We start from the raw sequence: 57671 nt of genomic DNA, 5'->3' as shown, positions 1-57671 counted from the left end.
GGCGGACCGTCGTGCTCGGTTCGCTCGTGCTGGCCTGGGCGATGCCGGTCGTCGCCGCGACCACCGTCTTCCAGTGGCTCTTCCACTCCGAGTTCGGCATCGTGAACTGGGCCCTGACCTCCCTGGGCGCCGAATCCTTCGAGCGCTACCCGTGGTTCGCCGACGGCGGCGCGGCCTTCGCCATCCTCGTCGTCCTCGTGGTGTGGCAGTCCGTGCCGTTCGCCGCCGTCACCCTGTACTCCGCGCTGACGACCGTCCCCGCCGAACTGCACGAGTCCGCCCGGCTCGACGGCGCCGGCCCGTGGCGGGTCCTGCGCTCGGTCACCTTCCCGCTGATCCGGCCGATCGTGATGCTCGTGATCTGCCTCGAAGTGATCTGGACCTTCAAGGCGTTCGTGCAGATCTGGGTGATGACCAGGGGCGGCCCCGGCGACGCCACGACCATCCTGCCGGTCTACGCCGTGCAGACCGCGCTCTCCGGCCAGCGCTACGACCTGGGCGCGGCGGCCTCCATGATCACGGTCGTCCTGCTCTCCGGCGTACTGGTCCTCTACTTCCGCCAGATGTTCCGACAGGAGGACGAGAGGTGAGCAGCCTCCGCCACCGCGGTGGCACAACCCCGGCGGGCCCGGCGCGCCGGCTGCGCCGCCTCCCGCTCCACCTCGGCGCCGGCCTGACGGTGCTGGTCTGCCTCTTCCCCGTCTACTGGATGACCACCACCGCCTTCAAACCGTCCCGCGACATCCAGTCCGCCACGCCGCGGCTCGCGCCCGGCGACTGGACGCTGGAGCACTTCCGCACGGCCGTGGAGGCGGACGGCTTCGCCCAGTTCTGGCGCAACAGCCTGCTGGTCACCGCCGGTGCCGTGCTGCTGTCGCTGATCGTCGCCCTCGGCGCGGCCTTCGCCGTCGCCCGCCTGCGGTGGCGGGGGCGACGCCAGTTCGTCCTCGCCGTCTTCATCGCCCAGATGGCCCCGTGGGAGTCCCTGGTCATCCCCGTCTACATCATCGCCCGCGACACCGGGATGCTGGACCGGCTCGCCACCCTGAGCCTCGTCTACTTCATGATCACGCTGCCGTTCACCGTCATCGTGCTGCGCGGCTTCATCGCCACCATCCCGCCCGAACTCGAAGAGGCCGCCCAGGTCGACGGGTGCACCCGGCCCGGGGCCTTCCGCCGGGTCGCGTTCCCGCTGCTCGCCCCCGGCCTGATGGCCACGTCGCTGTTCGGGTTCATCACCGCGTGGAACGAGTTCGCCTACGCCAACTTCCTCATCATCAAGAACCAGGACCAGCGCACGCTGCCGGTGTGGCTGTCCTCCTTCCAGAACACCTTCGGCACCGACTGGGGCGCCACCATGGCCGCCTCCACCCTGTTCGCGCTCCCCGCCCTCGTCGTCTTCCTGCTCCTCCAGCGCCACGTCACCTCCGGTCTGGCCGCCGGCGCCGTCAAAGGCTGACCGCCACCGGCCCCCGGCCCGGTGCCCGCACACCGCCCCGGAGCCCGCGCCGCCGTCCCGTGCCCCCTCCTGGAAGGCCGCCCACCCGTGCCCCCTCCCCGCCGAGAACCCGCCCTCGTGCCCAGGCCCACCCGGCTCGTGCCCCGAGCCGGCCACTTCACCCTCGACGCCACCACCACCGTCCGCGCCACCCCGGCCGCCGAAGACGCCGCCGGTCTGCTGCGCGACCTCCTCGCCCCCGCCACCGGGCTGCCCCTGGCGCCCTCGCCGTCCGGCACCGTCACCCTCACCGTCGACCCGCACCTCGGCGGCCTGGGGGAGGAGGGCTACGGGCTCACGGTCTCCCCGCACTCCCTCCTGCTGCGCGCCGCCCACCCCACCGGTCTGCTCCGCGGCGTCCAGACCCTCCGTCAGCTCCTGCCGCCCGAGGCACTGGCGAGCACCCCCGGCGCCCGCCGCGACCACTGGGAACTGCCCTGCGCCGAGATCACCGACGTGCCGCGCCACCCGTGGCGGGGGCTGATGATCGACGTCGCCCGGCACTTCCACGACGCCGCCGCCCTGCGCCGCCACGTCGACCTGCTCGCCCTGCACAAGCTCAACGTCCTGCACCTGCACCTCACCGACGACCAGGGCTGGCGGATGCCGGTCGCCTCCCACCCCCGTCTCACCACGGTCGGCGCCCACCGCGCCGAGTCCATGACCGGTCCCGACGGCACCAGCGGCTTCGACGGCCGCCCGCACGGCGGCGCCTACACCCGTGCCGAACTCACCGGCCTGGTCGCCCACGCGGCACGGCGCGGCGTCCGCGTGGTCCCGGAGATCGGCATGCCCGGCCACGTCCGCGCCGCCCTCGCCGCCTACCCCCACCTCGGCAACGACCCCGGGCGACGGCTGGACGTGTGGACCCGCTGGGGCGTGTGCGACACCGTGCTCGGCGTCCACGACGAGGTCCTCGACTTCCTGCGCGCCGTCCTGGACGAGGTGATGGAGGTCTTCCCCTCCCCCTACGTGCACCTCGGCGGGGACGAGTGCCCGACCACCGAATGGGAGGCCAGCCCCCGCGCCCGTGCCCGCGCCGCCGCCGAGGGACTGCCCGGCACGGCCGCCCTCCACGGCTGGCTCCTCGGCCGGGCGGGCCGCCACCTCCTGGACCACGGCCGGCTTCCCGTGGGCTGGGCCGAGGACGGCGGCCGGCTTCCCGCCGGGTTCACCGTGATGAGCTGGCGCGACCCCGCCCACGCCAGCGAAGCCCTCCGCCACGGCCACGACGTCGTGCTCACCCACCACCGCACCACCTACCTCGACTACGCCCAGGACGACGACCCCCATGGACCGCCCGCCCAGCCCGGACCCCTCGTCGACCTGCGCACCGTCCACGGCGGCGATCCCGAACCCGAGCCCCCCGGCACCGGCACCGGACGCGTCCTGGGCACCCAGGCCCAGCTCTGGACGGAGTTCGCCCCCACCGCCGACGACCTCGACCGCCTCGCCTACCCCCGGCTGTGCGCACTCGCCGACCGGGCCTGGAGCGGACCCACCGGCTGGACCGACTTCACGGCCAGGCTCGGCGGCCACCTCCCGCGCCTGGACGCGCTGGGTGTCCGCCGCCACCCCACCGGACACCGCGCCGCGGACCGCCGCGGCGCCCGCCCGTACAGCGCCGCCGGCACGACCCCGACCGACCGCAGCACGGAAAGGACCCCGCAGTGACCAGCTACCCCAGTGACCTCGGCGAGCCCTGCCGCACCAACGCCACCGGCGGCAGCCGGCCGGCCACGGCGCGCCGCCGCCGGCTCCGGGCCACCGCCGCGGCGGCCGTCGCCACGGCCCTCGGCGCCGCCGCGCTCGCCGCCCTGCCCGGTACCGCGAACGCCGCGAGCGGACTGTCGGTGCAGTACCGCACCAGCGCCCCGGGCGCCACCGCCGACCAGAGCGAGCCGTGGTTCAAGGTCAGGAACACCGGCTCCACCGCCCTGCCGCTGAACGAGGTCAGGATCCGCTACTACTTCAAGGCCGACTCGCCCGGCGCCGCCTACCGCTTCGCCTGCTCCTGGGCGGCCAAGGGCTGCGCCCACATCACCGGGACCTTCGGCACCCTCGCCAACCCCACGGACACCGCCGACCGCTACCTGGAGATCGGCTTCACCGCCGGGGCCGGCTCCCTGGCCCCGGGCGCCGACACCGGTGACATGCAACTGCGCTTCCACCAGTCGTCCTGGCAGCCCCTCAGGCAGAGCGACGACTACTCCTTCGGCCCCGCACAGACCGCCTACGGAGACTGGACCAAGGTCACCGCCACCCGCGCCGGCGCCCTCGTCTGGGGCACCGCCCCCGACGGCAACACCCCCACCGACCCACCGCCCACCACCCCTCCGCCCGGCGGCTCCGGCACCCTGTGGGACGACTTCACCTACACCTCCCACACCGACCCGCGGCTCGCCGCCAACGGCTGGTCGGTGCGCGCCAACTCCGGCGGCCCGGGCGTGCCCGGCGCCACCTGGGACCCCTCCAACGTCACGTTCGCCTCCGGCGACGGCAACACCGTGATGACCATGGAGACCTCCACCGACGGCACGCCCTCCGGCACCGAGCACACCGAAGTCCTCACCCGGGCCACCAAGTTCAAGAACGGCACCTACGCCGCCCGCGTCCGGTTCAGCGACGCCCCCACCTCGGGACCCGACGGCGACCACCTGGTGCAGACCTTCTTCACCATCAACGACCTCAAGGCCCCGATGGCCGACGACTACGCCGAGTACGACTTCGAGTACCTGCCCAACGGCGGCTGGGGCGAGCCCTCCAACATCCTCTACACGACGTCCTGGGAGACCTACAACCCCGACCCCTGGCAGGCGGTGAACCAGCACACCGAGAGCCGGCGGAGCCACGCCGGCTGGCACGACCTCGTCCTGACCATCGACGACCACGCCATCACGTACTACGTCGACGGTCAGCTCTTCGGCACCCACGACGCCGCCTACCTGCCCGAGCGCCCCATGTCGATCAACTTCAACCAGTGGCTGATCGACCTGGCCGGCCAGACCTCCACCACCCCGCGGACGTACCAGGAGCAGGTCGACTACGTCCTGCACGTCAAGGACCAGGTCCTCACCCCCGCGCAGGTCGCGGCCAAGGTGGCGGCGTACCGGTCGGCGGGAACCGCCTACGAGGACACGGTCCCCGCGAGCTGAGCCCGGCGGGCCGCGAGTCCGCGCCCGGCGCGGCACCGGCGCGTCGCCCCCCGTGGAGGCGACGCGCCGTCACGCGGCCCGGTCGCTCACTTCCCGGTCAGCGGCTCGTGCTCGCACACGGTCCCGGCGGCCGGGAGCCTTCCGTCGAGCAGATAGCGGTCGACCGCGTCGCGCACGCAGGTGTTCCCGGAGTCGTAGGCGCCGTGTCCTTCGCCCTTGTAGGTGAGTTCGACCCCGACGCCCTTGCCGAGCGCCTCCGCCATCCGGGCGGCTCCCTCGTACGGCGTGGCCGGGTCGCCGGTGTTGCCGACGAGCAGCATCGGTGCCGCGCCGGGCGCGGCGACCTCGGGGTGGGCGGCCTCGCCGGGCACCGGCCAGCCGGTGCACCGCAGGAGGGGCCACAGGGTGCTCTCGCCGAAGACCGGTGAGGCGGCCTCGAACTCCGCCATCCGGTCCGCGATCCGGTCCAGGGTGTAGCGGTCGCTCCGGTCGGCACAGGTGATGGCGGTGTTGGCGTCCTGGAGGTCGCTGGTGGCCTCGGCGCGCTGTCCGTCCAGGATGTCGGCGAGCTTCAGCATCGTGGTGCCGTCACCGTCGGCCGCCGCCTCCAGCCCCACCCGGAGGGCCGGCCAGGAGGTCTCGGAATACAGGGCCGCGCTGACGCCCTGGAGCAGCAGGGAACCGGTGAGTTCACGGTCGTCGCCGGTGGGCAGCGGCCGCTCGTCGAGCCGGGCCTCCAGCTCCGTCACCAGCCGCTCCACCTCGTCGGCGCCGTCCCCCAGGGAGCAGCCCTGCCGGACGCACCACGCGGCGAAGTGGTCGAAGGCCAGCTGGAACCCCTTGGCCTGTGCCAGCGCGCCCTCCATCTGGTTCTGCGTGGGGTCCACGACGCCGTCCAGGACGGCCCGGCCGACGTTGCGGGGGAACAGATGGGCGTAGACCCCGCCGAGTTCGGTGCCGTAGGAGATGCCGAAGTAGTGCAGCACGTCGTCACCGAGGAGCCGGCGCATCAGGTCCATGTCGCGGGCGGTGTCGGTGGTCCTGACGTGCGGCAGGACGCGGCCGGAGTTCTTCTCGCAGGCCGCGACGTACTCCCGTCTCTGCTCCAGGAAGGCCTCGACCTCGTCCTCCCCGTCGTCCGGTGTGTCGTCCTGCCGGGACATCTCCTCCATGGCCTCGGCGTCCAGGCACCGCACACCGCTGCTCGCGCCGACCCCTCGGGGGTCGAAGGCGACCAGGTCGTAGCGGCCGCGCAGCTTCTCGTAGTCGCCGGCCGCGGCCGGCAGGGTCGTGACCCCGGACTCACCGGGACCGCCGAAGTTGAACAGCAGGGAGCCTATGCGCTCCCCGGCACCGCTGGAGCGGGCCCGTATGAGGGCGATGTCCATCGTGTCGCCGTCGGGCTCGTCCCAGTCGAGCGGGGCCCGCATGGTGGCGCACTGCCACGGGGTGCCGTCGGGCAGGGGGGCGGGGGCGTCTCCGCCGCCTTGAGCGGTCGAGGGAGCGGGGCAGTCGGCCCATTTCAGGGACTGGCTCCAGACCCGGCCGCGGTGACCGTCTTCCGCGCCGCCTCCCTCCCCGCCCCGCCCGCCCTCCCGGGCTCCCTGGCCGCACGCGGCGAGGGAGGCGGAGAGCAGAACGGCGCCGGACAGCAGGAAAGCAGCGGTTCTCGCGCGTTTGGTCGGCATGCGCCAAGCCTCCGGCCGACCCGTGCCACTCCGCACCGGCTCGCACCCATCCGGGGGAGGACCGGGGCGAGGCCGGACCGTCCGGGCCGACCGTGTCCCATTCCGCCCAACTGCCCTGACGTGGTGTTTTACAGTGTCATCCGCCAGTTCCGACGACAGGACCTGTGAGGTGTTCGCGACCATGCCGACCGAGACGTTCGAGTTTCAGGTGGAGGCCCGTCAGCTGTTGCAGCTGATGATCCACTCGGTCTACTCGAACAAGGACGTCTTCCTGCGGGAACTCGTCTCCAACGCCTCCGACGCGCTGGACAAGCTGCGTCTGGAGAAGCTGCGGGACGACTCGCTCGACGCCGACGTCTCCGACCTGCACATCGAGATCGACGTCGACCAGGACGCCCGCACCCTCACCGTGCGGGACAACGGCATCGGGATGTCGTACGACGAGGTCGGACGGCTCATCGGCACCATCGCCAACTCGGGCACCGCGCAGTTCCTGCGGGAGCTGAAGGAGGCCGAGGACGCGGCCGGGGCGGAGGGGCTCATCGGCCAGTTCGGCGTCGGGTTCTACTCCGGTTTCATGGTGGCCGACGAGGTCACCCTGCTGACCCGTCGCGCCGGCGAGGCCCGGGGCACCCGCTGGTCGTCGCGCGGCGAGGGCACGTACACGCTGGAGACGGTCGACGACGCGCCGCAGGGCACCTCGGTCACCCTCCACCTCAAGCCGGCCGACCCGGAGAACCAGCTCCACGACTACACCTCCCCGTGGAAGATCAGGGAGATCGTCAAGCGCTACTCCGACTTCATCACCTGGCCGATCCGGATGATGCCCGACCGCCCCGCCGACGCCGGCAGCGCTGAGGAGGCCCGGCCGGAGACGCTCAACTCGATGAAGGCGCTGTGGGCCCGGCCGCGCGACGAGGTGTCCGACGACGAGTACCACGAGCTGTACAAGCACATCGGCCACGACTGGCGCGACCCGCTTCAGACCGTCCGCCTCCAGGCCGAGGGCACCTTCGAGTACGAGGCGCTGCTCTTCCTGCCCGCCCACGCCCCCCACGACCTGTTCACCCGGGACTTCACGCGCGGCCTCCAGCTGTACGTCAAGCGCGTGTTCATCATGGACGACTGCGAGGCGCTGCTGCCGCCGTACCTGCGCTTCGTCAAGGGCGTCGTCGACGCGGCCGACCTCTCGCTCAACGTCTCCCGCGAGATCCTCCAGCAGGACCGCCACATCGAGATGATGCGGCGCCGGCTGACGAAGAAGGTCCTGTCCACGGTCAAGGAGATGAAGGCCAAGGACCCCGAGCGCTACACCACGTTCTGGCGGGAGTTCGGCACGGTCGTCAAGGAGGGACTCGTCACCGACGCCGAGAACCGGGACGCCCTGCTGGCCGTCGCGTCCTTCGCGAGCACCCACGACGACACCGAGCCCACCACCCTCCAGCAGTACGTGGAGCGGATGAAGGACGGGCAGGAGGAGATCTACTACCTGACCGGCGAGTCGCGGCAGAGCATCGAGAACTCCCCGCACCTGGAGGCCTTCCGCGGACGCGGCATCGAGGTCCTGCTGCTCACCGACCCGGTCGACGAGGTGTGGGTCGACGCCGTCGGCGAGTACGAGGGCCGGAAGCTGCGGTCCGTCGCCAAGGGCGACATCGACCTGGACACCGGGGGCGGCACCGAGGGCGCGCGCGAGAAGCGGGCCGAGGAGTACGCCGCGCTGCTCGCCTGGATGAAGGAGCAACTCGACGAGGACGTCAAGGAGGTCCGGCTCTCCTCCCGGCTCACCGTCTCACCGGCCTGCGTCGTCTCCGACGCCCACGACCTGACCCCGGCGCTGGAGAACATGTACCGCGCGATGGGGCAGGAAGTGCCCCGCGCCAAGCGGATCCTGGAGCTCAACCCGGACCACCGGCTGGTCGAGGGACTCCACCAGGCCCACCAGGACAGCGAGGACCCCGGCCGGCTCGCCGAGACCGCACAGCTCCTGTACGGCCTGGCGGTGCTCGCCGAGGGCGGCCGGCCCAAGGAACCGGCCCGGTTCGCGCAGCTGGTGGCGGACCGCCTGCACCGCGCGCTGTAACCCGCTCCCGGGACCGTCGTGCCGCCGCCGGCCACCCCGGCGGCGGCTACCAGGACCGGGCCGGAAGGGGGGCCCGAAGGGGCACCCGGGACGGAGCGACCCGCAGTCACCCGGGACGGGGCGAGCCGCGGATACCCGGCTTCCGCCCGGACACACCCGGCCGGAGCCGTTCGCGCCGTCGGTCACAGTGCCCGTCCCCGGTGCGTGCTCCGGGCCCCTCGGTGGTACCCGCACGACTGCGTGCGGCCACCGGGGCCGACCGGCCCGCCGGTCTCCGCACGGGCACGCCGCACACGGGTGTGCCGGCGATCGTGAAAGGAGATTCATGTCCGACGACGACGTGAAGAACGTCTTCGTGGTCGGTCTGGACGAGGCCAACCTTCCCACGCTCAAGGCCGTACCGGGCGCCGATGCGCTGCGCTTCCACGGACTGCTGACCCCCGAGGAACTCCAGGGCGGTGAGGTGTCGTTGCCCACGGTCATCGAGAAGGCGCAGAGCGTGCTGGACTCCTTCGACGGCAGCATCGACGCCATCGTCGGCTACTGGGACTTCCCGGTCAGCACGCTGGTGCCCCTCCTCGGCGAACGCTACGGCACCCGCACCACGAGCCTGGAGTCGGTCGTCAAGTGCGAGCACAAGTACTGGAGCCGGCTCGAACAGCAGAAGGTCACCGACTGCCACCCGCGTTTCGGCCGCGTCGACCTGTCCGCCGACCCGCCGCGCCCCCCGGACGGCGTCCGCTTCCCGATGTGGGTCAAGCCCGCGCTGTCCTACTCCTCGGAACTCGCCTTCGGCGTCGCCGACGAGGAGGAGTTCCAAGCAGCCGTCACCGAGATACGCCAGGGGATCTCCCGCGTCGGCCGCCCCTTCGAGAAGATCCTCGAACGGGTCGACGTCCCGCCCGAGATGGACGGCGTCGGCGGCCGGGTCTGCCTCGCCGAGGAGGCACTGACCGGCATCCAGGTCGCCGTCGAGGGCTACGTCCACCAGGGCGAGGTCACCGTCTACGGCACGCTGGACTCGATCGACTACCCGGACTCCCCGTGCTTCCTGCGCCACCAGTACCCCTCGACCCTGCCGCCGGACGTGATCGCCCGGCTCCACGACGTCACCGAGCGCGTGATGCGCCGCATCGGCTTCGACTCGGCGACCTTCAGCGTGGAGTACTTCTACGACCCGGGCACCCAGCGGATCGACCTGCTGGAGATCAACCCCCGCCACTCCCAGTCGCACGCCGAACTGTTCCAGTACGTGGACGGCGTGCCCAACCACCACTGCATGCTCGCGCTCGCCCTCGGCGAGGACCCGGCCATGCCCTATCGGCAGGGCCCGTACGCGATGGCGGCCAAGTGGTACCACCGCTGGTTCACGGACGGCGTCGTGCGCCGTGTGCCCTCGGCCGAGGAGATCGCCCGCATCGAGAGCGAGATCCCGGGCGTGCGGATCGACGTGGTCCCCGAGGAGGGGCAGCGGCTGTCGGACCTTTCCCAGCAGGACAGCTACAGCTACGAACTGGCGCACATCTTCACCGGGGGCGACGACGAGGACGACCTGCGCAGGAAGTACGACAAGTGCGTGGCGGCCCTCGGCCTGACCTTCGACGAGCCGCCGCGCGAACGGTGACCCCCGCAGCGACCGCGCGCCACCGCGCGCCGCCGCGAACCACCGTCAGCAGGGAGGAGAACGCCGGCCCATGCGTTACGTGACCCATCTGCCGTACGCGACGAAGGAGGAGGAGCACGTCCTCGTCCCCATGTCCGACGGCGTCCGCCTGTCCGCGCGGATCTGGCGCCCCACGTCGTCCGACCAGGAGCCCGTGCCCGCCGTCCTGGAGTACATCCCGTACCGCAAGCGGGACCTCACCGCCGTCCGCGACTCGGTCAACCACCCCTACATCGCCGGACACGGCTACGCCTGCGTCCGGGTCGACCTGCGCGGCACCGGCGACTCGGAGGGCGTCCTGACGGACGAGTACCTGGAGCGGGAGCAGGCCGACGCCGAGGAGATCCTGGCCTGGCTCGCCGAACAGCCCTGGTGCGACGGCAGCACCGGGATGATGGGCATCTCCTGGGGTGCCTTCGCCGCCCTCCAGGTGGCGGCCAGGCGTCCGCCGAGCCTGAAGGCCGTCGTCATCGCCTCCTTCACCGACGACCGGCACGCCGACGACATGCACTACATGGGCGGCGCGATGCTGTCGGACAACCTGGCCGAGGCGGGCACCATGTTCGCCTACGGCACCTGCCCGCCCGACCCCTCCCTGGTCGGCGACCGCTGGCGCGACATGTGGCTGGAGCGGCTGGAGCACACCCGGCCCTGGGTCGTGCAGTGGCTGCGCCACCAGCGCCGCGACGACTACTGGCGGCACGCCTCGGTCGCCGAGAACTACCAGGACGTACGGTGCCCGGTGCTCGCCTCCAGCGGCTGGGCGGACGGGTACTCCAACGCCGTCACCCGGCTGCTCGCCCACCTGGACGTGCCCCGCAAGGGACTGATCGGCCCCTGGTCGCACAAGTTCCCCCACGTCGGCGAGCCCGGCCCCGCCATCGGCTACCTCCAGGAGGTGGTGCGCTGGTGGGACCACTGGCTCAAGGGCGTCGACAACGGCGTCATGGACGGCCCCATGCTGCACACCTGGATGCAGGACAGCGTGCCACCGTCCACCTCGTACGAGGAACGGCCGGGGCGCTGGGTGGCGGAGCCGAGCTGGCCCTCGCCGAACGTCCACCCGGTCACCCGTCCGCTGACCCGGCACCGGATCGAGCCGCCCGCCGAACCGGGCGGCCGGCCGGCGCCGGAGGGGGCGGGGGAGGCGCTGACCGTGCAGTCGCCGCTGTCCGTCGGCCAGTTCGCGGGCAAGTGGGCCTCCTACAACGCGCCGCCGGACCTGCCCTACGACCAGCGGGAGGAGGACGGCGGCTCGCTCGTCTTCGAGACCGACCCGCTGCCCGAGCGGCTGGAGATCCTCGGTTCGCCGACCGTGGACCTCGACCTGTCGGTCGACGAGCCGGTCGCGATGGTCGCCGCCCGCCTCTCCGACGTCCGCCCCGACGGGGCCGCGACCCGGGTCACCTACGGCCTGCTCAACCTCACCCGGTGCGAGAGCACCGAGGAGCCCGAGCCGCTGGAGCCCGGCCGGCGCTACCGCGCCACCGTCCAGCTCAACGGAGTGGCGCAGAGCTTCCCGCCGGGGCACCGCATCCGGCTGTCCCTGTCCACGTCCTACTGGCCGCTCGCCTGGCCGCCGCCGAAACCGGCCCGGCTCGCCGTCCACGAGCGCACCAGCACGCTGACCCTGCCGGTCCGCCCGGCCGACCGGCCCGACGACACCGTGGCCGACCCGTTCGGCGAGCCGGAGGGCACCCCGCCGATCGACACGACCGCGCTGACCCCGCCGGAGGAACGCTGGGAGGTCCGGCGCGATCTGATCGGCTACAACGCCGAGCTGGACATCGTGAAGGACCGCGGTACGACGCGCTTCGAGGAGATCGGCCTCGACGTCGGGCGCCGGGCCAGGGAACGGTACGCGGCCGTCGCCGACGACTTCACGTCCGTCAGCGGCGAGTCGACGTGGACCATGCGTTTCCGGCGCGACGACTGGGACGTCCGCGTGGTCACCCACACCCGCCTCACCTGCGACGAGCGGGACTTCTTCGTGGACGCCACGCTCGACGGCTACGAGGGCGGCCGCCGGGTGTTCTCCCGGACCTGGAACGAGGCGGTCCCCCGCGACCTGCTCTAGCGACGGCGACGTCGGCGACGTCGGCGACGTCGGCGCGGGCCGCCCCCGGTGTCACGTCCGGTCCTCGTCGTCCCCGCCGGTGGGCCGGCGGTGCGACGCGAGGCCCGGGGCGGAGGGCGTGGTGTCGGCCTTCGCCGCGTCCGCGACGGCCTCGGCGGCGGCCTCCGCCGCCTGTGCCGCGTCGCTGGCGGTCCGGGCCGCCGTGTCGTCGTCCCTCGGCGTGTCACGGGTGGCGGGCGACGGGGGCAGCGACTCGGTGAAGGCCCGGGACACGCCTTGCAGCGCGGAGGTGATCTCGCTGGGGATCACCCAGAAGTTGTTGCCCTGGCCCTGGGCGAGCTGGGGCAGCGCCTGGAGGTACTGGTAGGCGAGGAGCTTGGGGTCGGGGTCGTTGCGGTGCACGGCCTGGAACACCTCGTCGATGGCCCGGGACTGGCCCTCGGCCTCGAGGATCGCGGCGGTCCGGTTGCCCTCGGCGCGCAGCACCGCGGCCTGCTTGTCGCCCTCGGCGGTGAGGATCTGCGACTGGCGCTGTCCCTCGGCACCGAGGATCGCGGCCCGCTTGTCCCGCTCGGCGCGCATCTGCTTCTGCATCGCCTCCTTGATGGACTGCGGGGGGTCGATCGCCTTGATCTCCACCCGGTTGACCCGCAGCCCCCACTTGCCGGTGGCGTCGTCCAGCACGCCGCGGAGCTGGCTGTTGATGGTGTCCCGCGAGGTGAGCGTCTTCTCGAGGTCCATGGACCCCACGACGTTGCGCAGCGTGGTGACGGTGAGCTGCTCGACCGCCTGGAGGAAGCTGGCGATCTCGTAGAAGGCCGCGCGCGGGTCGGTGACCTGGAAGTACAGCACGGTGTCGATCTCGACGACCAGGTTGTCCTCGGTGATGACCGGCTGCGGCTTGAAGGAGACGACCTGTTCCCGCAGGTCGATCAGCGGGTGGACCCGGTCGATGTAGGGGATGACGACGTTGAGGCCGGGGTTCAGGGTGCGGTGGTAGCGGCCGAGCCGCTCCACGTTGCGGGCGCGTGCCTGGGGCACGATGCGCACCGCCCGCACCACGGTGAAGATCGCGAGGACGGCGAGGATCAGGCCGGCGATGAGAGACGCGGAGAGGTCCATGGCTTCAGTCCCGGGGGTAGACGAGCGCGGTGGTGCCGTTGATCTCTATGACGTCGACGGTCGAGCCGGGTGCGATCACCAGGGTCTCGTCGTAGGCCCGGGCCGTCCACTCCTCGCCGTCGATCCGGACCCTGCCGCCCGTGCCCGACACCTCGGAGACGACGTGCGCGGCCTTGCCGACCAGGGCGTCCACACCGAACCGCGCCGACGGGGGCTTGAGCAGGTGGCGGACCGCGAGAGGCCGGACGAACAGCAGCGTGACGGTGGCGACGACGGCGTACACCAGCAGCTGGAACCCCAGCGGCAGCCCGATGGCGGCGGCTCCCGCGGTGACCAGCGCGGCCGCGCTCAGCATGCCGAGCGCGGCCGTCAGGGTGAAGATCTCCGCCACCGCCAGCACACCGGCGACGATCAGCCAGATCAGCCATGGGTCCATGACGCGCCTCTTCTCACCTGGGCGGGCGTGCGAGGGCATGAGCTGTGACGACGGGCCGTCGTGGAACGGCCGCGGCACCTTTGCGTTTATTTTACCTGATGTGTCAATGCTCACCCCGGCCGCCGGCCACGCTCCGGCCATGCACCCGTCTGCCCCGTCCGAGGACTGATTGCCGCGACACCGGGCACTCATGGCCGTCGACCGGGGTACCGGCCCGGGACGATCGTCACGAGCGGTGGCCTCCACGGCCCGGGAGTCACGAAGGAGTTGAGGCGGTGCTGTTCCTGCTGGCCGCCCACGCGGGGGTCGCCGCGGCGATCCCCTGGTGGCAGCGGCGGCTCGGCCGCGCCGTGTGGGCCGTGGCGGCCCTCGTCCCGCTGGCCACGGTCGCCTGGGCCGGCGCCCGCGCACCACGGGTGCTGGACGGCGGGGACCTCCGCGCGTCCCTGGAGTGGGCGCCGTCCCTGGGCCTGACCCTCGACCTGCGGCTGGACGCCCTGTCCCTGCTGATGCTGTGGATCGTCGCCGGCGTCGGGGCCCTGGTCCTGCTGTACTGCCGGTACTACGTCGAGCGGGACGCCGGCCGCCAGGCCGCCCTGCTGCTGGCCTTCGCCGGGTCGATGGCGGGCCTGGTCCTGGCGGACAACCTCTTCGTCCTGTACGTCTTCTGGGAACTGACGACCGTCGCCTCGTTCCTGCTGATCGCCGGGCGGGGGAGCACCGCCGAGGAGCGCCGGGCCGCCCGGCAGGCGCTGCTGGTGACCGTGGCCGGCGGCCTGGTCATGCTGCTCGGCCTGGTCGTGCTCGGGCGGGCCGCCGGGACCTACCGGATCTCGCAGATCGTCGCCGACCCGCCGCAGGGCGGCGCGGTGACCGCCGCGGCGGTCCTCGTCCTGGTCGGGGCGTTCGCCAAGTCCGCGCAGATGCCGCTGCACGGCTGGCTGCCCGCCGCCATGGTGGCCCCCACTCCGGTCAGCGCCTACCTGCACGCCGCCGCGATGGTCAAGGCCGGCGTCTACCTCGTCGCCCGCCTCGCGCCCGCCCTCTCCGACACCGGCCCCTGGCGCCCGCTGGTGCTCGGCGTCGGGCTCACCAGCATGGTGCTGGCCGCGTGGCGGGCCCTGCGCGCGACCGACCTGAAGCTGCTGCTGGCCTACGGAACCATCAGCGAACTGGGCCTGCTCATCGCGCTCCTGGGCGCCGGGACGCGTACCGCCGCACTCGCCGGGGCCGTGATGCTGCTCGCCCACGCCGCGTTCAAGTCGGCCCTGTTCCTGTCCGTCGGGATCATCGACCACCTCACGGGCACCCGCGACCTGAGGGAACTGTCGGGGCTGGGCCGTCGCATGCCGGCGCTGTGCGCGGTGGCCGCACTCGCCGCCGCCTCGATGGCCGGCCTTCCGCCGCTCCTCGGCTACCTGGGCAAGGAGGCCTACTTCGAGGCGTTCCTGCACGGCACCGAACTGGCCGGGCACGGCCCGCTCACGGCGGTGCTCGTCGTCGGCTCGGCACTGACCGTGGCGTACGCCGCGCGGTTCCTCCAGGGCGCCTTCGGCGGACCTCGCGGCGCGACGGCGGACCGGGCGCAGCCGCCGTCGGCCGGATTCCTCGCCCCGGTGGCCGTACTGGCGGCGGCCGGACTGGCCCTGGGCATCGGCTACGCGGGCACCGCGGCCGTCGCGACCGCGTACGCCGACGTCTACCCGCCGGGGGCCCACGGGCCGTACAAGCTGTCCCTGTGGCACGGTTTCACGCCCGTGCTGGGCCTGTCGGCCCTGAGCCTGGCGGCGGGCGCCCTGCTGCACGCGGGCCGGCGCTCCCTGCCCGCCCGGCCGCGGCTGCCGGACGCGCAACGCGTCTTCGACCGGGTGGTGGCGGCCGTCGGCCGGCTGGCCGTCGCCGTGACCCGCCGCACCCAGGTGGGGTCCCTGCCGCTGTATCTGACGGTGCTTCTGGTGACCGTGGTGGTGGTGCCCGGGGCGGCACTGCTGGCCGCGGCGCCGTCACCGGGTTCCCCGCGGGCCTGGTGGTCCCCGGTCGAACCGTTCCTGGCCGTCGTGGTGCTGACGGCCGCCGGGGCGGTGGTGGCCACCCGGCACCGTCTCACCGGCATCCTGCTGGCCGGCGCCGTCGGCTACGGCGTCGCCGGCGTGTTCCTGGTGCGGGGAGCGCCCGATCTGGCGCTCACCCAGTTCCTCGTGGAGACCATGACGCTGGTCGTCGTCGTCCTCGTCCTGCGCAGGATGCCGGCCCGGTTCAGCCCCGGCCGGACGCTGACCCGGGTGCGCGTGGTGCGGGCCTGCGCGGCCGGCGCGGTCGGTGTCCTGGTCACCTGCTTCGCCCTGGTGGCGTCCGCCGCGCGCACCGCGGAGCCGGTCTCGCGGGAGTACGCGCACCATGCCTCGCAGGCCGGCGCGCACAACATCGTCAACGCGATCCTCGTCGACTTCCGCGCGCTGGACACGCTGGGCGAGATCTCGGTGCTGCTGGTGGCGGCGGTCGGGGTGGTGAGCCTGGTCCGGGTGGGGGAGCGCGACGGCCCCCGGAGCCCCGGCGGCGGACGGCCGCGCGCGGTCTTCCCGACGGCGCACTGGGACGAGCCGGTGCGGACCTGGCTGCCCGGTGCCGGCGAACGGCCCGGCGGCGAGCGCTCCGTGCTGCTGGAGGTGGCCACCCGCCTGCTCTTCCCCTCCATCCTGGTGTTCTCCCTGTTCCTGCTCTTCTCCGGTCACTACCGCCCCGGCGGCGGCTTCGCCGGCGGCCTGGTGGCGGGCCAGGCGTTCGTGCTGCGGTACGTCGTCGGCGGGCGCGCCGACCTCGGGGCCGCGGTACGGGTGTCCTCGGGCGTGGTCGCGGGCCTGGGGCTGCTGCTCGCCGCCGCCGTCGGGCTGTTCCCGCTGCTGCTCGGCGGCACCCCGCTGGAGAGCACGGTGGTGACCGTGCACCCGCCGGTACTCGGCACGGTGAAGTTCGCGACGAGCCTGTTCTTCGACATCGGGGTCTATCTGCTCGTCGTCGGAGTCGTCCTGAAACTGCTGTCGGCGGTGGGCGTCTCACTCGGCCAGGACGCGACGGAGGGCGGTAGCCGGTGAACCCGATCGACGTGACGATGTCCCTGGCCGTCGGCGGCCTGTTCACCGTCGGCTTCTACCTCATGCTGCAACGCTCGGTGATGCGGATCCTGCTCGGCTTCATCCTCCTGGGCCACGGCACCAACCTGCTCCTCCTGGTCGCCGGGGGCACCCCCGGCCGCCCGCCCGTACTGAAGGGCGGCAGCACGGACCAGGCGGGGCTCGCCGACCCGCTGCCGCAGGCCATGGCACTGACGGCCATCGTGATCACCTTCGGCCTCACCGCGTTCCTGGCGGCCCTGGCCTACCGGTCCTGGCGCCTGACCGGGCACGACGAGGTGCGCGACGACGTGGAGGACCGGCGCATCGGCAGCGTCGGGGAGCGCGAGGAGGCCCACCCCGTCCCGGACCGGGGCACGGACGGCACGGCGGACGGGGGCGACCGATGACGGCGGCACTGCCCGCGCTGCCCGTGCTGCTGCCCGCGCTCGGCGCCGGCCTGTCCCTGCTCGGCAGGAACCGCGCGGTGGTGCGCGCCCTCGCCATCGGCGTCCTCACCGCGGTCGTCGCCTGCGGCGCCGTGCTCGTCGCCCTGGCCGACCGCCACGGACCACAGGTGGTGCACGTCGGAGCCTGGCCCGCGCCGCTGGGCATCACTCTGGTGGCCGACCGGCTGTCGGCCCTCCTGCTGACCGTGTCGGCGCTGGTGGCGCTCGCGGTGCTGGTGTTCGCCATCGGCCAGGGCACGGCGGAGGAACGGCACGCCTCGTCCGCGGTCTTCCACCCCGCCTACCTGGTGCTCGTCACGGGCGTCAGCCTCGCCTACCTCACCGGCGACCTGTTCAACCTCTTCGTCGCCTTCGAGGTGATGCTCGCCGCCTCCTACGTGCTGATCACGCTGGACGCCGACGGCAACCGCGTCCGGGCCGGCATGACGTACACCGTCGTGAGCCTGACGTCGTCGCTGCTGTTCCTCTCCCTGGTGGCCCTGGTCTACGCGGCCACCGGCACCGTCACCCTGGCCCAGCTCGGCCCCCGGCTCGCGGAACTGCCCGACGGCCTGCGCTCCGCGCTCGCCCTGCTGCTCCTGGCCGTGCTCGGCATCAAGGCGGCGATCGTCCCGCTGCACTTCTGGCTGCCCGACAGCTACCCCACCGCGCCCGCCCCGATCACCGCCGTCTTCGCCGCGCTGCTGACCAAGGTCGGCGTGTACGCCCTGCTGCGCACCCAGACGCTGCTGTTCCCCCGGACCGAGGCGTGGACCCTGCTGGCCTGCGCCGCGATCGTCACCATGGTCGTGGGCATCCTCGGCGCCCTCGCGCAGGACGACCTCAACCGGCTGCTGTCCTTCACCCTCGTCAGCCACATCGGCTTCATGCTGTTCGGCCTGGCCCTCTTCGACACCCCCGGAGTGACCGGCACCATCCTCTACGTCGTCCACCACATCGTCGTCCAGGCCGCCCTGTTCCTCGTCGCGGGTCTCGCCGTGCGCCGCACCGGGACCGCCGCGCTGCACCGCATGTCCCGGCGGCCACCGCCCGGCACGGCGGCCGCCGTGCTGTTCGTCGTGCCCGCCCTCAGCCTGTCCGGCATCCCGCCGTTCTCCGGTTTCGTCGCCAAACTCGCCCTGCTGGAGGCCGGTGTCGCACAGGGCGGGCCGACGGCGTACGCGCTCGCCGCCGCGGCCCTGCTCACCAGCCTGCTGACCCTCTGTGCGATGACCCGGGCGGGGACGGCGATGTTCCTGGGACGGCCGTCGGAACCCGCTCGGCCCCGCCCGTCTAAGCCCGCCGCCCCCGCCCGCCGCCGGCGTGCACGCGGCGCCCGGCTCATGCTCGCCGCGACGGCCGGCATGGCGGCGACCGGGGTCGCGGTCGCCGTGTGCGCGGGCCCGCTCGCCCGGCTCGGTGAGCGCGCCGCCGACGATCTGCTCCACCCGCGCGCCTACCGGTCCGCCGTCCTGGGGGAGGGAGAGCGGTGAACCGGGCCACCGGCCGTCCGGGGCGGACCCACCGGGTGCTGAGCCATCTGCCCATGATCGGCTGGCTCTGGCTGCTGTGGGTCCTGCTGTGGGGAGCCACGACAGCGGTGGTGCTCGTCGGCGGACTGCTCGTCGCCGTCGCCGTGGTGCTGGCCTTCCCGCTGCCCGCCGTCCGGCCGTCCGCCGTGCCGAGGCCGCTGCGGGCCGGGCGGCTGCTGCTCCACCTGGTCGCGGACCTCGTCGTGTCCGGGTGCACCGTCGCCTGGCAGGTGGTCAGACACGGCGGAAAGGTCTCCTCGGCGATCATCGAGGTGCCGCTGGAGACCGACAGCGATCTGCTGATCACGGCCGTCGCCGAGGTGACCACCATGACCCCCGGCACCCTCGTGGCGGAGATCGACCGGCGCCGCGGGCGGCTGTACGTCCACGCGCTGCCGGTCCGCGACCGGCGGGACATCACCCATCGCCGCGACGAAGTCCGGGCCGTGGAACGCCGGGTCGTCCGCGCCGTCGTCCTCCGCCACGAGGGCGACGGCGACGGGGGCGCACCGGCACCGGAGCGCCCGGACGGCACACCGCGGCACGGCCGAGGGAGGAACCCGTGACCGTCCTGTACGTCGTCACCCTGGCCATGGTCGTGGCGGCCGGCCTGCTCACCCTGGTGCGCCTGGTCCGCGGCCCGCGGGCGCTCGACCGCATCCTGGCCCTGGACGTCCTCGTCACCATGTCCATCGCCGCGACCGCCGTGGGGATCACGCTGCGCGGCGACCCCACCGCCGTCCCGGTCCTGGTCGTCCTCGCCCTGCTGGCCTTCATCGGGTCGATGACGGCGGCCCACCTGATCGAGAAGCGGGAGGGCATGCGATGACCGACTGGCGCGACGTCGTCACCGCCTTGCTGTTCCCCGCCGGGGCCGCCTTCTGCCTCCTCGGCGCCCTGGGCCTGGTCCGCTTCCCGGACACCGCCAGCCGGCTCCACGCGGCCGCCAAGGCCCAGACCCTCGGCCTGCTGCTCCTCCTCGTCGGAGCGGCCGCGCAGACATCCCCGGGCCACGCCCCGGTCCTGCTCCTCGTGGCCTTCTTCCAGTTGCTCACCGCCCCGATCACCAGCCAGGTCATCGGCCGCGCCGCCTACCGCACCCACGGCCTGGAACGCCGGCGGCTGGTCCGCGACGAACTCGCCGACCGCCTCGCACGCGACGGCACGCCCCTGCCCGGAGGAACCAGGTCCCAGGACGCCGGGGAATCCGAGGACGGCGAGGACGGCGAGGACGCCGAACGCTGACGCGACGTCACGGTGACGGCGTGTCCGCCCGGCCCGGCGGGGCACTGGGAGACGATGGACGTTCCTGGGAGGTCGTCGTCCGGCGAGGGAGCCGGACCCGGACGGAGGGGTCGAGTGGACCAGCGGGAAACACTGCGGCGCGGCACGGCGCAGACCACGGCAGCGGGCCCGGACCCACGGCGGCGCATCCCCCGCACCGACGCCCTGCTGCGGGACCCGCGCCTGGCGTCGGCCGCGGAGCGGCTCGGGCCCACGGCCGTGAAGGCGGCCGTCCACCGGGCACAGCAACGCGCCCGCGACGGCTCCGTCGCGCCGGAGCGGGTGGCCGACACGGCACTCGCCCTGCTGCCGCGCACGGCCGGCGGGCTGCGGCCGGTGATCAACGCCACCGGCGTGCTGCTGCACACCAACCTCGGGCGGGCGCCGCTGTCCCACGCCGCCCGGCAGGCCGTCCAGGAGGCGGCCGGACCCACCGACGTCGAACTGGACCTGGGCACCGGCGTACGGGCCCGCCGCGGCCGCACCGCCCTGGCCGCCCTCCGTGACCGGGTGCCGTCCGCCGAGGCCGCACACGTCGTCAACAACGGCGCGGCCGCCCTCGTCCTGGCCGCCACCGCCCTGGCCGCCGGCCGGGAGATCGTCGTCAGCCGGGGGGAGATGGTGGAGATCGGCGACGGTTTCCGCCTGCCGGACCTGCTGGTATCCACCGGAGCACGGCTGCGCGAGGTGGGCACGACCAACCGCACGACCACCGCGGACTACGCGCAGGCCCTCGGCCCGGAGACGGCGTTCGTGCTCAAGGTGCACCCGTCCAACTTCCGTATCACCGGCTTCACCCGCGCGGCCGCCGTCGGCGATCTCGCCGGCCTGGGCGTCCCCGTCGTCGTCGACATCGGCTCCGGCCTGCCCACCCCCCATCCGCTGCTGCCCGAGGAACCCGACGCCGACTCCCAGCTCCGAGCGGGCGCCGCCCTCGTCACAGCCAGCGGCGACAAACTGCTGGGCGGCCCGCAGTGCGGACTGCTGCTGGGCCGCGAGGAGATGATCCGCACCCTGTCCCGGCATCCGCTCGCCCGCGCCCTGCGCGTGGACAAGCTCACGCTGGCCGCGCTGGAGGCGACGCTGACCGGCCCGGCGACCCCCACGGCCGAGGCGCTGGCAGCCGATCCGGCGGCGCTGACGCGCCGCGCCGGCCGGCTCGCCGCCGCACTGGCCGCCGACGGCGTCGACGTCCGGGCCGTCGACAGCACCGCGACGGTGGGCGGCGGCGGAGCGCCCGGCGTGACCCTGCCCAGCGCCGCGCTGTCCCTGCCCGAGCACTGCGCCGCCGCCCTGCGCACCGGTCCGGTCGCCGTCGTCGGGCGGCTGGAGGCGGGCCGGTGCCTGCTCGACCTGCGGTCCGTGCCCGAGGAGGACGACGAGCGGCTGGCGGCGGCCGTGCGGGCGGTGGCGGACGCGGGGAGGTCGCCGGAATGCGGGTAGTGGCCACCGCGGGGCACGTAGACCACGGCAAGTCGGCGCTGGTGCGGGCGCTGACGGGGATGGAACCCGACCGCCTCGAGGAGGAGCGGCGCCGGGGGCTGACGCTGGACCTGGGCTTCGTGTGGACGCGGCTGGACGCCCCCGGCGCCGACGGCCCGGAGGGGGAGCACCTGGCCTTCGTGGACGTGCCCGGGCACGAGCGTTTCGTCGCCACCATGCTGGCCGGCGTCGGACCCGTCCCCGCGGTGCTGTTCGTCGTCGCCGCCGACCAGGGCTGGCAGCCGCAGTCGCAGGAGCACCTGGAGATCCTGCACGCGCTCGGCGTGCGGCACGCCGTCCTCGCGGTGACCCGCAGCGACCTCGCCGACCCCGGCCCCGTGCGGGCGGACGCGCTCGAGCGCATGGCCGCCACCTCGCTGCGCACCGTGCCGTCCGTCGCGGTCAGCGCGGTCACCGGCGACGGACTGGACGACCTGCGTGCGGAGCTGGCCCGGCTGGCCCGGGCGCTGCCCGACCCGCCCGCCGACGCGGCCGTACGGCTGTGGCTGGACCGGGCCTTCACCGTGCGCGGCCGGGGCACGGTGGTCACCGGCACACTGGCCGCCGGAACCCTCCGGGTCGGCGACCGCCTCGTGACGGGTGCGGGCACGGCCGGGCTGCGCGTACGCGGGCTGCAATGCCTGCACGAGGAGCGCACCGCCGTACGCGGCGTGGCCCGGGTGGCGGTCAACGTGCCCGGCGCGGCCGACGGCGAACTCGGCCGCGGGAGGGTGCTGCTGACCCCGGACCGCTGGCTGCTGACCGGGCAGCTCGACGCCCGGGTCACCGGGACGCCCGTACCCGACCTGCCCCGGCACGTGACCCTGCACATCGGCACCGCCGCGGTGCCGGTGACCGTCCGCCCGCTCGGCACGGACACCGCCAGGCTGACCCTCGCCCGGGAACTGCCGCTGCGCGTCGGCGACCGGGCCGTCCTGCGGGAACCGGGCGGCCGGCGCGCGCCGTGCGGTGTCACGGTGCTGGACGTGCGCCCGCCCCGGCTGGCCCGGCGCGGCGCGGCCCGGGCCAGGGCGGGGGAACTCGCGGGCATGACCGGCCGACCCGACGGCGCGGCGGAACTGCGGCGGCGCGGGATCGTGCGCCGAGCCGAGCTGGAGGCCATGGGGGTGCCGGCCCCCGCCGCGGCCGTGGCCGGGGACTGGCTGGCCGACCCGGGCCACTGGAGGGCACTGGGCGACCGCCTGGCCGCCGAGGTGGCCCGGCACGCGGAGCGCCATCCGCTGGACCCGGGCCTGCCCACCGAGGCCGCCCGGCACCTGCTCGGCCTGCCCGACCGGGCTCTCGTCGACGCCCTCGCCGCAGCCGCCGGCCGGCACCGGCTGCACAGCGCGCACGGCCGGCTGTACGGCCCCGAGGCCACCCGGCCCACGCTGCCGCCCGCCGTCCGGAAGGCCGTCGACGCCGTACGACGGGAGCTGGAGCACGCGCCGTTCCGCGCCCCGGAGGCCGGCCGGCTGGCCGAACTCGGACTGGACCGCAGGGCGTTGGCGGCGGCGGTCGCGGCGGGCGAACTGCTGCGGGTCGGCGACGGCATCGTCCTGCTGCCCGGCGCCGACCGGCGGGCCGCCGCCGTCCTGGGCGAGCTGCCGCAGCCGTTCACCCTCAGCGAGGCCCGCAAGGCCCTCGACACCACACGCCGGGTGGCCGTCCCCCTGCTGGAGCATCTGGACGCCCGCGGCTACACCGAACGGCTGGACGCCCGGCACCGCCGCTGCCCGGGCGACTCCGGGAGCGGAGGCGGACGGGAATCGAACCCGCCTGCCCGAGATCCTCGGGCACCTCGGTTTTGAAGACCGGGAGGGCCACCAGGCACCCACACGCCTCCACCGCGCGCCCAGGCTACCGGACACCCATCGCCGCCACGGCACGACCACCCCGTCACCGCACCAGGGAGACACCGATGACGACGACCAGTCAAAGCCCCGTGCGCCTCACGCAGTTCGCCCACGGCGGCGGCTGCGCCTGCAAGATCCCGCCGGGGGAGCTGGAGGCCGTGCTCGGCGGCCTGGCGGCACCGCCGGCGACGGGCGGTGACACACCGCTCCTGGTCGGCACGGCCACCGGCGACGACGCGGCCGTGGTCGCGCTGCCCGCGCCGGACGGCGAACGGACGCAGGCGATGGTCTCCACGGCCGACTTCTTCACCCCCGTCGTCGACGACCCCTACGACTGGGGCCGCATCGCCGCCGCCAACGCCCTGTCCGACGTGTACGCCATGGGCGGCCGGCCGGTCCTCGCCGTCAACCTCCTGGCCTGGCCCCGCGACGTCCTGCCCTTCGACCTCGCGCGCGAAGTGCTCCGCGGCGGCCTGGACATCGCCGCGCAGGCGGGCTGCCACGTGGGCGGCGGTCACAGCGTCGACGACCCGGAACCCAAGTACGGCATGGCCGTCACCGGACTGGCCGACCCCGGACGGCTGCTGCGCAACGACACCGGACGGCCGGGCATGCCCCTGTCGCTGACGAAACCCCTCGGGCTCGGAGTGCTCAACAACCGGCACAAGGTCACCGGCGAGCGGTTCGAGCAGGCGGTGGCCACGATGGTGACGCTGAACCGGGACGCCTGTGCCGCCGCCCTGGCCGCCGGGGCGACCTGTGCCACGGACGTCACCGGGTTCGGCTTCCTCGGGCACCTGTACAAGCTGGCGCGGGCGTCGGAGGTGACCGCCGTCGTCGACACCGCCGCCGTGCCCTACCTCGACGGGGCGCGGGAGGCGGTCCGGGACGGGTTCGTCAGCGGCGGCACCCGGCGCAACCTGGAGTGGGTGGCGCCGTTCACCGACTTCGGCGGTGCCGACGCCGACACCCGGTTCCTGCTGGCCGACGCCCAGACCTCCGGCGGACTGCTGGTGGCCGGGGAGGTGCCGGGAGCGCCGGTCGTGGGCGAACTGGTGCCGCGCGGGGCGGAGCCGGTCGTCCTGCGGTGAGGCGTGCCCGCTGGGGACGGTCCTGCGCCCCCGGCGGGTCGGTCACGGGGCGGGCGCGGCAGGCGGGCGGCTCCGCCGTGCAGGTGAGGCCTCACCGTCCACGTCCAGGGGCGGGCCGGTGCCCCGCCGCCGCGCGCGTCAGGAGCCCCGCTCGTCCTCCCCGTGCCCGCCGGAGCGCGAGGACGCCGCCAGTCGCTCCCGCTGCGGCACGACCGTGTACTTGGGGTCCCGGGCCGAGGCCACCCCGGCGTGGAAGACGCCGAACCTCAGGGCCGCCGAGCCGGCCAGCAGCGCGGTGCCCGCCACGGCGGCCGGCACCCGGCCCCGCCGGCCCGCGCACGCCGCAAGGGCCGCGCCGCCCGCCGTGAGCATCTCGGCGGCGCGCAGCAGCCGGTGCGGCAGGCCCTGCTCGAACGGTTCGGCGGCCAGGCCCATACGACGCTTCATCAGCCGGAAGCCGCCGAGCTCCAGGGCCGCGCCCAGCACGGCCATGCGCCGCGCGGGAGCGGCCTGCCGCACCGGCGCGCAGGCCAGCGCCAGCCCCGCGGCGGCCGTCGCGCCGGACCCGGCGAAGACGAACGGCAGCTCGCGATGGCCCTCGTGCCACGACGGCACCGCGGTGTCCGAGACCAGCACGGCGGTGTAGGTGGCGACGGCCGGGCCGAGCGCCGCGGCGGTCGCCGTCGCGGCGGCCCCGGCGATCCGGTACCGGCCCGCGACGTCGGCGGCAGCGGCGGCGGCCGTCAGCGGCGCGTAACCGGCCAGCAGCCAGGAGCCCACGCTCATCGGGGAGGTCGGTTTGAAGACGCGGAGCATGTTGAGGAACCGGGCCGGACGGCCGAGGTCGTGCACGAGCGCGGCCAGCGAGGCCGTGACGGCGCCCGCCGCGCCCAGCTTCGCCACCCGGGCCAGCGCGGGCCGGCCGGTGGCGTCGGCTCCGGCGGCCAGCAGCGACGACGCGCCGGCCAGGCCTCCGAGGTAGAGGTAGCCCGCGATGTCCAGGGCCTGCCACGTGGGCTCGTTCAGGACCGGCTTGCCGTAGTACGAGGAGAACGTCGCCTCGGGCACCATCGCCTGCTCGCCCCGGCGGCGGCGCCTGCGTCCGGGCCCGGCGCCGGTGCGGGCCTCCCGCCCGGGCCCGGCGCCCTCCATTCCACCGCGGGTGACGTCGGACCCGGTCATCGGCGCCTCCCGGCGAAGCTCACGGCCGCCAGCGCGGCGAGCGAGGCCGCGGCCGCGGCGGCGTGCCGCCACATGGCGGGCAGGTCGCGGGTGGTGACGACCGGGTCGGGCGGCAGTCCGTAGACCTCCGGCTCGTCCAGCAGCAGGAAGAACGCGCCGTCGCCGCCGACGCCGTCGTCCGGGTCCGCGCCGTACAGCCGGGCGTCGGGGACTCCCGCGGCGTGCAGCTGGGCCACGCGGCCGGCCGCTCGTTCGCGGAGTTCCTCCAGCGGGCCGAACTGGATGGAGTCGGTCGGGCAGGCCTTGGCGCACGCGGGCTCCATGCCGGCCCCCAGCCGGTCGTAGCACAGGGTGCACTTCCAGGCGCGCCCGTCGTCGGGGCGCTGGTCGATGACGCCGTACGGGCAGGCCGGCACGCAGTACCCGCAGCCGTTGCAGACGTCCTCCTGCACCACGACCGAGCCGAACTCGGTGCGGAACAGCGACCCGGTGGGGCACACGTCGAGGCACGCGGCATGCGTGCAGTGCTTGCACACGTCGGACGACATCAGCCAGCGCAGCTCGGTACGCCCGTCGGGCGCCACCGGCGAGACGCCGCCCGCGGGGGCGCCCGCCGGCGCGGCCCCGGGCGGGGGCGCCGTCGCGCCGGGACCGGGTGAACCGGGGGAGGCGCCCAGGCTCCGGGCGGCGGCGAAGACGTCCGTGTCCTCGTGGCCGACGCCGGGCTCCTGGCCGCCGAGCGGCTTGCGCTGCTCGATGAAGGCGACGTGCCGCCAGGTGTCGGCACCGAGCCCCGCGGAGTTGTCGTACGACATGCCGGTCAGTTCCAGACCGTCCTCCGGGATGGCGTTCCACTCCTTGCACGCCACCTCGCAGGCCTTGCAGCCGATGCACACCGATGTGTCGGTGAAGAACCCCATGCGCGGCGGGGCGTCCTCGTGACCGGCCGCCGCGGCCACGTCGGGCTGCGGCCCGGAGAGCAGCCCGCCGCGCCCGTCGCCCTCGCTCCTCGCGCCCCGTCGTGGGCCGGTCCGGCCCGGCCCGGCCTCCTCGCACTCCGTCACGGTGTGCCGTCCTCTCGCCGCACGCTCTGCACCGGCCGCCGCTCGGGCTCCCCGGCCGCCGTTCGTCTCCTCGTTGGACGTTCGTCCCGAGCCCGGCCCGGGTGCCCGGGGCTCGCGCGCCCGAAACGGCGGACGCCGACCGGCGGCGGCGTCAGCCGTCCTCGCCGCCCTCGCCCCCTTCGGCTGATGACCCTTTCCACCCGGATGGCTGAGACGGCTGTCCACCCGGATGGCTGAGACGACAGGGGAGGGGTTTCCTCCGCCGACGGGGTTCTGGTTACGCTCGGGGCGGAGTGCTTGGGAAGCAGGCGCTGCCCCGGGGCGGGCCCGAGCGGCCTGCCCGCGGCTCGCGTTCCGTCTGCCTTCTCCGCATGGGGGTTCCCGTCCATGAAGCAGCTTCCCCGGCGACCCGACGAGTCGGCCGCGCCGCCGGAGCCGACCGCTTCCCGCCTCGTCGAGAGCGCCGCGCAGTGGCCGCAGGAGGAACTCGACCTGCGCAACCGCAAGCTGGGCCACGAGCGGGTGGCCCGCGCCCAGGAGATCGTGGCCGGGCGCTACGACCTCGATGGCGCCGAGGAGGCCCTGGACCTGCTGAAGTCCGTCTCGCAGCAGTGCAACGTCAAGCTCCACACCCTGGCGGACGCCCTGGTCCGCGTGCCCGGCCCCGATCAGGACTCGGCCGTGTGGTTCCCGGGCCGAAGGCGGCACGGTCCGCCCCCGCTGCCCGGCCTCGCCGTGGACCACGGCTCACGCGGCAGCCAGGGAGCCGTCCTCCAAGCGGCGCTGAACCGGCTGCTGGCCGTCATGCAGACCCCGATGGGGAACGTCCAGCTCGCGGACGGCGACCGACTGCGCCTGGCCCGACACCGCGGCCTGAACAGGTACTTCACCGACTTCTTCGCCTTCGTGGACGCCCCGACCACCACCTGCGCACAGGCCGCGGCGGAGCGCCGCCAGGTCACCGTGCGGGACGTGGCGAGCTCGGCCGTCTTCGACGAGGCGTCCCGGTACGCGATCCTCCAGACCGGCAGCCGGGCCGCGCACAGCGTCCCCCTCGTGGACGGCAGGGGCGCGGTGGTCGGCATGGTCTCCTCCCACCACGAACGCCCTCTGACCCGCGTCACCGCCGCGCAGCTCGCGGCCCTGAAGCGGACCGGGAGCGATGTGGGGCGCTGGCTGGCCTGGCACTGGCACACCGTCGTCCTGGACGCCCTGGAGCACCTCCACGCCACCGCGGCGGAGTCGCGCTGAGGCCGCCCGGCCGGACGCTCACCGAGGCCGAGCCGGGCCGAGGCCGGCCGGTGGGCTCAGCCGCGACGGGCCGCCCACCGGCCGGCCTCGGCCCGTGCGCTCGGATCAGCGGCCGTCGGCGGCCCGCCACTGCGTGGTGGGTTGCAGCACCGCCTCCGCCAGTGCGCGGGTCCGCAGCTCGGTGACGGCCTGGTACTCCGGGTCGGCCACCATCCGGCTGAACGCCTCGCGGCTCGGGTAGCGGACGAGGATCACCGCGTCCCAGGCCTGTCCCTCCTCGGCGACCAGCGGCGTGGCCCCCTCTCCCGCGTACAGCACCTCCCCGCCGTAACGCGGCAGGAACGTCTTGGCGAGATGCCGCGCGTACTCCTGGTAGTGCCGCTCGCCCCCCGGCGCGAAGCGCAGGAGGTTGAGCATCACGACCGGACCGCCGGGGTCCTCGGACAGCAGGCGCTTGAGATCCGCGCCCTTCGGGTCGACCGCCATGAATGGCCCCCTTCGTGAGAAGTCGCCGCCCGCACCGGAAGCGGCGGCGCGCCGAGCATACCGGACGGTATGTCGCGGCGGTCCGGTGGGGACGTGGGCCGTTCGCGCCGCGGGAGCGGGGCGACGGGCACCCGTATGGCCGTACCGCCGACGGTTTACGGGCCCGTCGGTGAGGCAACCCGACCGACCACTGAATCTCCCTCGATCAGGAGCTGCTCATGACCCAGGTCTCCGACTACGTACTGCAACGCCTGACCGAGTGGGGTGTCCGGCGTGTGTACGGATACCCCGGTGACGGCATCAACGGCCTGCTGGGCGCTTTCGACCGTGCCGAGGGGGACCCGGAGTTCATCCAGGCCCGGCACGAGGAGATGTCGGCGTTCATGGCGTGCGCGCACGCCAAGTTCACCGGGGAGGTGGGCTGCTGCGTGGCGACCTCCGGCCCCGGTGCCATCCATCTGCTCAACGGCCTGTACGACGCCAAGCTCGACCACCAGCCCGTGGTCGCCGTCGTGGGCCAGCAGAAGCGGCTCAGCCTCGGCACCCATTACCAGCAGGAAGTGGACCTCGAGCGGCTGTTCGCGGACGTCTCCGAGTTCTGCCAGATGGTGGTCCACCCGGCGCAGGCCCGGCATGTGATCGACCGGGCGTTCAAGACGGCGCTGACCACGCGCGGGGTGGCGACGATCATCATCCCGAACGACGTGCAGGAGGAGGAGGCGCAGCCGTCGCCGCCGAAGAAGCACGGTTCGGTGTTCTCCAGCGTCGGCTGGAGCCGCCCGCGGGTCCTGCCCGACCCGGATGAGCTGCGCAAGGCGGCCGACGTCCTCAACGAGGGCGACAAGGTCGCCATGCTCGTCGGGCAGGGCGCGGCCGGCGCCCAGGCCGAGGTCCTGGAGGTGGCCGAGCTGCTGGGGGCCGGGGTGGCCAAGGCGCTGCTGGGGCGCGAGGTGCTGCCCGACGAGCTGCCGTTCGTCACCGGGCCGATCGGCCTGCTCGGGAGCAAGGCCAGTGACGACATGATCCGCGGCTGCGACACCCTGCTGATGGTCGGCACCAGTTTCCCGTACTCCGAGTGGCTGCCCGACGAGGGCCAGGCCCGGGGCGTGGAGATCGACATCGACGGGCGGATGATCGGCATCCGCTACCCGATGGAGGCCCATCTCGTCGGTGACGCCAAGGAGACGCTCCAGCAGCTGATCCCGCTGCTGCGGCGCAAGGAGGACCGCTCCTGGCGCGAGAAGATCGAGAAGGACGTCGCCGAGTGGAACGACGTGGTCGAGAAGTGGGCCGGGCAGCACTTCGAGAACACGATCAATCCGCAGGCGGTGGCCTCGGAGCTGTCGCCCCGGCTGCCGGACCGCACGATCCTGACCGCCGACTCGGGCTCGGGCACCAACTGGTGGGCGCGCAACATCAAGCTCCGTGACGGCATGCACGCCTCGCTGTCCGGCACGCTGGCCACCATGGGCCCGGGCGTGCCGTACGCCATCGCCGCCCGGTTCGCCTACCCGGACCGCCCGGTCATCGCGTTCGTCGGGGACGGGGCGTTCCAGATGAACGGCATGAACGAGATGATCACCGTCAAGCGGTACTTCGACCGGCTGGCCGGTTCTCCGCCGTTCATCTTCTGCGTCTTCAACAACCAGGACCTCAACCAGGTCACCTGGGAGCAGCGCGCCATGGCCGGCGACCCCAAGTACCCCGGCTCCCAGGACATCCCCGACATCCCGTACGCGGCCTACGCCCAGCTGATCGGCCTGAAGGGCATCGTGTGCGAGGACCCGAAGAAGATCGGCGCGGCCTGGGACGAGGCCCTGGCCTCCGACGTGCCGGTGGTGCTGGAGTTCAAGGTCGACGCCGAGATCGCGCCGATCCCGCCGCACATCATGGCCGAGCAGGGCAAGAAGGCGGCCAAGGCGGCGCTGCGCGATCCCGAGAAGACGGGGATCACCGCCAAGGGCGTACGCCAGAAGCTCACGCAGTACGCCGAGCACCTGCCCGGCCGGGGGAGCTCATGAGCCGTCGGAACGGACCGCGCGCGGCGGCCGAGGTCGTCGTGGTGACGGGCGCCTCCGGCGGTGTCGGCCGGGCCACCGCCCGGGCCTTCGCCGAGCGCGGCGCGACGGTCGCGCTGCTGGCCCGTGGCCAGGAGGGCCTGGAAGGCGCCGCCCGCGACGTGCGCGAGGCGGGCGGCGAGGCCCTCCCGCTGCCGGTGGACGTCTCCGACGCGGAGGCCGTCGACGCGGCCGCCGAGCGCGTGGAGCGCGAACTCGGGCCGATCGACGTGTGGGTCAACGCCGCGTTCTCGACCGTGTTCGCGCCGGTCATGGAGGTCCGGCCCGAGGAGTACCGCCGGGCCACCGAGGTGACGTACCTCGGTTTCGTGCACGGCACCCAGGCCGCCCTGCGCCGGATGAAGCCGCGCGACCGGGGCACCGTCGTGCAGGTCGGCTCCGCCCTGGCCTACCGCAGCGTGCCCCTGCAAGCGGTGTACTGCGGTGCCAAGCACGCCATCAATGGGTTCACCGAGTCCCTGCGGTGCGAGCTGCTGCACGAGGGCAGCGGCGTGCACGTCACCATGGTGCAGCTGCCCGGTCTGAACACCCCGCAGTTCAGCTGGGTGCTGACCCGGCTGTCCCGGCATCCGCGGCCGGTGCCCCCGGTCTACCAGCCCGAGGTCGCCGCCCGGGGCATCGTGTACGCGGCCGACCATCCCAGGCGGCGCGAGCACTGGGTCGGCGGCTCCACCGTCGCCACCCTGCTGGGCCAGCGGATCGCGCCGGCCCTGCTGGACCGGTACCTGGCCCGCACGGCCTACGACTCCCAGCAGACGGACGACCCGGTCACCGACTCCCGTCCGGTGAACCTCTGGGAACCCGCCGACGGCACGGCGGGCCATGACCACGGGGCGCACGGCGTCTTCGACGAGGAGGCGCACGGGCGCAGTGTGCAGCTGTGGCTGTCCCGGCACCGCAGGCCCCTCGCCGTGGGGGCCGCGCTGGCCGGCGGTGCCGGCACGGCGCTCGCCGCCGGGCTGCGCACGAACGGTCAGGGCAGGTCGGTCGCGTCGTTGAGGCGGACCGCGCATTCCAGCAGCAGGGCGTGGACGAAGGCCTGGGGCAGGTTGCCGCGCAGCTGACGCTGCCGCACGTCGTACTCCTCGGCATACAGCCCGGGCGGCCCGCAGGCCGCCCGGGTCCTTTCGAACCAGCGGAAGGCGCGGGCGCGGTCGGCTTGGCGGTCGGCGGCGAGCGCCATGTGGAAGCCGCACAGCAGGAACGCGCCCTCTGCGTCGCCGAGCGGGACGCCGCCGTGCTCGAACCGGTACAGGTAGCCGTCCTGGGACAGCCGGTCCTCGATCCGGGTGCGGGTGAGGACGGCGCTCGGGTCGTCGGCGGCCGTGCAGCCCCGCGCCAGCGGCACCAGCAGGGCAGCCTCCGGCCCGTCGTCGTCGGCCGCCCGGCGCCAGAACCCGTCCGGGTGCAGGCAGCGCCGGCGGGTCTCGGAGAAGACCCGTTCGGCCAGGTCGGCGCAGCGCCGGCCGTCCGCGCCGGGCAGGACGTCCGCGGCGCGGCGCAGTCCGCACACGACACTGAGCCGGGAGTGGGTCCACCAGCGGTCCTCCAGTTCCCACAGGCCCGCGTCGGGCTCCCGCCAGCGCCGGGCCACGGCCTCCACCGCGGTCCGTGCGGCCCGTACCGCGTCGGGGTCCAGGCGGTCGTGGCGGGCGGCGGCCGCGAACAGCTGGAGGGCCTCGCCGAAGGTGTCGAGCTGGAACTGGGCCGCCGCCTCGTTGCCGATCCGGTCGCTGCCGCCCGGGTAGCCGGGCAGGGCCAGGCCGTGTTCCCCGGGCATCGGCTCACCGGCGACCGTGTAGGCGGGCCGGAGCCCGTCGCCGTCGGCGAGGATGCGCTCGGTGGTGAACCGCACGGCGGAATCGAGAAGCGGGTGCGGGCCGTGGGCGGCGACCGCGAGACCGGCGTAGCACTGGTCGCGCAGCCAGGTGAAGCGGTAGTCGTAGCTGCGCCCGGTGTTGGCCCGCTCCGGCAGCGACGTGGTCGCGGCGGCGACCATGCCGCCGGAGCCGCTGGTCAGGCCGCGCAGGACGGCGTAGGCGTGCCGGGCGTCGCGCGGCGCGGCCAGCGCGGAGCAGTCCGGGACGGCACGGTGCCACTCCCGCTCGGTCTCCCGCCACAGCTCCTGCGGATCGAGCCGGTGCGTCGCGGGCCCGGTGGAGTGCGCCGCGGAGCCGGTGGACAGTTCCAGCACCAGGTCGTGTTCCTCGCCCCGGCCGAGCCGGACCTCGCCGCGCAGCCCGGTCTCCGGGTTCCAGGCCGCGCCGCGCGCCCCGAGGAGACGCAGGCGCAGCCCGTCGCCCGAGGCCGTCCACACGTCCCCTTCCAGCCGGGGGTCCCGCAGGCGGTGTGCGCCGAAGCCCGGGCGCGGGTCCAGCTCCATCCGCAGCAGCGCCTCGCCCCGCACGATCCGCATGCGGCGCAGCAGCACCAGACGGTCGGGCGAGGCCGGCAGCGCCAGGGCGTCGCGGCACTCGATCACGCAGTCGGCGCTCACCCACCGGTTCACCCGGATCAGCGTGCCCTCCTCGTAGGCGCCGCCCCACACGTGCCAGGGATCGGCGGGCGCCACGGTGAAGTGGCCGGCGCCGCCGATCAGCGCGGAGAAGACGGCGTCGCTGTGCCAGCGCGGCGCGCACAGCCACACGATGCGGCCCTCGGGGTCGATCACCGCTCCCCGCTCGCCGTCCGCCAGTACCGCGTACTCGCGCAGCGCCCACGGCGGGCAGGCGGCGTCGGGAGCGGCCGTCGGCTGCTGGGCTTTGTCGCTCATGAGGCTGGTGTCTTCCCTGCCGTCACGGTCGGAAACGGTGCCCGTCACCTGGCCGGACCAGGAAGAGCCGGTCGCCACGGGAGGGCCGTCACCGCGGACACCTCACGTCGAAGGGGTGGCACCGGCCGTCGGCGGGGGAGAGGCCTTGTCCGTCCGGGTGTCGAGCACCTCGCCGGTCACGGCGTCGACCACGTGAACGCGCGTGTTCTGCGCGGTGATGGTCGCGACGGTGACGAGCCAGACGACCTTGCCCTCCGGGCCCTCGGTGAGCCGTACGTCCGTCACCTTGCCGTAGTGCGGGTCGGTCACGGCCGTGCGGGCCGCCGTCTCGGCCGCCTCCTCCGGCAGCAGCTTCGCTTCGCCGACCAGTCGCGCCGTCTCGTCCTTCGCCGACGGCGACTGGCCCGCCGGCACGGACGTGTCCAGCAGCCGGCCGAGTACGGCGTCGACGCGCACCACGTGCACGGTGCCGTCCGCGGTGGCGACCTCGGTGTGCCAGACGGGGTCCGGGCTCTGGGCCCGGCGCAGCTCCGTGGAGAGCAGCTTGCTGTCGGGAACCTCGTCGAGCGCCTTGCGCACGGCACGGTCGAACGGGAACTCGACCTGGCCGAGGACCTCCGGGCGAGTGGCGGCCGGCGGGCCGTTGCAGGCGGCCAGCAGCACCCCCAGAACGGCGAGCATCACGGCGACCGGACCCGGCCCCCGGCACGCGTGGGCGGTGCGCCTGCGTGAGCGAGCCATGTACTGCCTGCCTTTCGTGACGAGTGGCCGTCCCCGGCCGGTCAGTCCTGCCGTCCCTCGCCGCCCGTCGACGACGGCGCCTGCGCATGCGGGGACGTCGTCCGCGCGAGCAGCGCGGCGAGGAGGAGCACGAGTGCCAGACCGGTCAGCATCCCGTACAGCGGCGGGCCGGGGCGGGAGATGCCGGAGGTGATCAGCAGCGCGGTCGCCGCGGCCGGCGGGTGGGAGGCGTCCAGCACGTGCAGGAGGAGCAGGGTCAGGCCCACCGCCGAGGCCTGCGCGAGGATCTGCGCGGTGGTGTCGTGCTGCTGGACGACGATGGACGGGTGGTGCCACAGCCCGAAGGCCGCCAGACAGCCGAGCCCGACGCCCACCGCCGACGCATGCGCGAGGACCGCCTCCCGCAGCCGCGGGGCCAGGGTGCCCGGGTGTGCCAGCAGCACGTACGCCGTCGGACCGACGGTCGTCGTCAGCGCCACCCAGCCGATGAGCCGCCCGCAGAAGCCGACGGCCACCAGCACCGCCGCGGACAGCAGCAACAGCCGCAGGCCGGCGGCGAGCCGCTCGCGCACGGGGGCGCGGGGCTCCGGCCGGGCGATGCGCAGGACCCGTTCCAGCGTCCGTGCCGTCATGGACGCGCGTCGCGGGAGCCGGTCGGTCCGGGAGCCGGACGCGGCGTCACACGTCCCTCCTTCTTCCGGTTCTTCCGGGCGGTGCCGGTCGTTCCTCGGACCCGTCGCCGGGGAGGGGCGCGCGCCGGGCGTCCGTCGCCCGGAGCGGCGCACCGGCCGACGGCTCGGGGGAGCGCCGGGAACGCCGGGAGGACGGACCGGACGGACCGGACGGACCGGATGGGCCGGACGGACCGGATGGGCCGGATGGGCCGGAAGGACCGGGCGCCGGCACAGGGCCTCGGCGACCGGTCCGTCGCCGCCCTGCCGTGCCGTCCCGCCCGAGCGCGTGATCCTGTCGTGTCCGGTCCCAGGGGGGACCCGTCGCCACCACCGGAAGCCGGCGGTCCGGCGGCGGGCCGTGCGGGCGGCACCGGTCCGGCGGGCCGTGCGGGCGGCACCGGTCCGGCCGGGCGGCGGCGAGCGGCCCGCGTCGGCGTCGGCCGCGACACCGTTCGCGGCGCCGTCCGCGACGGGTCCGCGGCGCCCGCGGCGTCCGCGACGCCGCCGCACCGCGCATCCTCCGTCAGCAGTCCTTCCCGCAGCCGGCCCAGACAGCGCCGCAGGATCCGCGAGACCTGCATCTGCGAGACGCCGATGACGTCGGCGATCTGCTGCTGGGTGTGCTCCTGGAAGAAGCGCAGGTAGAGGACCTGGCGGTCGCGTTCGGGCAGGTGCTGCACCAGGTCGGTGAGGACCACGGTGTCCAGGACCCGGCCGTAACCGGCGTCCTCCGCACCGAGCAGACAGGACAGCGGGGCGTCCTGGTCGCGAGCCGCGGGCTCGTCCAGGGAGCGCGCACGGCACTCGTGCAGGGCGCGCAGGGTGGACCGCACTCGGTCGTGGTCGAGTCCCGTGTGCTCGGCGATCTGCTCGATGGTGGGGGACCGGCCCCCGAGCCGCTGTTCGAGTTCCTCGACGGCACGGAAGACCTGCCCGCTCGCCTCCTGGAGGGGACGGGGCAGCCGTACGGCGGCGCTGCGGTCGCGCAGATGCCGCCGCAGTTCACCGGTGACCTTGGGCAGCGCGTAGGAGAGGAAGGCGTGGCCCAGTGCCGGGTCGTAGCCGTCGACGGCCTTGATCAGCCCCAGGGCCGCCACCTGTACCAGGTCCTCGGCGTCCTCGCCGGGCCGCTGGAAGCGGCGCGCCACGCGGCGGGCCATCGGCAGCAGCAGCCGGATGATCCGGTCCCGCAGGGCGGCACGCCGCGCCCCGGGTGGGTGGTGCGCCAGTTCCCGCAGGAGGGCGTCCAGGTCGTCGGAGGACGGCCGCCCGGCCGCGGACGCGGCGTCACGCGGCTGGGGTGGGGCGGCGGTCGAGGAAGACATGGCCCTCTTCACGGGGTCGGGCGGGTGGGCGGCGTACGGGCTCGGCACCGTGAACGCCCGGGGCGGCGTCCTGTCGGTGTGGCCATGCTTGGGTGACCCGGCTCCGGCTCCATGAAACACGCCGTCACCCGTCGTCACCTCACCAGGCGGCCACCTGGGTGAAAGCGCCCCTGCCACCGACGCCCGGGCCAACGGAGTGGCGAAGCACGACGCTCCGTTTACACCTGCCGACGAGCGGTCACCCACAGAGACGGCAGAGGTCTGTCCGAGGGAGGACGTCATGACGCTGGTCGCCGACTTCGTGCTGGAGCGCCTGAAGGAATGGGGCGTGCGGCGGGTCTACGGCTATCCCGGCGACGGGATCAACGGTCTGCTGGGCGCTTTCGACCGTGCCGAGGGGGACCCGGAGTTCATCCAGGCCCGGCACGAGGAGATGTCGGCGTTCATGGCGTGCGCGCACGCCAAGTTCACCGGGGAGGTGGGCTGCTGCGTGGCGACCTCCGGCCCCGGTGCCGTCCATCTGCTCAACGGCCTGTACGACGCCAAGCTCGACCACCAGCCGGTCGTGGCGGTCGTCGGGCAGCAGAAGCGGCTGTCGCTGGGCACGCACTACCAGCAGGAGATCGCTCTCGGACAGGTGTTCGCGGACGTCTCCGAGTTCTGCCAGATGATCGTCCACCCGGGGCAGGCCCGGCATGTGGTCGACCGGGCGTTCAAGACGGCGCTGACCACGCGCGGGGTGGCGACGATCATCATCCCGAACGACGTGCAGGAGGAGGAGGCGCAGCCGTCGCCGCCGAAGAAGCACGGTTCGGTGTTCTCCAGCGTCGGCTGGAGCCGCCCGCGCCTGCTGCCGGACGAGGGGGAGCTGCGCAGGGCGGCCCAGGTCCTCAACGAGGGCGAGAAGGTCGCCATGGTCATCGGCCAGGGGGCGGCGCACGCCGAGAGCGAACTCGTGGAGGTGGCCGAGCTGCTGGGGGCCGGGGTGGCCAAGGCGCTGCTGGGGCGCGAGGTGCTCCCCGACGAGCTGCCGTTCGTCACCGGGCCGATCGGCCTGCTCGGCAGCAAGGCCAGTGACGACATGATCCGCGGCTGCGACACCCTCTTCATGGTCGGCACCAGTTTCCCGTACTCCGAGTGGCTGCCCGACGAGGGCCAGGCCCGGGGCGTGGAGATCGACATCGACGGGCGGATGATCGGCATCCGCTACCCGATGGACGCTCACCTCGTCGGTGACGCCAAGGAGACGCTGAAGCAGCTGATCCCGCTGCTGCGGCGCAAGGAGGACCGCTCCTGGCGGAAGAAGATCGAGAAGGACGTCGCCGAGTGGAACGCCCTCTGCGACAAGCGGGCCGGGCAGCACTTCGGCAAGACGATGAACCCGCAGGCCGTCGCCTCGGAACTCTCGCCCCGGCTCCCGGACGACGTCATCCTCACCGCCGACTCCGGCTCCGGCACCAACTGGTGGGCGCGCCACCTGAAACTGCGCCGCGGTATGCAGGCGTCGCTGTCCGGCACGCTGGCCACCATGGGCCCGGGCGTGCCGTACGCCATCGCCGCCCGGTTCGCCTACCCGGACCGCCCGGTCATCGCGTTCGTCGGGGACGGGGCGTTCCAGATGAACGGCATGAACGAGATGATCACCGTCAAGCGGTACTTCGACCGGCTGGCCGGTTCTCCGCCGTTCATCTTCTGCGTCTTCAACAACCAGGACCTCAACCAGGTCACCTGGGAGCAGCGCGCCATGGCCGGCGACCCGAAGTTCCCCGGCTCGCAGGACATCCCCGACGTGCCCTACGCCCGGTACGCCGAACTGCTCGGCCTGAAGGGCATCTACTGCGACAAGCCCAAGAACGTCGGCAAGGCGTGGGACGAGGCCCTGGCCTCCGACGTGCCGGTGGTGCTGGAGTTCAAGGTCGACGCCGAGATCGCGCCGATCCCGCCGCACATCATGCTGGAGCAGGGCAAGAAGGCGGCCAAGGCGGCCGTGCACGACCCGGAGCGGGTCGGCATCACCGCCAAGGGCATGCGGCAGAAGGCCACCGAACTGGCCCAGCACCTGCCGGGGCGGCGCCCGTGAGCGAGCTCGGCACCGGTGGGGGAGGGGAACCGGCCCGGTGCCGGGTCGACGCGGTCGACGTGCACGCCTTCGAGGTGCCCACCGACGGCCCCGGAGGCACCGAACAGGACGGGACGCTGGAGTGGGACTCCACGACCGTGGTCCTGGTCCGGGTGCACGCTGGCGGCAGGACCGGCATCGGCTACACCTACGGGGACGTGTCCGTCGCCTCCTTCGTCCAGTCGAAACTGGCCCCGCTGCTGAACGGGCAGGACGTCTCCAAGCCCCCGGCGCTGTGGCACCGGATGGGCGAGCAGATCCGCAACGCCGGCCGCCCCGGCGTCGGCGCCATGGCCGTCTCCGCCGTCGACGTGGCGCTGTGGGACCTCAAGGCCAGGCTGCTGGACCTGCCCCTGCTCCGGCTGCTGCCCGCCTACCACGACCGGGTGCCGGTCTACGGCAGCGGCGGCTTCACGAACTACTCCCCGGACCGGCTCACCGAGCAGCTCGCCGGCTGGGTCGCCCAGGGCATCCCCCGCGTGAAGCTGAAGACCTCCCGCGAACCCGGCCGCGACCCGGAGCGCCTGACGGCGGTGCGCAAGGCGATCGGCGACGAGCCGGAGATCTTCACCGACGCCAACGGGGCGCTCTCCCGCAAGGAGGCGCTGTACTGGGCGCACCGGTTCCACGAGGAGTGGGACGTGCGCTGGTTCGAGGAGCCCGTCAGCTCCGCCGACCTGGAAGGGCTGCGGCTGCTGCGCGACCGGGGCCCGGCGCTGCTGGAGGTGGCGGCCGGCGAATACGCCTTCACCTCCCGCGACTTCGTCAACCTCCTCGAACCGCCCGCCGTCGACTGCCTCCAGGCCGACGTCACCCGCTGCGGCGGCATCACCGCGGTCCTGGAGACGGCCGGCCTCGCCGCGTGCCGGCACATCGACCTGTCCGCGCACTGCGCGCCGGCGATCTCCGCCCACGCCTTCTGCGCGGTACGCCGCCTGCGGCACCTGGAGTACTTCCACGACCACGTACGCGTCGAGAACCTGCTGTTCGACGGCGTGCCGACACCCGACGGCGGCGCCCTGCGCCCCGACCCGGGCCGCCCCGGGCTCGGCCTGGACGTCAAGTGGGCCGACGCCGAGCCCTACCGCGTGCACGGAGCACGACCGGCCTGACCCGCTCACCGAAGGAGCCCCGAGACACCATGGCGAAGCCGGCACGCCGGGTCACCCGCGACATCCCGGCCAAGACCCACCCCGACATCCCCGGCCCGCCCCGGGCCCGCGAGACCGTCGACGTCGGCGGGCTGGCGCGGGCGCTGCGCAAGGCCGTCGAGGGCGAGGTCCGCTTCGACACCGCCTCCCTCGGCTTGTACGCGCAGGACGCGTCCAACTTCCGGCAGGTGCCGATCGGCGTGGTGATCCCCCGCAGTCTCGACGACGTCGTCGCGGTGCACAGGATCTGCCACCGCTTCGGCGCCCCGATCCTCAGCCGCGGCGGCGGGACCAGCCTGTCCGGGGAGACCGTCAACGAGGCCGTGGTCATCGACCACTCCAAGTACCTCACCGCCATCGGGGAGGTGGACCCCGAGCGCCGCCTGGTCACCTGCGAACCCGGCGTCATCAACGAGGACCTCAACCGCCACACCGGCCGGTACGACCTGGTGTTCGGCCCGGACCCCTCCTCGCACTCGCGCTGCGTGATCGGCGGCAACATCGGCAACAACTCCTGCGGCATCCACTCGGTGCAGTCGCAGCTCTACGGTCCCGGGCCGCGCACCAGCGACAACGTCCACGCCCTGGAGGTCGTCACCTACGACGGCGCCCGCTTCTGGGTCGGCGTGAACGAGGAGGAACGCCTCGACGAGATCATCGCCGAGGGCGGACGCAAGGGTGAGATCTACGCCGCGCTGCGCGACCTGCGCGACAGGTACGCCGACGCCATCCGCAAGGGCTTCCGCTCCGAGCAGCAGGTGCCGCGCCGGGTCTCCGGCTACAACCTGGACGAACTCCTGCCCGAGCGGGGCTTCAACGTCGCCCGCGCCCTGGTGGGCACCGAGAGCACCTGCGCGACCGTCCTGCGCTCGCAGCTCCTGCTCACTCCCGCGCTGCTCAAGCGCACCACCGTGGTGGTCGAGTACGACGACCTCGCCGACGCCGCCGAGCACTGCATGGAGATCATCGAACGGTGGCGGCCGATCGGCCTGGAGGCGCTCGACGACCGGCTCATCCGCAACCAGCAGATCGGCAACATCCATCCCGGGGACCTCCAGGAGCTGCCGCGTCTGGGCGGCGGGGCCTGGCTCGTCGTCCAGTTCGGGGCCGACACGTCCGAGGAGTCGCTCGGCACGGCGCACGGCTTCATGCGGTGGCTCGCCGACGACAAGGGCTACGCGCCGGACCGTGTCCGCCTCGCCAGGAGCAAGGAGGAGGGCGGGACCAGCGAGCACCTGTGGGCGATCCGGGAGAGCGGCCTCGGCTCGACGGCGTTCCCGCCGGACGGGCAGGACCACTGGCCCGGCTGGGAGGACTCCGCCGTGCCGCCGGACCGCATCGGCGAGTACGTCCGCGAGCTGCACCGCGTCATGGACCGGCACGGCATCACCGGCGCCATGTACGGCCACTTCGGCCAGGGCTGCATCCACAGCCGGCTCAGCTTCGACCTGCGCACCGCCGAGGGCCTGGCCGCCTACCGGGCGTTCATGGAGGAGGCCGCCGACCTGTGCGTGTCCATGGGCGGCTCCGTCTCGGGCGAGCACGGCGACGGACAGCAGCGCGGGGAACTGCTGGAGAAGCAGTTCGGTCCGGAACTCGTGCAGGCGATGCGGGAGTTCAAGGCCGTCTGGGACCCGCGGTGGAAGATGAACCCCGGCAAGGTCGTCGACGCCTACCGGATGGACGAGAACCTCAAGCTGGGCACCGACTACAACCCGCCCCGCCCCCAGGTGAAGTTCGCCTACGAGCAGGACGGCGGCGACTTCGCGCACGCCACCATCCGCTGCGTCGGCGTCGGCAAGTGCCGGGTGCCCGAGGCGAAGACGACGATGTGCCCCAGCTACCAGGTGACCCGCGAGGAGAAGCACACCACCCGGGGCCGGGCCCGGCTGCTGTACGAGATGCTCAAGGGCGACGTCATCACCGACGGCTGGCAGTCCAAGGAGGTCTTCGACGCCCTCGACCTGTGCCTGGCCTGCAAGGGCTGCACCAACGACTGCCCGGTCGACGTCGACATGCCGACCTACAAGGCCGAGTTCCTGCACCACCATTTCAAGTCGGCCCGCCGGTGGCGCCCCCGCCACGCCTATGCGTTCGGCTTCATCGACCAGGTCGCCCGGCTCGCCTCCCGGATGCCCGAGCTGGCCAACCTCGTCACCCACACGCCGGGACTGGCGCGTGTCGCCAAGCTGGTGGCCGGTATCGACCGACGCCGCCCGCTCCCCCGCTTCGCTCCCATGACCCTGAAGGAGTGGTTCGCCCGGCGCGGCGGCACCGCCAACCCCTCCGGCCGCCCGGTGGTGCTCTTCCCCGACACCTTCAACAACTACTTCCACACCGGGGTCGGCGTGGCCTGCGTCGAGGCGATCGAGGCCGCCGGCTGGCAGGTCGTCATGCCCGAGCAGCACATCTGCTGCGGACGGCCCCTGTACGACTACGGCTTCCTCGACGCCGCCGAGCGCTATCTCCACCGCGTCCTGGACGTGCTCCGACCGCACCTGAGGGCCGGCACACCGGTCGTCGGCATGGAACCGAGCTGCCTGGCCGTGTTCAAGGACGAGCTGCTCAAGCTCCTCCCGCACGACGACGACGCCCGGCGCCTGGTCGGCAACGCCTACCACTTCCCGGAGTTCTTCCAGCACTTCGGCATCGAACCTCCCGCGCTCGACGGCAAGGCCCTGCTGTGGGGGCACTGCCACCACCGGGCCACCGGCGGCATGGACCCCGAGCGGGAGCTGCTGGAGAAGATGGGCCTCGACGTGGAGGACCTCCAGGGCGGCTGCTGCGGTCTGGCCGGGTCCTGGGGCTTCGAGTCCGGCAAGTACGGCATCTCCATGGACTGCGGCGAACAGGCGCTGCTGCCCGCCGTCCGCGACGCGGAGCAGGACCGCCTGGTGGTGGCCGACGGGTTCTCCTGCAAGACGCAGATCGAGGACGCCGGCACCGGGCGGCGGGCTCTGCACGTCGCCGAGGTGATGAAGCTGGCCCGCGACCAGGGCGCCCGCCCGCCCGGCCCGCTTCCCGAGCGGGGCGCCGCCGCATCGCCCAGGCCGCCCCTGAGGAAGCGCGCCGTGCGGATCTCGGCCGCCGCCCTCGTCGCGGCCGCCGCCACCGCGGCCGGCGTCCGCGCGTGCCGCCGCTGACCTCCGTACGGACCGGCGTGCCCGTCACGGAGCGGCCCCGCCTTCCTCCCTGGCATCCCTGAGACGCCGGTTGTGCCAGGCCCACGGCGCGGCGGATCTCCGGCTCGTGCAGGCCGGTACGGCAGGCGAGCTGCTCCATGCTCAGCACCTGAGGGCCGGTGGTCAGGGCGCGCGCCACCTTCGCGGCCCACAGCTCCTCCTCCACGTAGGGGCGCCGCCGGTACCGCTCCCGCAGTGTCGCGAAGTGCGCCTCGCCGCACGCGGTGAGACGCCGCAGCCCGTCGAACCACTCCGCCTCGTGGACGGCCGACGAATCGGGCACGTAACCCGACACCGCCTCGTCGGCGGGGAAGGTCACGGCGCACAGGTCGCACAGCTCCAGCCGGACGACGTCGGCGTGCCGCGGGCGCTTCTTCTGCTTCCGGCGCTTCCCCATGGAGTCTCCCGAAGAGAGGCGGCCCCGGCGGCGTCCGCCGCCGGGGGACGACTCAGGAGTTCCCCGCCGCGACGCCGGGGCACCCGGCGCCACCCGGTGGCACCCGACCGTACGAGCCGACGGCGGCCGTGGCGCGCGCGGGCGGCGGGCCGGACAGTACGGTGTCACGAACCGCGCAGAACTACCGAAAGCTGGTCGCATGGGCAAGGGTGTCGGGCGGTTGGCACACGGCGTGCGGGCGTCACTGCGCAACAACGGACAGGCCTACGGCTACTCGGTGTCCATCACGGTGGCCATCGCGTTGCTCAACACCGAGGCCAAGGTCCCGGGCGCCGTACACCTGATCTACTTCGCGCTCGGTGCCGCCGTGGCCTTCAGTCTGCTCCAGGCCCTGGCGTCGGCCGGGTTCCGCAAGCCGCTGGAGCCGGAGCCCAGCACGGTCACGGCCATGGGCGTCTCGCTGAGCCTGGTGTCGGTGGGCACCTCGGTCCTGCTGGCCTGGGGCTGCGCCCACTACATCGGCGGGGTGACGGCCTGGCCGGTGACGTCCTTCGGCGTGTCCGCCGTGTACCTGGTCGTGGCGGGAGCGGAACTCGCCCTGGCCGAACGGGCGCAGGCCGCCTCCGAGCACGGCGGGGAGGTCGAGCGGCAGACGGAGCAGGAGGAGAAGGAGCACCACGACGACCCCTCGGAGGAGTAGCCGGCCCTGGCCGGCGAAGGGTGTAAGTGCCCCGCGTCCGGGCACCCCGCCCAGCGGTGTGTCTGCTCGCGGACCGTCAGGCTTGCCCGTAACGTCCGGTTGGCCTCGTTCGCGGCACAAGACGGGAGTGATCGGATGGTGGTCGAGGGCGCCCCCGGGGCGGCCGGCCGCGGGCTGCGCGCCCGCTGCCGGCAGGCGGGGAAGGCGGGGGCGGCACCGTGAAGCAGCGTCAGATCTTCGGCGAGGTCTTCATCCTGGAGTCGATCGTCGCGGCAGTCGTCTTCCTCGCCGTACTGGCCGTGTTCGGCTACGCGCTGGTCAGGCGGCGCGCCGCACGGCGGGTGACCGCCTCGCAGCGGGCGGAGCGCCCCCGCCTGGAGACCTACTACGTCGGGGTCCTCGCCGCGTTCGCCGTCTTCCTGGTGGCGTGGACGGCCTGGCAGAACCACCGCGAGCACCGGCCACCCGAACAGCCGCCCGTGCGCGTGGACGTGAGCGCCCGCCAGTGGTGCTGGACCTTCGCCTACCCGGAGTCGGCCCAGCGCCGCAGCGTCTCGGGAACCTGCCGCGGCGACGACCTGCCCACCCTGGTCGTGCCCACCGGCCGGCCGGTCGAGATCCGGCTGACCTCCCGTGACGTCATCCACTCGATGTGGGTCCCGGAGCTGCGCTACAAGATGGACGCCTTCCCCGACCACGTGAACACCTTCACCCTCAGCTTCGACCGGGAGGGCCGCTGGATGGGCAAGTGCGCCGAGTTCTGCGGTCACCTCCACTACGCCATGCACTTCTGGATCAAGGCGGTGTCGCCCGAGGAGTACGACCGGTGGCTCCAGCAGGGCGGCGGTCAGGGGGCGGCGGCATGACGTCGGCGCCGCCCGCCACCGAGGACGAGACCGCCGGACGGCCCGTCGCACCCGGCGGCTGGCTGGGCTGGGTCAGCAGCACCGACCACAAGCGCATCGGGCTGCTGACCTGCGGCACCGCCCTGGTGCTGTTCGTGGTCGTGGGCATCCTCGCCCTGATCATGCGCGCCCAGCTCGCCCGGCCCGAGCAGGAACTGGTGGGCGTGGACACCTACAACCAGCTGTTCACCATCCACGGCTCCGGAATGATCTACATGGTGATCACTCCGTTCGCCATCGGCATGGGCGTCTACCTGGTGCCCTTGCAGATCGGCGCACCGGCGATCGCCATGCCCCGCCTCACCCTGTTCGCCTACTGGCTCTACGCCGCCGGCGCGGTGGTGATGCTCAGCGGATTCGCGACGTCGAACGGCGCGCACAGCAGCGGCTGGTTCTCCTACCCGCCGATGGCCGACAGCCGGTTCTCGCCCGGCGTCGGATCGGACCTGTGGATCGTCGGCGTCTTCCTCGCCACCACCGGCACCATCGTCATGGGCTGGTCCGTGCTGTGGACCGTGCTGCGCAAGCGGGCCCGCGGGATGACGCTGCTCAGGCTGCCGGTGTTCTCCTGGTCGATGATCGTCACCTGCCTGATGGTGATCGGCGCCTTCCCCGCGCTGCTGGCCGCCCTGGTCCTGCTCGCCGTCGGCCGGGCCGACCCGTCGATCTTCCAGCACAATGTGTGGAACATCGGCTACCAGCACCTGTTCTGGTTCTACGGCCACCCCGTGGTCTACGTGATGTTCTTCCCGTTCCTGGCCGCGGTGGCCGAGGTCCTTGCCGTCTTCTCCGGCCGCCGCTTCTTCGGCTACAAGGGCACGGTCCTGTCGCTGCTGGTCTTCGCCGCCCTGTCGATGAGCGTGTGGGGCCACCACATGTTCGCCACCGGGCAGGCGGCCAACGACTACTACTCGCTGACCTCCATCGCCCTGCTCGTCCCCGCGGGCATCGAGTACTTCGCCATGCTCGGCACGATCGTCGGCGGGCGCCTGAGGTTCACCACGCCGATGCTGTTCGCCCTGGCGTTCATCCCGCAGTTCCTGATCGGCGGCCTGACCGGCATCATGGTCGGCACCCCGGTCATCGACTACCACGTCACCGACAGCTACTTCGTCGTCGCCCACCTGCACTACGTGCTGTTCGCCGGCAGCGCCTTCGGCCTGTTCGCCGCCGTCTACTTCTGGTTCCCGAAGGTGACCGGCGTGATGCTGGGCGACCGCGGCGGCCGGCTGCACTTCTGGCTGCTCGTCATCGGCACCAACCTGACGTTCCTGCCCATGTTCGCCCTCGGCTACCTCGGCATGCCGCGCCGGGTGGCGACGTACGCGGACTTCGAAGGGTTCGGCACCATGAACCTGCTGGCCACCATCGGCGCCGCGTTCCTCGCCGCGGCCATGATGGTGTTCATCGTCAACGTCCTGTGGACCCTGCGCCGCCGGGCCCTCGGCCGGGCCACGCCGGCTCCCGACGACCCGTGGGGCGGCCACAGCCTCGAATGGGCCACCTCCTCGCCGCCGCCCCGGTTCAACTTCACCACCCGGTACCCGCTGCCGCCCGTCACCAGCTTCGCGCCCCTGCTGGACCTGCGGCAGCGGCTCGGCCGCGAGGTGACCGAGGGCCCGTCCGGAGGCGAGCGGTGAAGCGGCACGTGTCGTTCGCGGTCGTGGCGGGCTGGGGCGGACTCAACGCCCTGCTGCTGGCGGTGCTCGCCGTCTACGGCGAGAGCGCGCTCGTCTTCTGGCTGTGGGGCGGCGTCGTGGTCCTGCTGGAGGCGACCGCCCTCGCCGTGTACCTGTCCTCGCGTCGCCGGCCCGAGGAGCACACCCGCTACCGGGTGCCGGACCGGGCCGCCGGTGCGGCGGCACCCGCCGCCATCGGCACCGTCCTGGTGGCCCTGGCCTTCGTCTACGGCCTGTGGCTGCTGGCGGTGGGACTCCCGCTGCTGCTCGTGGCGACCGCCCTGACGGTGCGCGGCACGACCGCGCGGGAGGAATGATCCGGGTGGACCACTCGACGCACGTGCCGCACCTGTCCTCCGTGGCCGCCATGGCCTGCTCCGGCTTCGCCCTGGCCGCCGTCGTACCGGGCCTGGTGTGGCTCACGCGGCGGTCCCCGCTGTGGGAGAAGGCCGGTCTGCCCCCCGGCGTGGCCCTGCCGCTGCTGGTGCTGCTGCACGCCTGGGCCGTGCTCGGCGGCCCGCTGGGACTGGTGCCCGAGGCCGGGCACCTGGTGACGGAACCGGTGCTGCTCGCGGGCGCCGCGCTCTTCTGGGTGCCCGTCCTGACCCGCACCCGGCACCGGCTCAGCGACCCGGGCCGCTGCCTGTACCTGTTCCTGGCCGCGCCGCTGCTGGACCTGCCCGCGCTCGGCATCATCGCCGCGGGCCACTCGGCGGAGGGCATCGCGATGATCGTCGGCATGCTGCCGCTGGGCGTCGTCGCGGCCGTGATCACCTGGCGGTGGGCCAAGCGGGAGGAGGCTACGACTCCTCCGGCACCTCCGCCTCACCCGGCGCCGCCCGCACGGCCTCGATCCGGCGGCGCTGCCACTCGGTGACCGGGAACTCGACCCGCTCGGCGAAGTACCAGCGGCTGAGCGCGTTGCGGAGGCGGTGCTTGCGGAACCAGCGCCACGCCTCCGTGCCGTGGGCCCGCGGCCGCGGTTCGTCGCGCACCAGGATGCGGTAGGCCTCGGCGGCGGGCAGTGGCGTGCGGGTCTGCCGGTAGCCGGCGTCGTCGTCCCGGCGCACCTCGGGCGTCGCCCGCCCCTCGAGCAGCCGTCGCCGGTCGGCGGCCTGGAGTCCCAGGCAGGCCCGCTTGGTGATGTGGTAGGCCAGGAAGGGCCCGAGGAACAGCAGTACGCGGAAGGTGTACGTGATGAGTTCGAGGTTCACGTGGAACACCAGGGCGATGACGTCCTGCCCGCCGGCCATCAGCAGCACGGCGTAGGCGGTGACCGCGGCGACGCCCAGCGCGGTGCGGGTGGGCCGGTCGCGGGGCCGGTCGCACAGGTGCTGTTCGGGCAGCGGGCCGGTGATCCAGCGCTCGAAGTACGGATAGCTGTAGAGGATGACGAACAGCGTCGTGGGCAGGACCACGCCCGGCAGGAAGACGTCCCACACGACGGTGTGCCCGGCGATGTTCGTCTCGGCGGCGGGCATCAGACGCAGGGCCCCCTCCAGGAACCCCACGTACCAGTCGGGTTGCGCGTCGATGGAGACCTTGTCCGCGCGGTAGGGGCCGAACTCCCACACCGGGTTGATCTGCATCACGGCGCCCATCAGCGTGAGCACGCCCGCCACGGCGAACATCAGGCCGACCGACTTGGTCGTGTACTGCGGGTAGAACGGCTTGCCGACGACGTTGCGGTTGGTCCGGCCCGGCCGGGCCCACTGGGTGTGCTTGTGGTAGACGACGAACCCCAGATGGACGACGACGAGCGCGAGCAGCAGCCCCGGCAGCAGCAGGATGTGGGCCACGTACAGGCGCGGGATGATGTCGTGGCCGGGGAACTCGCCGCCGAAGACGAAGAACGACACGTACGTGCCCACGACCGGGATCGAGAGCATGATGCCCTGGGCCGTGCGCAGACCGGTGCCCGAGAGCAGGTCGTCGGGGAGCGAGTAGCCGCAGAAGCCCTCCAGCAGGGCCAGCAGGAACAGGGTCACCCCGATGGTCCAGTTGACCTCACGGGGCCGGCGGAAGGCGCCGGTGAAGAAGATGCGCAGCAGGTGCACACCGATCGCGGCGACGAACACCAGCGCCCCCCAGTGGTGGATCTGCCGGATCAGCAGCCCGCCGCGCAGGTCGAAGCTGATGTGCAGCACCGAGGCGTACGCCTCCGACGTCATGACGCCTTGCAGGGGCACGTACGACCCGGTGTACGGCCGCTCCGCCATGCTCGGGTCGAAGAAGAAGGTGAGGAACACCCCGGTGACCACGAGCACCAGGAGGCTGTAGAGGGCGATCTCGCCCAGCAGGAACGACCAGTGGTCGGGGAACGCCTTGCGCAGGAACTGCTGGCCCGCCGAGGAGACCGGCAGGCGCTTGTCCAGCGCGCTCGCCACCCTTTCCCCGCGCGTGGCGCGTCCCGCTGAGTCCTTCTCGTCCCGGAGCGCCACGGTGCGTCGTCCTCCTGCCGCTCGGCCGTGCCCACAGCACACTGTTCTTCGGTCGTCGCTCAACGCTCACGTCGAGCCTGGCACGGGTCCCCGGGCCGCGCGCGGCCGAAACGGCGGCCGGGGGAGAGGTCCGCCGGCCCGCGTGACGTGCGCTCAGGGCTCCGTGCCGGTGCTCTCGTCGATGCCCGCCCGGTCCCGGTACTCCCGTACCAGCCGGGTGGCGGCCGGTCCCCGCGGGCGCCGGCCCGGACGGATGTCGACGGCGAAGGCCTTGGTCTCCTGGATGTGGGTGTTGGGGTCCAGGGACATGTGCAGCAGCTCGTTGGCGGCGTCGCCGGTGCTGTATCCGTTCGGGCCCCAGTGGTAGGGCAGGCCGACCTGGTGCAGGGCACGCCCGTGCACGGTCAGCGACGCCATCCGGTCGGTGACCAGCACCCGCGCCTCCACCACGCCGCGGGCGCTGACGATCGTCGCCCAGCCGGTGTGCTCCAGCCCGCGCTCGGCGGCCAGCTCGGGGGAGACCTCGCAGAAGAACTCCGGCTGGAGTTCCGCGAGATAGGGCTGCCAGCGCGACATGCCGCCCGCGGTGTGATGCTCGGTCAGCCGGTAGGTGGTGGCGACGTACGGGAACACCTCCGCGCCGGGGTCGTCGCCGCTGGGCTGGTAGCGGTTGTCCGGATGCGGCGGCAGCAAGTGCCGTACGGGATTGCGCTGCTGCCGGTACAGGGCGTTCGGGAACGGCGAGTCCTGCGGCTCGTAGTGGGTCGGCAGGGGGCCGTCGGTCAGCCCGGCCGGCACGTACAGCCAGGCCTTGCCGTCCGCCTGCATGATGAACGCGTCCCTGCCCCCCAGGGCCTGCGGGCCCTGCGCGTCCGGTGGCGGCTCGTGGTCGGGCGCCTTGTCGGGCGTGAAGTCCGGGACGTCGTGGCCCGTCCACTTCCCCTCGTCGGCGTCCCACCACACCAGTGCCTTGCGCTCGCTCCACGGCCTGCCGTCCGGGTCGGCGGAGGCGCGGTTGTACAGGATCCGCCGGTTGGCGGGCCAGGCCCAGCCCCACTCGCCGGCCACCCAGTCCTGCTGCTCACCCGGCTTGCGGCGCGCCGCCTGGTTCACACCGTCCGCGTACACCCCGCAGTAGATCCAGCAGCCGCACGCCGTGGAACCGTCGGCCCTCAACTGCTCGTACGAGGCCAGCGGAGCGCCGTCGGCGTCGTGGCCGTTGATCTCCGCCAGGACGGCCGCCGCGTCGGGTTCGGCGTGCTCACCCTCGGTGGGGTAGTCCCAGGTCAGATCCAGCAGCGGCCGGTCCATCGGGTCGGTGGACCCGGCGAGCTTGGCGCGGACGATCCGCCCCAGGTGGTAGGTGAACCACAGGTCGCTGCGCGCCTCGCCGGGCGGCTCCACGGCCCGGTGGTGCCACTGCAACAACCGCTGGGTGTTGGTGAAGGTGCCGTCCTTCTCGGTGTGCGCGGCGGCCGGCAGGAAGAACACCTCGGTGCCGATGTCCTCGGTGCGCAGCTCGCCCGTCTCGATCTCCGGGCCGTCCTTCCACCAGGTGGCCGACTCGATGAGCGAGAAGTCCCGCACCACCAGCCAGTCCAGCTCGGCCATGCCCAGCCGCTGCATCTTGGCGTCGGCGGAGCCGACCGCGGGGTTCTCGCCCATCAGGAAGTAGCCCTTGCAGGTGCCCTCCAGCTGGGCCATCACGGTCTCGTAGGTGGAGTGCGAGCCGGTCAGCCGCGGCAGGTAGTCGAAGCAGAAGTCGTTGTCCGCCGTGGCGGCGTCCCCCCAGTACGCCTTGAGCAGGCTCACGAGGTAGGCGCGCATGTTTCCCCAGTAGCCCTTGCGGGCCGCCTCACCCTGGACGAAGGAGTCCAGGTCGTCGCGCCGGTGCGCGTGCGGCATCGGGATGTAGCCGGGCAGCAGGTTGAACAGGGTCGGGATGTCCGTGGAGCCCTGGATGGAGGCGTGTCCGCGCAGCGCCAGGATGCCGCCGCCGGGCCGGCCGATGTTGCCGAGCAGGCTCTGCAGGACGGCGGCGGCGCGGATGTACTGCACGCCCACGGTGTGCTGGGTCCAGCCCACCGCGTACGCGAAGGCGGTGGTCCGCTCGCGCCCCGAGTTCTCGGTGACCAGGTCGCAGACCTGACGGAAGAGTTCCTGCGGCACCCCGCAGACCCGCTCGACGACCTCGGGCGTGTAGCGGGCGTAGTGCCGCTTGAGCACCTGGAACACACAGCGCGGGTGGGTGAGCGTCTCGTCGCGCTCCGGCTCGCCCGCACCGATGCCGGCGCCGCCCGAGCCGTGGGACTCGGCACCGCCGGCCTCGCGGACGCTGCGGTCGGCACCGTCGGAGGATTCGCCGTCGGCGCCTTCGGCGGAGCTGCCGTCGGCGCCCCCGGTGCGCCGCTCGAACTCCTGGTCGCGCTGGCCGGAGGCCGCCTGGACCTCCACGCCCTCGTACTGCCAGCTGCTGTTGTCGTAGCTGCGGCTGTCCGGGTCGAGACCGGAGAAGACGCCGTCGAGGTCCTCGGTGTCGCGGAACTCCTCCCGCAGGATCACCGGCCCGTTGGTGTACGCCACCACGTACTCGCGGAAGTACTTCTCGTTGCTCAGGACGTGGTTGATGATCCCGCCGAGGAAGGCGATGTCCGAACCCGCGCGCAACGGCACGTGGACGTCGGCCAGCGCGCTGGTCCGGGTGAACCGCGGGTCCACGTGGACCACCTTCGCGCCCCGGGCCTTCGCCTCCATCACCCACTGGAACCCGACCGGATGGCACTCGGCCATGTTCGAGCCCTGGATGACGATGCAGTCCGAGTTCTGCAGATCCTGCTGGAAGGTGGTCGCGCCGCCGCGGCCGAACGAGGTTCCCAGACCGGGAACGGTGGAGGAGTGTCAAACACGCGCCTGATTCTCGATCTGCACCGCGCCGAGAGCGGTGAACAGCTTCTTGATCAGGTAGTTCTCCTCGTTGTCCAGCGTGGCCCCGCCCAGGCTGGCGATGCCGAGCGTGCGCCGGGTGCGGGTCTCGTCGACCTCCCACTGCCAGCCGGCCCGCCGCGCCTCGACGACCCGGTCGGCGATCATGTCCATCGCCGTGTCCAGGTCGAGGCGCTCCCACTCGGTGCCGTGCGGACGCCGGTACAGCACGTGGTGTTCGCGGGCGCTCCCGGTGGTCAGCTGGAGGCTGGCCGCGCCCTTGGGGCAGAGCCTGCCGCGGGAGACGGGCGAGTCGGGATCACCCTCGATCTGGGTGACACGCTCGTCCTGGACGTAGACGTTCTGCCCGCAGCCCACGGCGCAGTACGGGCAGATCGACTTCACCACCCGGTCCGCCTCGGCGACCCGGGGGGTGAGCCGCGCGCTGCCCGCGCTCTTGGCGGCTGCCCCGCGGCCCAGGGGATCGGTGCCCTTGAGCTGCCGGTAGACCGGCCAGGAGTCGATCCAGGTGCGTACGCCCATGGCCTCCGCCCTCTCGGTGCTGCTCCGTGCGCGTGGGTGAGTGCCCCGCTTCCGCGGGTTCAATCGTCGGCAACGCCGATCGGCGGTGACCGTGCGGCGCGGACGGCGGCGGGCCGTGCGAAGGAGCCGGGGGCCGGGTAGTCCTGCTGCCATGGGCACCACCTCCCCCCACGGGCACGACACCGCTTCGGCCTGCGCGGGCGTCACCTCGGTCGCGGTCCTGGTGGACCTGCTCAGGACCGGGGCGTCCGGCGGTCACGTGAAGTGCTGGGAGCGCTTCGCCGAGGCCGCGGCGGCACGGCGGCCGGATTCCGGGCCGGACATCGACCTGACCCTGTACGTGCTGGGACGCTGCGAAGGCGTGGAGGAACTCTCGGCCCGCGTGCGGTTCGTCGCCCTGCGCCCGGTGCTGAGCACCGCGGCGGTCATGCCGGCGGTGGGCGGAGTGGACGTCACCGACCTGGCACCCCACCACCCCCGCCTGGCCGCACTGCTGCCCCGCCACGACGTATGGCACCTCACCCACACCTTCGCGTTCGCGCAGACCGCCGTCCGGCTCGCCCGCCGCGCCGCCCCCGGCCGGCGGGCGAGCCTGGTGGCCTCGCTGCACACGGACGTCCCGGCGCTGGCGTCCGTGTACACCCGCCAGGTGATCGGCAAGGTGCCCGGCCTGGCCGGGCCGGCCGGCGGGCTGCCTCACGCGGTCGGAGAACTCGCCCGGCGCCGGCGCGACCGGCTGCTCCGCCACTGCGACCGGGTGCTCGCGTCCTCACCGGAGGTCTGCGAGGAGATCTCCCCGGTCACCGGTCCCGACCGGGTGTCGCTGCTGCGCCGCGGCATCGACCACGGCCGGTTCCGGCCCGACCCGGAGGCCCGGCGGGAACTCGCCCGTGTCCACCGGCTCCCCGTCGACCGTCCCCTGGCGCTGTTCGTCGGCCGGGTGGACGCCTCCAAACGCCTCCCGCTGCTCGCGGAGGCGGTCCGCCGCCTCGGGGCCCGGGGCACGCCGGTGCACCTGGTCGTCGTCGGCTCCGGCGCCTGGGACCGCCGGCTCACCGGGCTGCTGGGGCCCGACGTGACGTTCCTGGGGCCGCAGCCGCAGGAACGGCTGCCCCTGGTGTACGCCGGCTGCGACGTCTTCGCCTTTCCGTCGCGCACCGAGACCGTGGGCAACGTCGTCGCCGAAGCGATGGCCTGCGGCCTGCCCGTGGTGCTGCCGGAGGGCGCCCGCACCACGCAATGGCTGGCCGCACCGGGACGCGACGGCCTGGTGGTGAGGGACGACTCGGCACGGGGCTGGGCCGCCGCGCTGGAGCAACTGCTCACCTCGCCGGAGGCCAGGCGGGCGATGGGACGGCGGGCGGCCGGGACCGCACGGGCCCGGCATCCCACCTGGGCGCGGGTACTGGAGGAGGACCTCGTGCCCGTGTGGCGGAAGGCCGCCGCGCGGACGGCGGGCGGAGCGGTCACCGGCCCGGTCACCTCAGGGCGTGGCCGGCACCGCCCGTGAGGCCCGGACGTACGGCACGGGGGAGGGGCGGCCGTAGCCGCGCCGGGGGGTGATGGCCGGCAGCAAGGCGTTCGCCTGCGCCGGCGGGCACCGTCACCGCTCGTCGCGCTCGGCACCGGCCGTGTCCCGGGGACGGCCGGGCTCTCCTCGGCCGGGATCACCGGACTCCGCCTCGTCGCCGCCGGCAGGAGCGGGGCGGACCACGCTGAGCAGGATCGACACGGCCAGGACGACGACGACCACGGCGAGGCTGATCACGGCGTGCACCTCGGGAATGCTGGTGCTGATGACCTTGTGGGACGCCTGAAGGATCAGTTTGACGCCGATGAAGGCGAGGATCAGCGCCAGGCCCTTGCTGAGGTAGTGGAAGCGGTCCAGCAGGCCGGCGAGGAGGAAGTACAGGGCCCGCAGGCCGAGGATCGCGAAGGCGTTGCTGGTGTAGACGATGAAGAGATCACTGCTGACGCCCAGCACGGCGGGCACGCTGTCGACGGCGAACACCAGGTCGGCGCCCTCCACCGCGGCGACCACGGCGAGCAGCGGGGTGGCGACGAGCTTGCCCGCCTCCTTGACGAAGAACCGGTTGCCCGCGTACTCGTCCCGGACGGGGACGACCTTGCGCAGCAGCCGCACGGCCAGGCTCTTGCCCGGATCGACGTTGTCGTCCTCCTTGGTGAGGATCTTGTAGGCGCTGTAGAAGAGGAAGGCACCGAAGACGAACAGGACGGCGGTGAACCGGCTGACCACCGCCACGCCGGCGGCGAGGAAGAGACCACGGAAGACGAGGGCGCCCAGGACGCCGAGGAACAGCACCCGGTGCTGGTACTCGCGGGGAACCTGGAAGTAGCCGAAGATGAGCGCGAAGACGAAGAGGTTGTCGACCGACAGGCTCTTCTCCAGCAGCCACGCCGTCGTGTACTCCACACCGGCGTCAGTGCCGGCCACGAGCAGGACGACCACGCCGAAGGCGATGGCCAACGCGACCCAGACCGCACTCCAGGCAGCGGCCTCCTTGAAGCCGATGACGTGGGCCCGGCGGTGCGCCAGCAGATCGACGGCCAGCGCCACCACGACGGTGACGGCGAACACCACCCACAGCCACAGTGGTACGTCGTGCACGAGTTCGTCCTTTCGACGAGAAGCACCGGCGATCCGTCCTGCCGGCGGCACCCGTGGCCGCTCGAGGACAGCCGGCGCCGGCCGACGCGAGGCCCCGCGGGCATCAGCCGAGGAACGGTGGTCGTCCGCCCCGACTGCCCCGGAACGCCGTGGGCAATCGCCCGCGCCGAAGTCGTCACCGCCGATGGTGAACGCCCGACCCGCCGTCACCCCGTTCGCTCCACCGCCCCTCGACACGGCCTCAGGCGGAGGCGTGACGGGCGCGCAACTCGTCGACGACTCCGAACGCGGCGGCGGTGATCGGTACCGCGAGGAGCACTCCGACGATTCCGGCCACGGACGCGCCCGCGGTGAGCGCCACCAGGATCACCGCCGGGTGGATCCGCACGGTGCGGCTCTGGACCATCGGCTGGAAGATGTTGCCCTCGAGGAACTGGACGACGAGCACCACTGCCAGCACCCACAGTGCGACCGCGAGCCCCCGGTCCGCGAGCGCGACGAGCACCGCGGCGGCACCGGAGACGAAGGCGCCCACGTAGGGGACGTAGGCGCCGAGGAAGACGATCGCGCCGAGCCCGGGCGCACCCGGAACTCCCAGGATCAGCAGGCCGGCGGTGATACAGACCGCGTCGATGAGAGCCACCACGGTGGTGCCCCGCATGAACCCTTCGACGCCCCGGAAGGCCCGCCCGGCCATCGCCTCGACGGCGTCGGCGCTGCTACGCGGCGCGAGGGAGCGCAGGGTGCCGGCGGCCCGGTCGGAGTCGCGCAGGAAGAAGAAGACGAGAAGTACGGCGAGCACCGCCATGCCGAGGGCCTGGAGGGCGGCGCCGACCCCGGCGACGACGCCGGAGGAGGCCGTCCCTCCGAACCTGCCCAGCAGGTCCACGGCGTCGTGGGCGAGGTCCTCCAACGACGTGCCGGACGCGCCGAACTGATCGGCCAGCTGCCGTACCGCCCTGCGCAGCGACGCGACGATCTGGTCCCAGGTGTCGACCAGCGCCACCGTGACGGCGTAGACGGAGCCGCCGACCACGGTGAGGACGACCGTGCAGGTGAGCGCCGCGGCGACGGTCTTGTTGACCCTCGCCTTCAACAGCCACCGGTGGAGGGGCAGGAGCAGCGCGGTACCGAGCAGGGCCAGCAGCACGGGCACGACGGCCGGCCGCAGCGCGACGCACACCTGGATCCCCACGTAGGCCACACCGGCGACCAAGAGGATCAGGCAGCACCAGGCGGCGAGTCGGCGAGCGGGTTCGGGAAGCGGATGCACGCCCTCACCGTACGCACCGGCCGAGCGGTCCCCCGTCAACGACCCCGCCGGGGCCCGGCTACGGTCGGTAGAAGGGGAAGCCGGGGTACACGTAGCCCGGCCCCCAGAACGGCGGGTAGCCGTAGAAGCCGTACACGCTCGTGGAGTACTCGGCCTCGTCGGTGAGGTCGGGGTCGTAGACGGGGGCCTTTGCCACACGCTCGCGCGTCTGGTCGATGAACACCTGCTCGTCGGTGACGCGCGTCACGGCGTCCACCGGCACGAACGACTTGGTCTCGCCGAACCCGAGGAATCCTCCGTGAGCCACCAGGAGAAAGCGGACCTTGCGTTCCGGCGCGTCGATCAGGAGATCGTCCACCTTGCCGACGTCGTTGCCGTCGGTGTCCGTCACCTTGCGGCCTCGCACATCCTCCTCGGGAGTCTCAAGCGTCTGGTCGGAGTCGCTGAGCTTCTGCAGGATCGGGGCGCGGTCGGCTGCCATACGTGCTCTCCTTCGCTCGCTGGGCGTGATGATGCGGTGGGACGGGCTTCACGGCGTGGAACGGTGCCCCGGCGCCCGCCCGTCGGGCGTCACGAGTTCGTCCGCTCAGGACGTGACGAGTGCCGTCCGCGTACCCGTCGGCATGCGGGGCATGCGACGCCGGGACGGGCCGCTTCCTCATGGGGGCGCGCGCCCGCCGGGCCCCGGCGCGGCGGAGCGCGGGTCCGGCCGTCCGACCGGCTCGGCACCCGGCCCGGTGGGTCACCCCTGCGTGCCGTGTGCTGCGACCAGGCGGCGGTATGCGCGGTACGCGGCGCCCCTCGGGCGGCAGGCCCATGGGGACACCACTCCGTCCGGTCCCGTGCCGGTCCCCTTGGTGTTCCGCTTCCGTTCGATCCCGTGACGAGGTGACCCCATGCGTGTGCTGCTCGTCCATCCCAGCGCCCTGATGTACTCCGAGATCTTCCTGCGGCTGGAGCCACTGGGGCTGGAACGGGTGGCCGGGGCCGCCCGGGAGGCGGGGCACGAGGTCCGGGTCGTGGACCGGCAGGTGCTCAGCGAGGCGGCACTGCGCGCCGAGGTGCGCTCCTTCCGCCCCGAGGCCCTCGGCGTCTCCCTCAACTACCTCGCCAACATCCCCGAAGCGATCGACCTGGCCGCCAAGGTCAAACGCGAAATCCCCGGCTGCTTCGTCTTCTTCGGCGGACACAGCGTCTCCTTCGTCGCCGAAGAGGTCCTCGACCAGGCCGCCGGCGCGGTCGACGCCGTGATCCGCGGCGAGGGCGAACCCGTGATGGCCCCGCTGCTCACCGCCGTACGCGACGGCGGAGTGGACCGTGTGCCCGGCATCGTCACCCGCGCCGGCCGCGGCCCGGCACCGCTGATGCTGCACAGCATCGACACCCCCCTCCCGGCCCGGGACCTGATGCGCAACCGCCGCCGCTACTTCATCGGCGAACTCGACCCCTGCGCCTCCATCGAGTTCACCCGCGGCTGCCCATGGGACTGCTCCTTCTGCTCCGCCTGGACCTTCTACGGCCGCAGCTACCGCAAAGTCTCCCCCCAGGCCGCGGCCGACGACCTCGCCCGCATCCGCGAACCCAACGTCTTCATCGTCGACGACGTCGCCTTCATCCGCCCCGAACACGG

General features: G+C 73.3%; 43 protein-coding genes, 1 tRNA gene and 1 pseudogene (1 of these 45 running past the window's edge). 29 read left to right on the top strand and 16 right to left on the bottom strand.

Annotated elements, in window-relative coordinates:
* The 4 genes from ACZ45Q_RS20960 to ACZ45Q_RS20945 form a co-directional block, all read left to right on the top strand.
* Positions 1-590: the 3' portion of a carbohydrate ABC transporter permease gene (locus tag ACZ45Q_RS20960; protein WP_468263380.1), read on the top strand. It extends 409 nt beyond the left edge of the window; the window shows 590 of its 999 coding nt (coding positions 410-999); its start codon lies beyond the left edge, outside the window; the stop codon is at positions 588-590.
* Entirely contained in the window at positions 587-1459 is an 873-nt protein-coding gene (locus ACZ45Q_RS20955; RefSeq protein WP_468263376.1) for a carbohydrate ABC transporter permease, read from the top strand. The genes ACZ45Q_RS20960 and ACZ45Q_RS20955 overlap by 4 nt, the downstream gene beginning before the upstream one ends.
* Before the next feature lie 87 nt (positions 1460-1546).
* Positions 1547-3172 carry a beta-N-acetylhexosaminidase gene (locus ACZ45Q_RS20950; protein ID WP_468263373.1) on the top strand — a complete coding sequence of 542 codons (1626 nt, stop codon included), beginning with the start codon at positions 1547-1549 and terminating at the stop codon, positions 3170-3172.
* Positions 3173-3315: 143 nt separating this feature from the next.
* A complete protein-coding gene (locus ACZ45Q_RS20945; protein WP_468263896.1) occupies positions 3316-4653 on the top strand; it encodes a cellulose binding domain-containing protein in 1338 nt (445 codons plus the stop codon).
* 86 nt (positions 4654-4739) lie between these two features.
* Here ACZ45Q_RS20945 and ACZ45Q_RS20940 read toward each other — a convergent pair whose 3' ends face one another.
* The gene (locus ACZ45Q_RS20940; RefSeq protein WP_468263370.1) at positions 4740-6341 is read right to left on the bottom strand and encodes an alpha/beta hydrolase; all 1602 of its coding nucleotides are present in this window, start codon (positions 6339-6341) and stop codon (positions 4740-4742) included.
* Between the two features lie 181 nt (positions 6342-6522).
* On the opposite strand from ACZ45Q_RS20940, the gene htpG reads away from it, so the two are divergent.
* The 3 genes from htpG (at position 6523) to ACZ45Q_RS20925 (ending at position 12164) form a co-directional block, all read left to right on the top strand.
* Positions 6523-8424 carry a molecular chaperone HtpG gene (gene htpG, locus ACZ45Q_RS20935; protein WP_468263367.1) on the top strand — a complete coding sequence of 634 codons (1902 nt, stop codon included), beginning with the start codon at positions 6523-6525 and terminating at the stop codon, positions 8422-8424.
* Between the two features lie 325 nt (positions 8425-8749).
* Complete coding sequence (locus ACZ45Q_RS20930) at positions 8750-10048, top strand: ATP-grasp domain-containing protein (RefSeq protein ID WP_468263364.1); 1299 nt, start codon at positions 8750-8752, stop codon at positions 10046-10048.
* A 70-nt stretch (positions 10049-10118) separates the two neighbouring features.
* Positions 10119-12164, top strand: coding sequence for a CocE/NonD family hydrolase (locus ACZ45Q_RS20925; protein ID WP_468263361.1), 2046 nt, complete (start codon positions 10119-10121; stop codon positions 12162-12164).
* A gap of 51 nt (positions 12165-12215) precedes the next feature.
* On the opposite strand, the gene ACZ45Q_RS20920 is transcribed toward ACZ45Q_RS20925, so the two are convergent.
* Together ACZ45Q_RS20920 and ACZ45Q_RS20915 are read right to left on the bottom strand one after the other, a co-directional pair.
* Positions 12216-13286, bottom strand: coding sequence for an SPFH domain-containing protein (locus ACZ45Q_RS20920; RefSeq protein WP_468263358.1), 1071 nt, complete (start codon positions 13284-13286; stop codon positions 12216-12218).
* A 4-nt stretch (positions 13287-13290) separates the two neighbouring features.
* On the bottom strand, positions 13291-13722 hold the full coding sequence (locus tag ACZ45Q_RS20915; RefSeq protein WP_468263356.1) for an NfeD family protein: 432 nt from the start codon (positions 13720-13722) through the stop codon (positions 13291-13293).
* Positions 13723-13997: 275 nt separating this feature from the next.
* Between ACZ45Q_RS20915 and ACZ45Q_RS20910 the strand changes: the two genes are divergently transcribed.
* The 8 genes and pseudogenes from ACZ45Q_RS20910 to ACZ45Q_RS20875 all read left to right on the top strand — a co-directional run.
* A complete protein-coding gene (locus ACZ45Q_RS20910; RefSeq protein WP_468263353.1) occupies positions 13998-16814 on the top strand; it encodes a Na+/H+ antiporter subunit A in 2817 nt (938 codons plus the stop codon).
* Entirely contained in the window at positions 16811-17242 is a 432-nt protein-coding gene (locus ACZ45Q_RS20905; RefSeq protein ID WP_468263351.1) for a Na(+)/H(+) antiporter subunit C, read from the top strand. The genes ACZ45Q_RS20910 and ACZ45Q_RS20905 overlap by 4 nt, the downstream gene beginning before the upstream one ends.
* Complete coding sequence (locus ACZ45Q_RS20900) at positions 17239-18774, top strand: Na+/H+ antiporter subunit D (protein WP_468263348.1); 1536 nt, start codon at positions 17239-17241, stop codon at positions 18772-18774. The genes ACZ45Q_RS20905 and ACZ45Q_RS20900 overlap by 4 nt, the downstream gene beginning before the upstream one ends.
* A complete protein-coding gene (locus ACZ45Q_RS20895) occupies positions 18771-19379 on the top strand; it encodes a Na+/H+ antiporter subunit E (RefSeq protein ID WP_468263345.1) in 609 nt (202 codons plus the stop codon). Before ACZ45Q_RS20900 ends, ACZ45Q_RS20895 begins: the two co-directional genes overlap by 4 nt.
* Positions 19376-19642: an MrpF/PhaF family protein gene (locus tag ACZ45Q_RS20890; protein WP_468263343.1), complete on the top strand. Its 267-nt coding sequence runs from the start codon at positions 19376-19378 to the stop codon at positions 19640-19642. The genes ACZ45Q_RS20895 and ACZ45Q_RS20890 overlap by 4 nt, the downstream gene beginning before the upstream one ends.
* A complete protein-coding gene (mnhG, locus tag ACZ45Q_RS20885) occupies positions 19639-20058 on the top strand; it encodes a monovalent cation/H(+) antiporter subunit G (RefSeq protein WP_468263340.1) in 420 nt (139 codons plus the stop codon). Before ACZ45Q_RS20890 ends, mnhG begins: the two co-directional genes overlap by 4 nt.
* A gap of 114 nt (positions 20059-20172) precedes the next feature.
* Positions 20173-21540 (top strand): L-seryl-tRNA(Sec) selenium transferase, encoded by a 1368-nt coding sequence (selA, locus tag ACZ45Q_RS20880; RefSeq protein ID WP_468263337.1) that lies wholly within the window; start codon positions 20173-20175, stop codon positions 21538-21540.
* Positions 21531-23297, top strand: a pseudogene (locus ACZ45Q_RS20875) (SelB domain-containing protein); the annotation flags it as partial. The gene selA and the pseudogene ACZ45Q_RS20875, both read left to right, overlap by 10 nt.
* A 35-nt stretch (positions 23298-23332) precedes the next feature.
* Here the strand turns inward: ACZ45Q_RS20875 and ACZ45Q_RS20870 are convergent.
* A tRNA-Sec gene (locus tag ACZ45Q_RS20870) sits at positions 23333-23425 on the bottom strand.
* Positions 23426-23500: 75 nt separating this feature from the next.
* On the opposite strand from ACZ45Q_RS20870, the gene selD reads away from it, so the two are divergent.
* A complete protein-coding gene (selD, locus tag ACZ45Q_RS20865) occupies positions 23501-24526 on the top strand; it encodes a selenide, water dikinase SelD (RefSeq protein ID WP_468263334.1) in 1026 nt (341 codons plus the stop codon).
* Between the two features lie 138 nt (positions 24527-24664).
* Here the strand turns inward: selD and nrfD are convergent, their stop codons facing one another.
* Together nrfD and ACZ45Q_RS20855 are read right to left on the bottom strand one after the other, a co-directional pair.
* The gene (gene nrfD / locus ACZ45Q_RS20860; RefSeq protein ID WP_468263331.1) at positions 24665-25708 is read right to left on the bottom strand and encodes an NrfD/PsrC family molybdoenzyme membrane anchor subunit; all 1044 of its coding nucleotides are present in this window, start codon (positions 25706-25708) and stop codon (positions 24665-24667) included.
* Positions 25705-26628, bottom strand: a complete 924-nt coding sequence (locus ACZ45Q_RS20855; RefSeq protein ID WP_468263893.1) for a 4Fe-4S dicluster domain-containing protein — start codon at positions 26626-26628, stop codon at positions 25705-25707. Before ACZ45Q_RS20855 ends, nrfD begins: the two co-directional genes overlap by 4 nt.
* 531 nt (positions 26629-27159) lie before the next feature.
* On the opposite strand from ACZ45Q_RS20855, the gene ACZ45Q_RS20850 reads away from it, so the two are divergent.
* On the top strand, positions 27160-28023 hold the full coding sequence (locus ACZ45Q_RS20850; RefSeq protein WP_468263328.1) for an ANTAR domain-containing protein: 864 nt from the start codon (positions 27160-27162) through the stop codon (positions 28021-28023).
* Between the two features lie 105 nt (positions 28024-28128).
* Here ACZ45Q_RS20850 and ACZ45Q_RS20845 read toward each other — a convergent pair whose 3' ends face one another.
* A complete protein-coding gene (locus tag ACZ45Q_RS20845) occupies positions 28129-28509 on the bottom strand; it encodes a DUF1330 domain-containing protein (protein ID WP_468263326.1) in 381 nt (126 codons plus the stop codon).
* A 218-nt stretch (positions 28510-28727) separates the two neighbouring features.
* Between ACZ45Q_RS20845 and ACZ45Q_RS20840 the strand changes: the two genes are divergently transcribed.
* Positions 28728-30530: a thiamine pyrophosphate-requiring protein gene (locus tag ACZ45Q_RS20840; RefSeq protein WP_468263323.1), complete on the top strand. Its 1803-nt coding sequence runs from the start codon at positions 28728-28730 to the stop codon at positions 30528-30530.
* Positions 30527-31651: an SDR family oxidoreductase gene (locus ACZ45Q_RS20835; RefSeq protein ID WP_468263321.1), complete on the top strand. Its 1125-nt coding sequence runs from the start codon at positions 30527-30529 to the stop codon at positions 31649-31651. Before ACZ45Q_RS20840 ends, ACZ45Q_RS20835 begins: the two co-directional genes overlap by 4 nt.
* Here the strand turns inward: ACZ45Q_RS20835 and ACZ45Q_RS20830 are convergent.
* The 4 genes from ACZ45Q_RS20830 to ACZ45Q_RS20815 all read right to left on the bottom strand — a co-directional run bounded on the left by ACZ45Q_RS20830 (position 31561) and on the right by ACZ45Q_RS20815 (position 36100).
* Positions 31561-33360, bottom strand: coding sequence for a glycoside hydrolase family 15 protein (locus ACZ45Q_RS20830; RefSeq protein ID WP_468263318.1), 1800 nt, complete (start codon positions 33358-33360; stop codon positions 31561-31563). The genes ACZ45Q_RS20835 and ACZ45Q_RS20830 overlap by 91 nt on opposite strands.
* 102 nt (positions 33361-33462) lie before the next feature.
* Positions 33463-34041, bottom strand: a complete 579-nt coding sequence (locus ACZ45Q_RS20825) for a PepSY domain-containing protein (RefSeq protein ID WP_468263316.1) — start codon at positions 34039-34041, stop codon at positions 33463-33465.
* A gap of 101 nt (positions 34042-34142) precedes the next feature.
* Positions 34143-34733: an HPP family protein gene (locus ACZ45Q_RS20820; protein WP_468263313.1), complete on the bottom strand. Its 591-nt coding sequence runs from the start codon at positions 34731-34733 to the stop codon at positions 34143-34145.
* On the bottom strand, positions 34730-36100 hold the full coding sequence (locus ACZ45Q_RS20815) for a SigB/SigF/SigG family RNA polymerase sigma factor (RefSeq protein ID WP_468263310.1): 1371 nt from the start codon (positions 36098-36100) through the stop codon (positions 34730-34732). The genes ACZ45Q_RS20820 and ACZ45Q_RS20815 overlap by 4 nt, the downstream gene beginning before the upstream one ends.
* A 280-nt stretch (positions 36101-36380) precedes the next feature.
* Here ACZ45Q_RS20815 and ACZ45Q_RS20810 point away from each other — a divergent pair, with 280 nt between their 5' ends.
* The 8 genes from ACZ45Q_RS20810 (at position 36381) to ACZ45Q_RS20775 (ending at position 47110) form a co-directional block, all read left to right on the top strand.
* On the top strand, positions 36381-38180 hold the full coding sequence (locus ACZ45Q_RS20810; RefSeq protein WP_468263308.1) for a thiamine pyrophosphate-requiring protein: 1800 nt from the start codon (positions 36381-36383) through the stop codon (positions 38178-38180).
* Complete coding sequence (locus tag ACZ45Q_RS20805) at positions 38177-39331, top strand: enolase C-terminal domain-like protein (RefSeq protein ID WP_468263305.1); 1155 nt, start codon at positions 38177-38179, stop codon at positions 39329-39331. Before ACZ45Q_RS20810 ends, ACZ45Q_RS20805 begins: the two co-directional genes overlap by 4 nt.
* Positions 39332-39360: 29 nt before the next feature.
* Complete coding sequence (locus ACZ45Q_RS20800) at positions 39361-42513, top strand: FAD-binding and (Fe-S)-binding domain-containing protein (RefSeq protein WP_468263302.1); 3153 nt, start codon at positions 39361-39363, stop codon at positions 42511-42513.
* A gap of 635 nt (positions 42514-43148) precedes the next feature.
* On the top strand, positions 43149-43649 hold the full coding sequence (locus tag ACZ45Q_RS20795; protein ID WP_468263299.1) for a hypothetical protein: 501 nt from the start codon (positions 43149-43151) through the stop codon (positions 43647-43649).
* A gap of 218 nt (positions 43650-43867) precedes the next feature.
* A complete protein-coding gene (coxB, locus tag ACZ45Q_RS20790) occupies positions 43868-44515 on the top strand; it encodes a cytochrome c oxidase subunit II (RefSeq protein ID WP_468263296.1) in 648 nt (215 codons plus the stop codon).
* Positions 44512-46194, top strand: a complete 1683-nt coding sequence (locus ACZ45Q_RS20785; RefSeq protein WP_468263293.1) for a cytochrome c oxidase subunit I — start codon at positions 44512-44514, stop codon at positions 46192-46194. Before coxB ends, ACZ45Q_RS20785 begins: the two co-directional genes overlap by 4 nt.
* On the top strand, positions 46191-46550 hold the full coding sequence (locus ACZ45Q_RS20780; protein WP_468263290.1) for a hypothetical protein: 360 nt from the start codon (positions 46191-46193) through the stop codon (positions 46548-46550). Before ACZ45Q_RS20785 ends, ACZ45Q_RS20780 begins: the two co-directional genes overlap by 4 nt.
* A 5-nt stretch (positions 46551-46555) precedes the next feature.
* Positions 46556-47110, top strand: a complete 555-nt coding sequence (locus tag ACZ45Q_RS20775) for a cytochrome c oxidase assembly protein (protein WP_468263288.1) — start codon at positions 46556-46558, stop codon at positions 47108-47110.
* On the opposite strand, the gene qcrB is transcribed toward ACZ45Q_RS20775, so the two are convergent.
* Both qcrB and fdh read right to left on the bottom strand, forming a co-directional pair.
* Entirely contained in the window at positions 47034-48674 is a 1641-nt protein-coding gene (gene qcrB, locus ACZ45Q_RS20770; protein ID WP_468263287.1) for a cytochrome bc1 complex cytochrome b subunit, read from the bottom strand. The two genes, ACZ45Q_RS20775 and qcrB, sit on opposite strands and share 77 nt — an antisense overlap.
* Before the next feature lie 153 nt (positions 48675-48827).
* Complete coding sequence (fdh, locus tag ACZ45Q_RS20765) at positions 48828-52139, bottom strand: formate dehydrogenase (protein WP_468263285.1); 3312 nt, start codon at positions 52137-52139, stop codon at positions 48828-48830.
* Positions 52140-52290: 151 nt separating this feature from the next.
* On the opposite strand from fdh, the gene ACZ45Q_RS20760 reads away from it, so the two are divergent.
* Positions 52291-53649, top strand: coding sequence for a glycosyltransferase (locus tag ACZ45Q_RS20760; RefSeq protein ID WP_468263282.1), 1359 nt, complete (start codon positions 52291-52293; stop codon positions 53647-53649).
* A gap of 93 nt (positions 53650-53742) precedes the next feature.
* Here the strand turns inward: ACZ45Q_RS20760 and ACZ45Q_RS20755 are convergent, their stop codons facing one another.
* The 3 genes from ACZ45Q_RS20755 to ACZ45Q_RS20745 form a co-directional block, all read right to left on the bottom strand.
* Positions 53743-54768 (bottom strand): TerC family protein, encoded by a 1026-nt coding sequence (locus ACZ45Q_RS20755; RefSeq protein WP_468263280.1) that lies wholly within the window; start codon positions 54766-54768, stop codon positions 53743-53745.
* A 241-nt stretch (positions 54769-55009) separates the two neighbouring features.
* Positions 55010-56041: an AI-2E family transporter gene (locus ACZ45Q_RS20750; RefSeq protein WP_468263277.1), complete on the bottom strand. Its 1032-nt coding sequence runs from the start codon at positions 56039-56041 to the stop codon at positions 55010-55012.
* Positions 56042-56099: 58 nt separating this feature from the next.
* A complete protein-coding gene (locus ACZ45Q_RS20745) occupies positions 56100-56522 on the bottom strand; it encodes a PRC-barrel domain-containing protein (protein WP_468263275.1) in 423 nt (140 codons plus the stop codon).
* A 415-nt stretch (positions 56523-56937) separates the two neighbouring features.
* Here ACZ45Q_RS20745 and ACZ45Q_RS20740 point away from each other — a divergent pair.
* The coding region (locus ACZ45Q_RS20740; protein WP_468263272.1) for a cobalamin-dependent protein at positions 56938-57671 on the top strand (734 nt) is incomplete at its 3' end.

This window comes from Streptomyces sp. NPDC031049, from assembly GCF_055571015.1.
Note: the sequence above shows the minus strand (reverse complement) of the source record. Positions and strands in the feature narration are given on the sequence as shown.

Bases quoted from the DNA above. Each gene is read 5' to 3' on its own strand.
- ACZ45Q_RS20915 (WP_468263356.1), bottom strand. From the start codon at position 13,722: ATGGACCCATGGCTGATCTGGCTGATCGTCGCCGGTGTGCTGGCGGTG.
- ACZ45Q_RS20800 (WP_468263302.1), top strand. From the start codon at position 39,361: ATGGCGAAGCCGGCACGCCGGGTCACCCGCGACATCCCGGCCAAGACC.
- ACZ45Q_RS20845 (WP_468263326.1), bottom strand. From the start codon at position 28,509: ATGGCGGTCGACCCGAAGGGCGCGGATCTCAAGCGCCTGCTGTCCGAG.
- ACZ45Q_RS20920 (WP_468263358.1), bottom strand. From the start codon at position 13,286: ATGGACCTCTCCGCGTCTCTCATCGCCGGCCTGATCCTCGCCGTCCTC.
- ACZ45Q_RS20840 (WP_468263323.1), top strand. From the start codon at position 28,728: ATGACCCAGGTCTCCGACTACGTACTGCAACGCCTGACCGAGTGGGGT.
- htpG (WP_468263367.1), top strand. From the start codon at position 6,523: ATGCCGACCGAGACGTTCGAGTTTCAGGTGGAGGCCCGTCAGCTGTTG.
- ACZ45Q_RS20795 (WP_468263299.1), top strand. From the start codon at position 43,149: ATGGGCAAGGGTGTCGGGCGGTTGGCACACGGCGTGCGGGCGTCACTG.
- ACZ45Q_RS20940 (WP_468263370.1), bottom strand. From the start codon at position 6,341: ATGCCGACCAAACGCGCGAGAACCGCTGCTTTCCTGCTGTCCGGCGCC.
- ACZ45Q_RS20785 (WP_468263293.1), top strand. From the start codon at position 44,512: ATGACGTCGGCGCCGCCCGCCACCGAGGACGAGACCGCCGGACGGCCC.
- nrfD (WP_468263331.1), bottom strand. From the start codon at position 25,708: ATGACCGGGTCCGACGTCACCCGCGGTGGAATGGAGGGCGCCGGGCCC.
- selD (WP_468263334.1), top strand. From the start codon at position 23,501: ATGACGACGACCAGTCAAAGCCCCGTGCGCCTCACGCAGTTCGCCCAC.
- ACZ45Q_RS20820 (WP_468263313.1), bottom strand. From the start codon at position 34,733: ATGACGGCACGGACGCTGGAACGGGTCCTGCGCATCGCCCGGCCGGAG.
- ACZ45Q_RS20925 (WP_468263361.1), top strand. From the start codon at position 10,119: ATGCGTTACGTGACCCATCTGCCGTACGCGACGAAGGAGGAGGAGCAC.
- ACZ45Q_RS20825 (WP_468263316.1), bottom strand. From the start codon at position 34,041: ATGCTCGCCGTTCTGGGGGTGCTGCTGGCCGCCTGCAACGGCCCGCCG.
- ACZ45Q_RS20850 (WP_468263328.1), top strand. From the start codon at position 27,160: ATGAAGCAGCTTCCCCGGCGACCCGACGAGTCGGCCGCGCCGCCGGAG.
- ACZ45Q_RS20815 (WP_468263310.1), bottom strand. From the start codon at position 36,100: ATGTCTTCCTCGACCGCCGCCCCACCCCAGCCGCGTGACGCCGCGTCC.
- ACZ45Q_RS20930 (WP_468263364.1), top strand. From the start codon at position 8,750: ATGTCCGACGACGACGTGAAGAACGTCTTCGTGGTCGGTCTGGACGAG.
- ACZ45Q_RS20900 (WP_468263348.1), top strand. From the start codon at position 17,239: ATGACGGCGGCACTGCCCGCGCTGCCCGTGCTGCTGCCCGCGCTCGGC.
- ACZ45Q_RS20855 (WP_468263893.1), bottom strand. From the start codon at position 26,628: ATGGGGTTCTTCACCGACACATCGGTGTGCATCGGCTGCAAGGCCTGC.
- mnhG (WP_468263340.1), top strand. From the start codon at position 19,639: ATGACCGACTGGCGCGACGTCGTCACCGCCTTGCTGTTCCCCGCCGGG.
- ACZ45Q_RS20745 (WP_468263275.1), bottom strand. From the start codon at position 56,522: ATGGCAGCCGACCGCGCCCCGATCCTGCAGAAGCTCAGCGACTCCGAC.
- ACZ45Q_RS20760 (WP_468263282.1), top strand. From the start codon at position 52,291: ATGGGCACCACCTCCCCCCACGGGCACGACACCGCTTCGGCCTGCGCG.
- ACZ45Q_RS20810 (WP_468263308.1), top strand. From the start codon at position 36,381: ATGACGCTGGTCGCCGACTTCGTGCTGGAGCGCCTGAAGGAATGGGGC.
- ACZ45Q_RS20830 (WP_468263318.1), bottom strand. From the start codon at position 33,360: ATGAGCGACAAAGCCCAGCAGCCGACGGCCGCTCCCGACGCCGCCTGC.
- ACZ45Q_RS20835 (WP_468263321.1), top strand. From the start codon at position 30,527: ATGAGCCGTCGGAACGGACCGCGCGCGGCGGCCGAGGTCGTCGTGGTG.